48 protein-coding genes and 1 pseudogene (1 of these 49 only partly in view) are annotated in these 53,327 nt (G+C 73.0%); 27 read left to right on the forward strand and 22 right to left on the reverse strand.

Going from position 1 to position 53,327, the window contains the following annotated elements; translation table 11 throughout:
- The 4 genes from ACGFI2_RS06230 to ACGFI2_RS06245 form a co-directional block, all read right to left on the reverse strand.
- On the reverse strand, window positions 1-410 hold the 5' end (the start) of the coding sequence (locus ACGFI2_RS06230) for a PHB depolymerase family esterase (RefSeq protein WP_393511462.1). Its footprint begins 976 nt before the window's first position; 410 of the gene's 1,386 nt are visible here — the first part of the coding sequence; its start codon is at window positions 408-410; the stop codon falls past the left edge of the window.
- Between the two features lie 79 nt (window positions 411-489).
- On the reverse strand, window positions 490-1,872 hold the full coding sequence (locus ACGFI2_RS06235; RefSeq protein WP_393511465.1) for an endo-1,4-beta-xylanase: 1,383 nt from the start codon (window positions 1,870-1,872) through the stop codon (window positions 490-492).
- Between the two features lie 127 nt (window positions 1,873-1,999).
- Entirely contained in the window at window positions 2,000-3,094 is a 1,095-nt protein-coding gene (locus tag ACGFI2_RS06240) for a 12-oxophytodienoate reductase (protein ID WP_393511468.1), read from the reverse strand.
- Between the two features lie 44 nt (window positions 3,095-3,138).
- Entirely contained in the window at window positions 3,139-3,507 is a 369-nt protein-coding gene (locus ACGFI2_RS06245; RefSeq protein ID WP_393511471.1) for a MerR family transcriptional regulator, read from the reverse strand.
- A gap of 310 nt (window positions 3,508-3,817) precedes the next feature.
- On the opposite strand from ACGFI2_RS06245, the gene ACGFI2_RS06250 reads away from it, so the two are divergent.
- Complete coding sequence (locus tag ACGFI2_RS06250) at window positions 3,818-5,278, forward strand: arabinofuranosidase catalytic domain-containing protein (protein ID WP_393511474.1); 1,461 nt, start codon at window positions 3,818-3,820, stop codon at window positions 5,276-5,278.
- A gap of 156 nt (window positions 5,279-5,434) precedes the next feature.
- Here the strand turns inward: ACGFI2_RS06250 and rph are convergent, their stop codons facing one another.
- Window positions 5,435-8,029 (reverse strand): rifamycin-inactivating phosphotransferase, encoded by a 2,595-nt coding sequence (gene rph, locus ACGFI2_RS06255; protein ID WP_393511477.1) that lies wholly within the window; start codon window positions 8,027-8,029, stop codon window positions 5,435-5,437.
- A 408-nt stretch (window positions 8,030-8,437) separates the two neighbouring features.
- On the opposite strand from rph, the gene ACGFI2_RS06260 reads away from it, so the two are divergent.
- Together ACGFI2_RS06260 and ACGFI2_RS06265 are read left to right on the forward strand one after the other, a co-directional pair.
- Window positions 8,438-12,634: a SpoIIE family protein phosphatase gene (locus ACGFI2_RS06260; protein WP_393511480.1), complete on the forward strand. Its 4,197-nt coding sequence runs from the start codon at window positions 8,438-8,440 to the stop codon at window positions 12,632-12,634.
- A complete protein-coding gene (locus tag ACGFI2_RS06265) occupies window positions 12,631-12,930 on the forward strand; it encodes an STAS domain-containing protein (RefSeq protein ID WP_393511483.1) in 300 nt (99 codons plus the stop codon). The genes ACGFI2_RS06260 and ACGFI2_RS06265 overlap by 4 nt, the downstream gene beginning before the upstream one ends.
- A gap of 18 nt (window positions 12,931-12,948) precedes the next feature.
- Here ACGFI2_RS06265 and ACGFI2_RS06270 read toward each other — a convergent pair whose 3' ends face one another.
- Window positions 12,949-13,692, reverse strand: a complete 744-nt coding sequence (locus tag ACGFI2_RS06270) for a GAF and ANTAR domain-containing protein (protein WP_393511486.1) — start codon at window positions 13,690-13,692, stop codon at window positions 12,949-12,951.
- A gap of 285 nt (window positions 13,693-13,977) precedes the next feature.
- On the opposite strand from ACGFI2_RS06270, the gene ACGFI2_RS06275 reads away from it, so the two are divergent.
- From ACGFI2_RS06275 to ACGFI2_RS06300, 6 genes are read left to right on the forward strand one after another with little or no spacing between them, the layout of a single operon-like run.
- Entirely contained in the window at window positions 13,978-15,960 is a 1,983-nt protein-coding gene (locus ACGFI2_RS06275) for an alpha-L-fucosidase (protein ID WP_393511489.1), read from the forward strand.
- Between the two features lie 39 nt (window positions 15,961-15,999).
- Window positions 16,000-17,067, forward strand: a complete 1,068-nt coding sequence (locus tag ACGFI2_RS06280) for a sugar ABC transporter substrate-binding protein (RefSeq protein ID WP_393511492.1) — start codon at window positions 16,000-16,002, stop codon at window positions 17,065-17,067.
- On the forward strand, window positions 17,064-18,605 hold the full coding sequence (locus ACGFI2_RS06285) for a sugar ABC transporter ATP-binding protein (protein WP_393511495.1): 1,542 nt from the start codon (window positions 17,064-17,066) through the stop codon (window positions 18,603-18,605). Before ACGFI2_RS06280 ends, ACGFI2_RS06285 begins: the two co-directional genes overlap by 4 nt.
- The gene (locus ACGFI2_RS06290; RefSeq protein WP_393511498.1) at window positions 18,598-19,638 is read left to right on the forward strand and encodes an ABC transporter permease; all 1,041 of its coding nucleotides are present in this window, start codon (window positions 18,598-18,600) and stop codon (window positions 19,636-19,638) included. Before ACGFI2_RS06285 ends, ACGFI2_RS06290 begins: the two co-directional genes overlap by 8 nt.
- Window positions 19,639-19,663: 25 nt before the next feature.
- The gene (locus ACGFI2_RS06295; protein ID WP_393511501.1) at window positions 19,664-20,977 is read left to right on the forward strand and encodes an enolase C-terminal domain-like protein; all 1,314 of its coding nucleotides are present in this window, start codon (window positions 19,664-19,666) and stop codon (window positions 20,975-20,977) included.
- Complete coding sequence (locus ACGFI2_RS06300) at window positions 20,974-21,831, forward strand: amidohydrolase family protein (protein ID WP_393511504.1); 858 nt, start codon at window positions 20,974-20,976, stop codon at window positions 21,829-21,831. The genes ACGFI2_RS06295 and ACGFI2_RS06300 overlap by 4 nt, the downstream gene beginning before the upstream one ends.
- Window positions 21,832-21,847: 16 nt before the next feature.
- On the opposite strand, the gene ACGFI2_RS06305 is transcribed toward ACGFI2_RS06300, so the two are convergent.
- Window positions 21,848-22,543, reverse strand: a complete 696-nt coding sequence (locus ACGFI2_RS06305; RefSeq protein WP_393511507.1) for a FadR/GntR family transcriptional regulator — start codon at window positions 22,541-22,543, stop codon at window positions 21,848-21,850.
- A gap of 143 nt (window positions 22,544-22,686) precedes the next feature.
- Here ACGFI2_RS06305 and ACGFI2_RS06310 point away from each other — a divergent pair, with 143 nt between their 5' ends.
- From ACGFI2_RS06310 to ACGFI2_RS06330, 5 genes are all read left to right on the forward strand, one after another.
- The gene (locus ACGFI2_RS06310) at window positions 22,687-23,634 is read left to right on the forward strand and encodes an aldo/keto reductase (protein WP_393511510.1); all 948 of its coding nucleotides are present in this window, start codon (window positions 22,687-22,689) and stop codon (window positions 23,632-23,634) included.
- Window positions 23,635-23,667: 33 nt separating this feature from the next.
- Window positions 23,668-24,693, forward strand: coding sequence for a zinc-binding dehydrogenase (locus ACGFI2_RS06315; protein WP_393511513.1), 1,026 nt, complete (start codon window positions 23,668-23,670; stop codon window positions 24,691-24,693).
- Window positions 24,690-25,448, forward strand: a complete 759-nt coding sequence (locus tag ACGFI2_RS06320; RefSeq protein ID WP_393511516.1) for an SDR family oxidoreductase — start codon at window positions 24,690-24,692, stop codon at window positions 25,446-25,448. The genes ACGFI2_RS06315 and ACGFI2_RS06320 overlap by 4 nt, the downstream gene beginning before the upstream one ends.
- Window positions 25,449-25,542: 94 nt before the next feature.
- The gene (locus tag ACGFI2_RS06325; protein ID WP_393511519.1) at window positions 25,543-26,022 is read left to right on the forward strand and encodes a hypothetical protein; all 480 of its coding nucleotides are present in this window, start codon (window positions 25,543-25,545) and stop codon (window positions 26,020-26,022) included.
- Between the two features lie 457 nt (window positions 26,023-26,479).
- Window positions 26,480-28,000 carry a glycoside hydrolase family 43 protein gene (locus ACGFI2_RS06330; protein ID WP_393511522.1) on the forward strand — a complete coding sequence of 507 codons (1,521 nt, stop codon included), beginning with the start codon at window positions 26,480-26,482 and terminating at the stop codon, window positions 27,998-28,000.
- A 25-nt stretch (window positions 28,001-28,025) separates the two neighbouring features.
- Here ACGFI2_RS06330 and ACGFI2_RS06335 read toward each other — a convergent pair whose 3' ends face one another.
- Window positions 28,026-28,721 (reverse strand): hypothetical protein, encoded by a 696-nt coding sequence (locus tag ACGFI2_RS06335; RefSeq protein ID WP_393511525.1) that lies wholly within the window; start codon window positions 28,719-28,721, stop codon window positions 28,026-28,028.
- Between the two features lie 134 nt (window positions 28,722-28,855).
- On the opposite strand from ACGFI2_RS06335, the gene ACGFI2_RS06340 reads away from it, so the two are divergent.
- Window positions 28,856-30,019 (forward strand): sensor histidine kinase, encoded by a 1,164-nt coding sequence (locus ACGFI2_RS06340; RefSeq protein WP_393511528.1) that lies wholly within the window; start codon window positions 28,856-28,858, stop codon window positions 30,017-30,019.
- 63 nt (window positions 30,020-30,082) lie between these two features.
- A complete protein-coding gene (locus ACGFI2_RS06345) occupies window positions 30,083-30,841 on the forward strand; it encodes a right-handed parallel beta-helix repeat-containing protein (RefSeq protein ID WP_393511531.1) in 759 nt (252 codons plus the stop codon).
- 82 nt (window positions 30,842-30,923) lie between these two features.
- Here ACGFI2_RS06345 and katG read toward each other — a convergent pair whose 3' ends face one another.
- The 3 genes from katG to ACGFI2_RS06360 all read right to left on the reverse strand — a co-directional run bounded on the left by katG (window position 30,924) and on the right by ACGFI2_RS06360 (window position 34,800).
- A complete protein-coding gene (gene katG, locus ACGFI2_RS06350; RefSeq protein WP_393511533.1) occupies window positions 30,924-33,200 on the reverse strand; it encodes a catalase/peroxidase HPI in 2,277 nt (758 codons plus the stop codon).
- Between the two features lie 43 nt (window positions 33,201-33,243).
- Window positions 33,244-33,672, reverse strand: a complete 429-nt coding sequence (locus ACGFI2_RS06355) for a Fur family transcriptional regulator (RefSeq protein WP_091055349.1) — start codon at window positions 33,670-33,672, stop codon at window positions 33,244-33,246.
- 117 nt (window positions 33,673-33,789) lie between these two features.
- Window positions 33,790-34,800, reverse strand: coding sequence for a glycoside hydrolase family 11 protein (locus ACGFI2_RS06360; RefSeq protein WP_393511537.1), 1,011 nt, complete (start codon window positions 34,798-34,800; stop codon window positions 33,790-33,792).
- Window positions 34,801-35,085: 285 nt separating this feature from the next.
- On the opposite strand from ACGFI2_RS06360, the gene ACGFI2_RS06365 reads away from it, so the two are divergent.
- Window positions 35,086-36,075, forward strand: a complete 990-nt coding sequence (locus ACGFI2_RS06365) for a BtrH N-terminal domain-containing protein (RefSeq protein WP_393511540.1) — start codon at window positions 35,086-35,088, stop codon at window positions 36,073-36,075.
- Window positions 36,076-36,110: 35 nt separating this feature from the next.
- Here ACGFI2_RS06365 and ACGFI2_RS06370 read toward each other — a convergent pair whose 3' ends face one another.
- The gene (locus ACGFI2_RS06370) at window positions 36,111-37,088 is read right to left on the reverse strand and encodes a PaaX family transcriptional regulator C-terminal domain-containing protein (protein ID WP_393511543.1); all 978 of its coding nucleotides are present in this window, start codon (window positions 37,086-37,088) and stop codon (window positions 36,111-36,113) included.
- Between the two features lie 185 nt (window positions 37,089-37,273).
- Here ACGFI2_RS06370 and ACGFI2_RS06375 point away from each other — a divergent pair, with 185 nt between their 5' ends.
- Complete coding sequence (locus tag ACGFI2_RS06375) at window positions 37,274-38,647, forward strand: PHB depolymerase family esterase (protein ID WP_393511546.1); 1,374 nt, start codon at window positions 37,274-37,276, stop codon at window positions 38,645-38,647.
- A gap of 105 nt (window positions 38,648-38,752) precedes the next feature.
- Here ACGFI2_RS06375 and ACGFI2_RS06380 read toward each other — a convergent pair whose 3' ends face one another.
- A complete protein-coding gene (locus tag ACGFI2_RS06380; RefSeq protein ID WP_393511549.1) occupies window positions 38,753-39,730 on the reverse strand; it encodes an aldo/keto reductase family oxidoreductase in 978 nt (325 codons plus the stop codon).
- A gap of 99 nt (window positions 39,731-39,829) precedes the next feature.
- Between ACGFI2_RS06380 and ACGFI2_RS06385 the strand changes: the two genes are divergently transcribed.
- Both ACGFI2_RS06385 and ACGFI2_RS06390 read left to right on the forward strand, forming a co-directional pair.
- Window positions 39,830-40,990, forward strand: a complete 1,161-nt coding sequence (locus ACGFI2_RS06385) for a sensor histidine kinase (protein WP_393511552.1) — start codon at window positions 39,830-39,832, stop codon at window positions 40,988-40,990.
- A complete protein-coding gene (locus tag ACGFI2_RS06390; protein ID WP_393511555.1) occupies window positions 40,987-41,643 on the forward strand; it encodes a response regulator in 657 nt (218 codons plus the stop codon). The genes ACGFI2_RS06385 and ACGFI2_RS06390 overlap by 4 nt, the downstream gene beginning before the upstream one ends.
- Window position 41,644: 1 nt before the next feature.
- Here ACGFI2_RS06390 and ACGFI2_RS06395 read toward each other — a convergent pair whose 3' ends face one another.
- Complete coding sequence (locus ACGFI2_RS06395) at window positions 41,645-41,959, reverse strand: hypothetical protein (RefSeq protein WP_393511651.1); 315 nt, start codon at window positions 41,957-41,959, stop codon at window positions 41,645-41,647.
- Window positions 41,960-42,146: 187 nt separating this feature from the next.
- Between ACGFI2_RS06395 and ACGFI2_RS06400 the strand changes: the two genes are divergently transcribed.
- Window positions 42,147-42,944 (forward strand): helix-turn-helix transcriptional regulator, encoded by a 798-nt coding sequence (locus tag ACGFI2_RS06400; RefSeq protein ID WP_393511558.1) that lies wholly within the window; start codon window positions 42,147-42,149, stop codon window positions 42,942-42,944.
- Window positions 42,935-43,135, forward strand: coding sequence for a DUF397 domain-containing protein (locus ACGFI2_RS06405; protein ID WP_393511561.1), 201 nt, complete (start codon window positions 42,935-42,937; stop codon window positions 43,133-43,135). The genes ACGFI2_RS06400 and ACGFI2_RS06405 overlap by 10 nt, the downstream gene beginning before the upstream one ends.
- Window positions 43,136-43,148: 13 nt before the next feature.
- Here the strand turns inward: ACGFI2_RS06405 and ACGFI2_RS06410 are convergent, their stop codons facing one another.
- Both ACGFI2_RS06410 and ACGFI2_RS06415 read right to left on the reverse strand, forming a co-directional pair.
- Window positions 43,149-43,682 carry a GNAT family N-acetyltransferase gene (locus tag ACGFI2_RS06410; RefSeq protein ID WP_393511564.1) on the reverse strand — a complete coding sequence of 178 codons (534 nt, stop codon included), beginning with the start codon at window positions 43,680-43,682 and terminating at the stop codon, window positions 43,149-43,151.
- Window positions 43,683-43,768: 86 nt separating this feature from the next.
- Window positions 43,769-44,152, reverse strand: a complete 384-nt coding sequence (locus ACGFI2_RS06415) for a transposase (RefSeq protein ID WP_393511567.1) — start codon at window positions 44,150-44,152, stop codon at window positions 43,769-43,771.
- A 362-nt stretch (window positions 44,153-44,514) separates the two neighbouring features.
- Between ACGFI2_RS06415 and ACGFI2_RS06420 the strand changes: the two genes are divergently transcribed.
- Window positions 44,515-45,717: an ice-binding family protein gene (locus ACGFI2_RS06420; protein WP_393511570.1), complete on the forward strand. Its 1,203-nt coding sequence runs from the start codon at window positions 44,515-44,517 to the stop codon at window positions 45,715-45,717.
- A 202-nt stretch (window positions 45,718-45,919) separates the two neighbouring features.
- Here ACGFI2_RS06420 and ACGFI2_RS06425 read toward each other — a convergent pair whose 3' ends face one another.
- From ACGFI2_RS06425 to ACGFI2_RS06440, 4 genes are all read right to left on the reverse strand, one after another.
- The gene (locus ACGFI2_RS06425) at window positions 45,920-46,366 is read right to left on the reverse strand and encodes a hypothetical protein (protein WP_393511573.1); all 447 of its coding nucleotides are present in this window, start codon (window positions 46,364-46,366) and stop codon (window positions 45,920-45,922) included.
- Between the two features lie 252 nt (window positions 46,367-46,618).
- Window positions 46,619-47,635 carry an ABC transporter permease subunit gene (locus ACGFI2_RS06430; RefSeq protein WP_393511576.1) on the reverse strand — a complete coding sequence of 339 codons (1,017 nt, stop codon included), beginning with the start codon at window positions 47,633-47,635 and terminating at the stop codon, window positions 46,619-46,621.
- Window positions 47,632-48,510 carry an ABC transporter ATP-binding protein gene (locus tag ACGFI2_RS06435; RefSeq protein ID WP_393511579.1) on the reverse strand — a complete coding sequence of 293 codons (879 nt, stop codon included), beginning with the start codon at window positions 48,508-48,510 and terminating at the stop codon, window positions 47,632-47,634. Before ACGFI2_RS06435 ends, ACGFI2_RS06430 begins: the two co-directional genes overlap by 4 nt.
- A gap of 91 nt (window positions 48,511-48,601) precedes the next feature.
- The gene (locus ACGFI2_RS06440) at window positions 48,602-49,087 is read right to left on the reverse strand and encodes a hypothetical protein (RefSeq protein WP_393511582.1); all 486 of its coding nucleotides are present in this window, start codon (window positions 49,085-49,087) and stop codon (window positions 48,602-48,604) included.
- 145 nt (window positions 49,088-49,232) lie between these two features.
- Here ACGFI2_RS06440 and ACGFI2_RS06445 point away from each other — a divergent pair, with 145 nt between their 5' ends.
- Together ACGFI2_RS06445 and ACGFI2_RS06450 are read left to right on the forward strand one after the other, a co-directional pair.
- Window positions 49,233-49,700: an NUDIX domain-containing protein gene (locus ACGFI2_RS06445; RefSeq protein WP_393511585.1), complete on the forward strand. Its 468-nt coding sequence runs from the start codon at window positions 49,233-49,235 to the stop codon at window positions 49,698-49,700.
- Window positions 49,701-49,769: 69 nt separating this feature from the next.
- Complete coding sequence (locus ACGFI2_RS06450) at window positions 49,770-50,111, forward strand: MmcQ/YjbR family DNA-binding protein (RefSeq protein WP_393511588.1); 342 nt, start codon at window positions 49,770-49,772, stop codon at window positions 50,109-50,111.
- Window positions 50,112-50,162: 51 nt separating this feature from the next.
- On the opposite strand, the gene ACGFI2_RS06455 is transcribed toward ACGFI2_RS06450, so the two are convergent.
- Window positions 50,163-50,606: an NUDIX domain-containing protein gene (locus ACGFI2_RS06455; RefSeq protein WP_393511591.1), complete on the reverse strand. Its 444-nt coding sequence runs from the start codon at window positions 50,604-50,606 to the stop codon at window positions 50,163-50,165.
- Between the two features lie 57 nt (window positions 50,607-50,663).
- A complete protein-coding gene (locus ACGFI2_RS06460; protein WP_393511594.1) occupies window positions 50,664-51,683 on the reverse strand; it encodes a polyprenyl synthetase family protein in 1,020 nt (339 codons plus the stop codon).
- Window positions 51,684-52,054: 371 nt separating this feature from the next.
- On the opposite strand from ACGFI2_RS06460, the gene ACGFI2_RS06465 reads away from it, so the two are divergent.
- Both ACGFI2_RS06465 and ACGFI2_RS06470 read left to right on the forward strand, forming a co-directional pair.
- A complete protein-coding gene (locus ACGFI2_RS06465) occupies window positions 52,055-52,804 on the forward strand; it encodes a 4'-phosphopantetheinyl transferase family protein (protein ID WP_393511597.1) in 750 nt (249 codons plus the stop codon).
- A gap of 149 nt (window positions 52,805-52,953) precedes the next feature.
- Window positions 52,954-53,327, forward strand: a pseudogene (locus ACGFI2_RS06470) (ABC transporter permease); the annotation flags it as partial.

Consider the following 53,327-nt stretch of genomic DNA (forward strand, 5'->3'; position numbering starts at 1 on the left):
GGGTAACGGCTCAACACGTAGTCGATCATCGACTTGAGACCGACCGGGTCACTGCCGCCGCCGCGCCGTAGCGCCTGCGGCGACGACACGTCCCAGCACTTGCTGCTGCGGGTCACCGACGGGTAGATCACGATGAACCCGTAGCGGTCGGCCAACGGACTGTAGCCGGAACCGGTGTGCATCGCCGGACCGCTGCCGGTGCAGTAGTGCAGGACCAGCAGCAGGGCCGGCCGGGCCGGGAGCCGGTCCGGCACGTACAGGTGCATCTGCAGGTTGGTCGGGTTGGTGCCGAAGTTGGTCACCTGGGTGAGCGCGGCGGCGGACGCCGGGCCGGCGGCGGTGACGACGGCGACCGCCGTCGTCAGGGCCGTCGCCAGCACGGCCGCGAGCAGCGCGATCTTCGCTCTCATCGGCGGTTCCTCCATGGTGGGGTACGGACGGAGGCCGCCGGCCCGGCCCACGGTGACGCGGGCCGGACCGGCGGGCGGATCAGCTGGCGGAGCAGGTGGGCGTGAGGCCCGACGCGCTGCCGTTGCCCTGGAACCCGAACTCGGTGCTCTGACCGGCGCCGAGCTGGCCGTTGTAGTCCACGTTCGCGAACCGCACGGTGCCGGTGCTGCCGCTGGCGGTCGCGCTCCAGGTGTTGGTGACGCTGGCGCCACCGGGAAGCGTCACGCTCACCGTCCAGCCCCGGGTGCCGCTGGAACCGGCCGTCACCTTGATCGTGGCCACGAAGCCACCGGTCCACGAGTTCAGCGACACCGACGCCGAGCACCCACCGGTGTTGGGCGGCGGCGGTGACGTGGTGCTCGGCGGCGGCGGGGTGGTCGTGCTCGGCGGCGGCAGGGTCGTGCCCGGCGGCGGCGTGCTGGTCCCGCCGGCGTTCAGCGCGTTCAGCACCGACGTGTACGCGGCCTTCTTGTTACCGCTGCAGTCGAAGAGCAACGCGTTGTCCGAGCCGCGCCACGAGTCGCAGTCCCGCACGCCCCACACCGTGATGCCGGTGCAGCGCGACACCGCCATGCAGGACCGGGTGACCGTGCCGAAGATGTTGGCCTGGTTGCCGCCGGTCATCACGTCCAGCTCGGTGATCTGCACGTCCACGCCGAGGTCGGCGAAGCGCTGGAGGTTGGCCTGGTAGTCACCCGGGATGCCGGTGCCCAGGTGCGACTGGAAGCCGACGCAGTCGATCGGCACGCCACGGGACTTGAAGTCCCGCACCATGTTGTAGACGCCCGTCGACTTCGCGTTGACGCCGTCGGTGTTGTAGTCGTTGTAGCAGAGCTTCGCGCCCGGGTCGGCGGCCCGCGCGGCCCGGAACGCCGCCTCGATCCAGTCGTTGCCGGTGCGCTGGAGGTTGGAGTCGCGGCGCCCGCCGCCACCGCCGTCGGCGAACGCCTCGTTCACCACGTCCCAGGCGTAGATCTGGCCCTTGAAGTGGGTGGCCACCTGGGTGACGTGGTTGATCGCCGCGCTGCGCAGCGCGGTGCCGGACAGCCCCTGCGCCCAGCTCGGCTGCTGCGCGTGCCAGAGCAGGGCGTGGCCGCGTACGCTCATCCCGTTCGCCCGGGCGTGGCTGACCAGCCGGTCGCCGCCGGTGTAGCTGAACCGCCCCTGCTGGGGCTCGGTGGCGTCCCACTTCATCTCGTTCTCGGCCACCACCGAGTTGAACTCACGGTTCAGCACCGTCACGTACGTGTTGTCGGACAGCTTGTTGGTGGCGACCGCCGCGCCGAAGTAACGGCCCTTCTCGGCCGCCGACGCGCGCAGGGTGGTGCCGGCGCTCGCGGTGGGCGCCAGCGCCACCGCCATGCCGGCGGCGAGCGCGCCCGCCAGCAGACCGGTGGACAGCAAGGCTCTCGTGGGTCTCATGCAGGATTCCTCTTCCGGGTTGCAGCGGTGGTGATGCGACCAGCGCGGCTCGCCCGGAGAGCCTGTGCTGCGGATGCCCTGACATCGACTGTGAGCGATAACATCGCTCACGTCAAGTCCGGCGGGTCTAGGGATACACGTCCTCGTGCGACTTGCGGTAGTCCACGATCGCGGCCGTCCGGCCGGTCGCCGCGTGCGTCACCCAGGCCGGATTGCCGAGCAGGGCGCGGCCCAACGCGACCAGATCGAACTCGCCGTCCGCCAGCCGGCGGGTCAGCCCGGACACCGACCCCGGCCCGTCCGGGCGCAGGAAGTCGCGGGTCAGGCCGACCGAGCCCACGGTGATCGACGGCAGCCCGGTGAGGTGTTTCGCCCAGCCGGCCAGGTTCCACGGCGACCCGGCGAACGCCGGCTGCCAGAAGCGGCGCTGCGACGCGTGCAGGACACCCGCGCCGGCGTCGGCGAACGCGGTCAGGATCTCGGCCAGCTCGGCCGGGGTGTCGGCGATGCGGGCGTCGAACGCGCGCTCCTTGAACTGGGAGAACCGCACGACCACCGGGCGGTCCGCCGGCAGGCTCGCGCGGACCGCCCGGACCACCGCGGCCGGGAACGCCGCCCGGCGCGCCGGGGAGCCGCCGAACGCGTCGCTGCGGCGGTTCGTGTACGGCCAGAGGAACTCGTCAAGCAGGTAGCCGTGCGCGGCGTGGATCTCCACCGCGTCGAACCCAACCCGGCCCGCCACCCGCGCCGCGGCGGCGTACGACGCCAGCAGCTCGTCGGTCTCGGCGAGCGTCATCGCGTGCCCGGCCGGCCGCCCCGGTTCCGTCACCCCGGACGGTGTCCACGCCGCCCGGCCGTCGACCGGCTCGCGCAGGCTGCCCAGGTGCCACAGCTGCGCGGCGATCCGGCCGCCCACACCGTGTACCGCCTCGACCACCCGCCGCCAGCCCGCCTCGGCCGGCCCGGGCGTCAGCCGAGGCACGGTGTCCTCGTGGCCGGCGCTGCGGTGATCCACCAGGACGCCCTCGGTGACGACCAGTCCGACGCCCTGCTCCGCGCGCCGCCGGTAGTAGTCGGCGGCCTCCCGCGTCGGCACCCCGCCGGGCGCGCGGTTGCGGGTCATCGGCGCCATCACGAAACGGGTGCGCAACGGCATCCCGGCGACGGTGACGGGTTCAATCAGCGGTGCCACCGGCGATCCGGCGGCCAGGATGGCGGTCATGCCCCGACGGTAGGAGGTGACACCGGTGTCAGGGGCAAGCCGGTTCAGGCCGCGGAGGTCGGGGCGTCGTCCTCGACGGCCATGTCGGTGACGACCTCGTCGAGCACCGCGACCGCGTGGGCGAGCTGCGCCATCTCGGCCGTCAGCCGGGCCCGCTCCTCGCGCAGCCGGTCGGTGAGCCACCGGGTACGGATCTCCGGGTCGGTCACGCAGGGCAGCAGCTCGGACATCCGCCGGCTGCTCAGCCCGGCGGAGAAGAGCCGCTGGATGAGCCGTACCCGCTCGACCGCCGACTCGGCGAACACCCGCTGCCCGCTGGCGGTGCGCACGGCCCCGAGCAGGCCCTGCTGCTCGTAGTAGCGGATCGACCTGGCGCTCACCCCGGTCCGCGCCGACAGCTCCCCGATCCGCATCGCCCCTCCCCGTCCGGCTCCCGCCTCCGTCACCCAGCATGCCAGGCCGGGGAGCGGGTCGGCGGACGACAGGCTGCGGGCCGTCGTCGGAGTGTCCGAAGGGGAACGCGTGACAAGCGTGGCGGTTCGCGGCGCGGCTACGGCCCGCGGCGGTCCGGTGGCATCGACAGTCGTTGACATCGATCGATGTTAACGCGAACATGAGGAACGTCCCCGCCAGGTGGGCAGCGGAAGCCGCCGCGTGGCACGTCGCCGGTCCAGGGCAGACCGGCTCCGCTCGTACGTTCCCGTCCGGACCGGGAGGTCCCCCGTGCGTCTCACCGACCATGCCCGTCGACGATGGGCGTTGACCGCCTCCGCCGCCGCGCTCACGCTCACCGCCGCCGGTCTCACCGGCACCCAGTTCGCCTCCGCGGCCGCCGCCGGCTGCTCCGTCAGCTACTCCGTGTCCTCGTCCTGGTCCGGCGGCTTCGGCGCCAACGTCACCGTCACCAACCTCGGCGACCCGGTCAACACCTGGCGGCTGACCTGGAACTTCACCGCCGGCCAGACCGTCACCCAGTACTGGAACACCGCACTCACCCAGACCGGCGCCGCCGTCACCGCCGCCAACGTCTCCTACAACGGCGCCATCCCCACCGGCGGCAGCACCAACTTCGGATTCAACGGATCCTGGACCGGCAGCAACCCCGCACCCACCAGCTTCGCCCTCAACGGCGTCACCTGCACCGGCGGCGTCAGCACCCCGCCCAGCAGCACGCCGCCGACCAGCACCCCGCCCACCACGCCACCCCCCACCACCCCGCCGCCGCCGGGCAGCACCGGACCGTGCGACATCTACGCCGCCGGCGGCACACCCTGCGTCGCCGCCCACAGCACCACCCGGGCCCTGTTCAGCGCCTACAACGGCCGGCTGTACCAGGTCCGCCGCTCCTCCGACAACACCACCCGCGACATCACCACGCTCGGCGCGGGCGGCGCCGCCAACGCCGCCGCGCAGGACTCGTTCTGCGCCAACACCACCTGCGTCATCACCTGGATCTACGACCAGACGACCCGCGGCAACAACCTCGGCTACCAGGGATCCGGCGGCATCGGGGGCGCGGTGCAACCGGCCGTGGCGAACCGGGAGTCGGTCACGGTCGGCGGCGCCAAGGCGTACTCGCTGTTCATCCCCGGCAACAGCAGCTACTGGCGGGACGGCCACCTGACCGGCATCCCCACCGGCAGCGCCCCCGAGGGCATGTACATGGTGACCAGCGGCACCCACGTCAACAGCGGCTGCTGCTTCGACTACGGCAACAGCGAGACCACCCGTCGGGCCGACGGGGCCGGGGCGATGGACGCGATCAACTTCAGCACCAGCTGCTGGTTCGGCGGCTGCTCCGGCAGCGGCCCCTGGGTGCAGGCCGACCTCGAATGGGGCCTCTACCCCGGCGGCAGCCAGTCCTGGAACCCGAACCAACGCGCCTTCACCAGCAAGTTCGTCACCGCCACCCTGAAGAACAACGGCACCTCCCGCTTCGCCATCAAGGGCAGCAACGCCCAGTCCGGCAACCTCTACACGCTCTACGACGGATCGCTGCCCCCCGGCTACAGCCCGATGAAGAAACAGGGCGCGATCATCCTGGGCAGCGGCGGCGACTGCTGCATCGACAACCGGAACCAGAGCGTCGGCACCTTCTACGAGGGGGCCATGGTGGCCGGCTATCCCTCGGACGCCACCGAGAACGCCGTCCAGGCCAACGTCGTGGCCGCCGGTTACCGCTGAGCGCGACGCGGCCGCCGCCTCCCGGTCCACCCGGGGGCGGCGGCCGTCCCGCCGGACACTGAACGCCGGGTCGACGGGGGCGCTCGTCGAGCAGTTGCACGACGTGCTCTCCCGCCTCGCCGGGTGGCGCCCGGCGCCGGTGCTGACGCCTGTGCGTCACAGTGGTTCGACGTAACCGGCCGAGCCGTGGACCCGGATCCGCTGGCCGTCCCGGATCAGCCGGGTGGCGCCCGGCACGTTCACCACGGCCGGCAGGCCGTACTCGCGGGCGATCACCGCGCCGTGGGTCATCTGGCCGCCCACCTCCGTCACCAGACCGGCGGCGGCCACGAACAGCGGCGTCCAGCTGGGATCGGTGTGGGCGGTGACGAGGATGTCGCCCGGTTGCAGGTCGGCCCGGGCCAGGTCCAGGACGACCCGGGCCCGCCCCTCGACGGTCCCGTGCGAGACCGGCAGCCCGACCAGGGCGCCGCTCGGCACGTCGTCGCGCCGGTACGCCCCGGTGAGGGCCTCGCCGTCCGAGGTGAGCACGCGCGGCGGCGTCAACGTCCGGTGCCACCGGAACGCGTCCCGGCGCTCGCGGACGAGCCGCCCGTCCACCCGCCGCGTGCGCACCGCGTCACGGAACTCGTCGAACGTCAGGAAGAAGGCGTCCTCCGGGTCGGCGAGCACGCCGGCCCGGACCAGCCGGTCGGCCTCCGCCGTCAGCGCCTGCTTGTAGATGAAGTAGCGGCTGATGATGCCGTACTTCGGGTACTCCCGGTAGCCGATGAAGGTCCGCACCCGGTCGATCATCCGCCGGGTCTCGTCGGCCCTGCGGTCGCCGTCCGGCAGCGCCCGCAGCCGGGCCAGAACCTCCTCGGCCTTGCGCTCCGCCGCCTGCCGCCCCCGCTCGAAGCGCCGCCGGGACTCGCCCGGGGCGAAGGTGCGGACGTGGTCGAGGATCAGCGGTACGAGGGTGGCCGGCTGCTCACTCCACCGGGGGCGGGTGATGTCGATCTCGCCGACGCACCGCATGCCGTACCGGTCGAGGTAGTCCTCGACGGCGGCGCGCGCCTCGCTCCCGCCCGCCAGCTTGGGCAGCTCGTCGAGGAAGTCGCCGTCCCGGACCTCGCGCAGGAACGCCACCACCTCCGGATGCGGGCGGATCACGTCGGCGACGTCGAGCAGCGCCAGCCCCATCTCCGAGGTGACGTTGCCGGGGGCGGACAGCGTGAGCGTGTCGGCCGCGTTCGTCTCGCCCAGCCACTCGCCCAGCTTGTCGTTGAGCCACCAGGTGGCCTCCATCCCGGCCATGATCGCCTGGATGTTGACCGGGTCGGTGAGGACCCGCTTGTGTTCCTCGAACGCCTCCGTCAGGAAGTCGAACAGCGCCGGACCGGACCGGGTCCGGATGTCGCGCCGCAGCGCGGCGATGCTGTCCTGGCTGCCCTCGATCAGCGCCGTGACGATGGCCGGTTCCGTCTCGATCGTCGCCGGCGGCAGGCCGGCCGGCGGACCGGCGGGCCCGGCGTCCGGCGGCGTCGGCACGATGTCGCCGCGCTCCAGGATCGTCTCCAGCGCGTCCCGGGTCAGCGGGTCGGACCGCGTCATCAGGTTCAGGAACGCGGCGCGGCCGGCCGGGGTGGCCAGGTGGCGGGTGGCGTCGACGAAGAGCCGGCCGCCGGCGGAGTGCATGGGCGCCATGGCGGTCAGCCGCCACATCGACAGCCCCAGCGGCTTCATCGCGTCGGTCATCATCTGCTGGTGGCCGACGGAGAGGTAGACGTGCTTCTCCCCGTCGTCGACCGCCGGGACCGGGAACAGCGTGGTGATCGGGCGACTCTGCAGGATCTGGAAGTCGCCGTCCGCCAGGGCCCACTCGATGTCCTGCGGGCGGCCGAACCGGGCCTGGATCCGCCGGCCGAGCCGGACCAGCCGCAGCACCTGCGCGTCGGTCAGCGCCGGCTGCTCCTGGCGGGCCGGGTCGACCTCCGCCACCCGCGTCCCGCCGCCCGGCACGGCGTGCACGGCCGCCCGCTTGGCCGCGATCGTCCGGCTCATGATCGTGCCGTCGCGCACGGTGAACACGTCCGGGTTGACCAGGCCGGCGACCAGCGCCTCGCCGAGCCCGAAGCCGGCGTCCACCGAGGAGACCGTCCGGTTGCCGGTGACCGGGTCGGCGGTGAACAGGACCCCGGCCGCGTCCGGGAGGACCATCCGCTGCACCACCACGGCCATCCGCACGGCGCGGTGGTCGATGCCGTTGCGGAGCCGGTAGGTCACCGCCCGCTCGGTGAACAGCGACGCCCAGCACCGGCTGACGTGGGCGAGGACCGCGGCCGGGCCGACCACGTTGAGGTAGGTGTCCTGCTGGCCGGCGAACGAGGCCGTCGGCAGGTCCTCCGCCGTGGCGCTGGAGCGGACGGCGTAGGCGCCGTGCTCGCCGAGGTCGGTCAACGCGCGGGTGACCGCCGCCGCGACGTCGCCGGGAACGGCCGTCTCCTCGACGGCGCGGCGGATCTCCGCGCTGACCGCGCCGATCGCCTCCCGGTCGTCCGGCCCCAGCCCGGCGAGCCGGTCGAGTCGCTCGTCGAGCGCCGGCCCGCCCGCCACGCCCCGCCGGAACGCGTCCGTGGTGACGCAGAAGCCGGCCGGCACGCGCACCCCCTCGGTCCGCGACAGCGCCCCCAGGTGCGCGCCCTTGCCGCCGACGACCGCGACCTGCGTCTCGTCGACCTCGTCGAACCCCACCACGTACCGTCCGGTCATTCCGTGCCCCCGTTTTCCCAGCTCGAACCGCGTCCGGCCGACGATTCTGCGGCACCACCCGGGTCTTGCCACAAGCCCCCGGGTGCGATATACGTTAGAAGTGGCAGGGAGTTCTCTCCCTGCCTTTGCTGTTGCCAGCCGGGCCTTCGCCTCGGCCACCGCCACCACGTCCGTGCCGTTCGGCGGCGGGTCCAGCCACTCCGAGAACCGCCACCCGCCGTCCCGGGCCGCGGGCGTCACCCCGCCGGGCCGGAGCAGCCCGGCGGAATTGTGGCGCTCCCGACCTCGGCCGGTGGCATGGCCGGGACGTCCCGGGGGCAAGACCGACGCGGAGAGCTACGCTGGGAGGCCATTCGGGCAGCGGAATGCCGCTCGTGTCCGTTTTGTCGTCCCGGACAGGTGCCCGACGTGGGCGAGCACGATCAGTTGCGGTGGAGGGAGACCCGGGCGATGACCGGCGCTGGCAGCGACCCGCGGGCACGCGCCGACGTGTTCGCCGTCGACGGTGAGATCGGTCCGGACCTGGCGCGGGTCGACTGGTCGGCACATCCGCTCGGCCCGCCCGAGCGCTGGCCGCAGAGCCTGCGGACCGCGGTACGCATCCTGCTCTCCTCCCGCTTCCCGATGTGGATGGCCTGGGGCCCCGAGCTGACCTTCTTCTGCAACGCCGCCTACCGGCGGGACACGCTGGGCCGCAAGTACCCGTGGGCGCTGGGCCGGCCGGCGAACGAGGTGTGGGCGGAGATCTGGGACGACATCGGCCCGCGCATCGACACCGTGCTGCGCACCGGCGAGGCGACCTGGGACGAGGGGCTGCTGCTGTTCCTGGAGCGCTCCGACTACCGGGAGGAGACCTACCACACGTTCTCCTACAGCCCGTTGCGCGACGACGACGGCGCGCGGGTCGGGATGCTCTGCGTGGTCAGCGAGGAGACCGAACGGGTCATCGGCGAGCGGCGGATGGCCACGCTGCGCGACCTCGGCTCGGACCCGAGCGTGATCCGCACCGAGCAGGAGACGCTGGCCTTCGCCGGCCGCCAGTTGGGGCGCAACCCGTGGGACCTGCCGTTCACGCTGACGTACCTGTTCGACGACGACGGCGACGCGCGGCTGGCGGAGGCGACAGGTGTCGCCGCCGGCCACCCGGCGGCCCCGTCGACGCTGTCGCCCGGCGATGCCGCGGCCCGCTGGCCGGCGAGGGCCCTGACCGAGGGCGAGTCGGTCCTGGTGCCGCTGGACGGGGACCGGTTCGGCGACCTGCCGACCGGCGGCTGGCCGGACCCGCCGACCCAGGCCCTGCTGGTGCCGCTGCGCCAGCAGGGCGGCACGCCGTACGGATTCCTGGTGGCCGGGCTGAACCGCTACCGGGAACTCGACGACGGCTACCGCGGGTTCGTGGAGCTGACCGCCGGGCACGTGGCGACCGGGATCGCCAGCGCCCGCAGCTACCAGGCGCAGCAGCGACGGGCCGAGGAGCTCGCCGAGCTGGACCGGGTGAAGACCGCGTTCTTCTCCAACATCAGCCACGAGTTCCGCACCCCGCTGACGCTCATCATGGGGCCGGTGGACGAGCTGCGTGGCCGGCTGCGGGACGCCGACGAGCAGACCCGCGAGGAACTGGAGGTGATCCGTCGCAACGGGCTGCGCCTGGGCAAGCTGGTCAACAGCCTGCTCGACTTCTCCCGCATCGAGGCCGGCCGGATGCAGGCCCGCTTCGAGCCGGTTGACCTGGCCGCGGTGACCGCCGACCTGGCCAGCGTCTTCCGCTCCGCGATCGAACGCGCCGGTCTGGCCTTCGAGGTCGACTGCCAGCCCCTGCCCCAGCCGGTGCACGTCGACCCGGCCATGTGGGAGAAGGTGGTGCTCAACCTGCTCAGCAACGCGTTGAAGTTCACCTTCGACGGCACCGTCCGGGTGGTGCTGCGCGCCGAGGACGGGCAGGCCGTCCTGCGGGTCACCGACACCGGCATCGGCGTCGCCGAGGACGAGATGCCCCGGCTGTTCGAGCGGTTCCACCGGATCGAGAACGCCCGGTCCCGGTCCGACGAGGGCAGCGGGATCGGTTTGGCGCTGGTCAAGGAGCTGATCGGGCTGCACGGCGGCGCCATCACCGCCAGCAGTACGCCCGGCCGGGGCACCGAGTTCACGGTCCGGCTGCCGTTCGGCGCCGCCCATCTGCCCGCCGACGCCCTGGCCCCGCCCGGCTCGGGCCGGGCCCCGGTCTCCGCCGAGCCGTTCGTGCAGGAGGCGCTGCGCTGGCTGCCGACCGATCCGGCCGCCGAGGTGGTCCCGGACGACCCGGCGCCGGTCGACGGGCCGGCGCCGGCCCTGCCGGGACAGGTCGCGGCCCGGGTCCTGGTCGCCGACGACAACGCCGACATGCGCGAATACCTCACCCGCCTGCTGCGCTCCGCCGGGCACCGGGTGCGGGCCGTCGCCGACGGGCAGGCGGCGCTGGAGGCCGCTCGTACGCACACCCCCGACCTGGTGGTCAGCGACGTGATGATGCCCCGGCTCGACGGCCTGCAACTGGTGGCCGCGCTGCGGTCCGACCCGCGGACCGCCGGCACGCCGGTGTTGCTGCTGTCCGCCCGCGCCGGCCAGGATGCCTCGATCGAGGGACTGGAGGCCGGCGCCGACGACTATCTGGTCAAGCCCTTCCCGGCCGCCGAGCTGCTGGCCCGGGTGCGGGCGAACGTGGAGCTGGCCCGGCTGCGCAACCACCACGCCCGCTGGCGCACCGCGCTTGTCGACTCGTTGCAGGAGGCGTTCTTCGTCTGCGACTCCGACGGCGCGATCGTCGAGATCAACACGGCCTTCACCGACATCCTCGGCTACGGGCCCGAGGGGCTGCCGTACCGGCCGGTGCAGCCGTGGTGGCCGGACCCGGAGGCCGAGCCCGAGGCGCACCGTCAGGTGTCCGCCGCGTTCTCGGAGCTGCTCGGCCGGACGCAGGGCACCTACACCATCCCGGTGACCCACCGTAACGGGCACCGGCTCTGGACCGCGGCCTCGTTCAACCAGGTCGACGACCCGGACACCGGGCGCCGGGTCATCGTGGGCACCTTCCGCGACGTGACCGCCGAGCACTACGCGGTGCAACGCGAGACCGCGCTGGCCGGGCTGAGCATGCGCCTGTCCCAGGCGGACGACCTCACCGACGCCCTGCGCGGGGTGCTGGACGAGATGCGCAAGCTGTGGCGGGCCACCGGCGTGGTCACCGCCGTCTTCGGCGACTCCCCCGCCCCCGACGTCACGGCGACCGACCCGCTGCTGCGCTGGGAGTCGCTGCCGGACGAGCGCCGGCAGGCGTTGCTCGCGCTGCGCGACACGCCGTTGCTGACTCCGGTGGCGACCCGGGCACACGGGGCCGGCATCACCATCGAGCATCCGTACGGCACCATGGCGCTCTGGATCGACCTGGGCGAGAAGCGGCCCTTCACCGAGCAGGACCAGACCCTGCTGGCGCTGCTCGCCGGCCACGTCGGTCAGGGACTGCACCGCGTGCACCAGATCGACCAGCAGCGGGAGACCGCCCTGGCCCTGCAACGGGCGATCCTCGGCCCGTCCCAGCTGCCCGCCGGCTTCGCCGTGCGCTACGCCCCCGCCACGCTTCCGCTGAAGGTCGGCGGCGACTGGTACGACACGGTCGAGCTGCCCGACGGGCGGATCGGGATCGTGGTCGGCGACTGCGTCGGCCACGGCCTGCGGGCCGCCACCGTGATGGGGCAGCTGCGCAGCGCCTGCCGGGCGCTGCTGCTCCAGGACGCCAGCCCGGCCCAGACGCTGATGGCCCTGGACCGGTTCGCCGCGCTGCTCCCGGGCGCGCAGTGCGCGACCGTCTTCTGCGGCGTGCTCGACCCGGCCACCGGCCGGCTGCGCTACTCCAGCGCCGGGCACCCGCCGGCCATCGTGGTGCACGCCGACGGCACGCCCGAGTTCCTCGCCCAGGGCCGCTCCCGGCCGCTCGCCGTGCGCACCGGCCGGGAACGCCCGGAGGCCGAGGCCACGGTGCCGGCCCGGGCCACGCTCATGCTCTACACCGACGGCCTCGTCGAGCGCCGTCGCCAGCCGCTGACCGCCGGCATCGACCGGGCCACCGCCACCATCCAGGAGGGCCGTTCCATCCCGATCGACGCCCTGGCCAGCGAGGTGATGGAGCGGCTCACCCCGGACGGCGGGTACGACGACGACGTGGCCCTGCTGCTCTACCGCCACCCGGGGCCGCTGGAGCTGGACTTCCCCGCCGAGTCGTCGCGCCTGGCCGAGGTGCGCACCGCGTTGCGCGGCTGGCTGGACCGGTGCGGCCTGGCTCCGGCACACTCCTACAACGTCCTGGTGGCCGCCGGTGAGGCGTGCGCCAACGCGATCGAGCACGGCCACCGCGACAGCCCCGGCGGACGGATCCGGCTCCGCGCCGCCGCCACCGCCGACGCGCTGCGGCTGAGCGTCACCGACAGCGGGCACTGGCGGGAGCAGAACCGCCCGGCGGACCCGAGCCGGGGTCGAGGGCTGGTCCTGATGCGTGCTCTCATGGACAGCATCACCGTGACGCCGGGCGCCACCGGCACCACCGTCGACATGCAGGCAAGGATCATTCGATGAGCACGGCCCTGACGCTCACCACCAGCGACACCCCCGACGGCACGCGCGTGCTGGCCGCGGTCGGCGAGATCGACCTCAGCAACGCGGCCGACTTCGGCGCCGCGCTGGACGCCGCGGTACGCCCCGACGGCGATCCGCTGGTGGTGGATCTGACCGAGGTGGAATATCTGGACAGCGCCGGCCTGGCCGTGCTGTTCCCGCACGCCGAGCGCATCGCGCTGGTCGCCAGCCCGCTGCTGGAGCCGCTGCTCACCATCTCCGGGCTGGCCGACCTGACCACGGTGCGCAGCGGCTGACCCGCCTGGGGGCGGCGCTCATCGCGGCGCGGTGAGCTCACCCGACTCGACCAGGTGACGGGCCACGTCGAGCAGCTTGGTGTTGGTGTGCTGGCTGCTGACGACGAGCAGTCGGAACGACTGTTCACCGGTGAGCCGGTGCCGTTCCATCAGGATGCCCTTGGCCTGGCCGATCAGGTCCCGCGTGCCGAGCGCCTGGGTGAGCTGGGTGATCTGCCGGGCGTCGGACATGGCGATCGCGGCGTGCGCGGCGAACAGCAGGCCGACCTGCTCCGACTCGTCGCCGAACGCGTCGGGCGGCTCGGCGTAGAGGTTCAGCGCGCCGAGGTTGTCGTGCGAGACGTAGAGCTGGAACGACAGCATGCTGCCGAGGCCCAGTTCGGCCACGCCGTGGCTGAACCGGGGCCAGCGCGCGTCGGCCCGCACGTCGGCCACCCGCACGGTCACCTCTTCGTACAGCGACGACAGGCAGGGCCCCTGGTTCGTGTCGTACTGCACCTGGTCGACGTCGCACGGGAGCTGGTGGGTCGTGGCGGTCGTGGAGATCCGGCGCCGGTCCCGGATCTCCGAGATGGCGGCGTGGTCGGCGCCGGGGATGGTGCCGACGGCGGCGCCGACGATCGCGTCGAGCGTGCTCTGCTCGCCCTTCTCGTCCTGCAGACGGCGGGCCAGGTCGACGAGCACCAGACCGAGCCGGTCCAGGTCGGGGCCGCCGTACGCCGTCGACGGCAGGCCGCGTTGGTTCGGCTTCTTCTCGCGCATCTGCCGTCCCTCGCCTCCGCTCGGGCGGCTCCGCTCAGCGAAGCCCTCGGAAGTTGTGACACGTACCCGGTTCCCGGGCGATCGAACAGAAAATCGGGCTCAATCGATGTTAACGTTAACGCGACAAATCGTCGTCGCCGGACATTCGTATGACGTTCTGTCCCGGACGACGAGAGTCCTTCCCGGCTGGACCGAGCTTCCAAGCATTGACGTCACCCGATTGAGGCGCTTAACGTCTGATGTCTACGCCGGGAACCACCCACCACCGCGTTCGGAGGGATCGCCATGTCCCGTCCCCACCTCACCCGCCGCTCCCTGCTGGCCGCCCTCGGCGCGGGCGGAGCCGCGGTCGCCGTCGGCGGCGTCGCCCGTCCGATGCCGGCCACCGCCGCCATCCCCGGCCCGTCCAGCTACGCCGAGACGTGGGCGTCGGTCGGCCAGCACCCGGCCGCGCCCGAGTGGTTCCAGGACGCCAAGTTCGGCATCTACTTCCACTGGGGCGTGTTCAGCGTGCCGGCCTTCGCCAACGAGTGGTACCCGCGCAACATGTACAACAACGGCTCGAACGAGAACAACCACCACAAGGCCGTCTACGGCGACCCGTCGGCGTGGCCCTACCACAACTTCATCAACGGGGCCCGGGACAAGGCCGGCAACCTCGTCCAGTTCGCCCCGAAGCTGCGCTCCGCCGGCGGCAACTTCGACCCCGGCGAGTGGGCCCAGTTGTTCGCCGACGCCGGCGCGCGCTTCGCCGGACCGGTCGCCGAGCACCACGACGGCTTCTCCATGTGGAACAGCCAGGTCAACGAGTGGAACTCGGTCGCCCGCGGCCCCCGGCTCGACCTGCTCCGCCTGCACACCGAGGCGATCCGCGCACGCGGCCTCAAGGTCATGGTCGCGATGCACCACGCGTACAACTTCACCGGCTTCTACCAGTGGGCGCCGCAGCAGTCCGACCCGAGCCTGCGCAAGCTCTACGGCCAGCTCGGCACCGCCGCGCAGGAGCAACTCTGGTACGACAAGCTGCGCGAGGTGGTCGACCAGGCCCAGCCGGACATGATCTGGCAGGACTTCAACCTCACCCGGATCAGCGAGGCGCAACGACTGCGCTTCCTGGCCTACTACTACAACCGGGCCGTGGCGTGGGACAAGGAGGTCGTCGCCACCTACAAGGACGGCCTGGACCTGGGCGGCACGGTCTTCGACTACGAGCGCGGCGGCCCTGCCGCGCTGCGCCAGCCCTACTGGCTCACCGACGACAGCATCAGCAGCTCCAGCTGGTGCTACACGGTGGGGATCGGCTACTACTCGCTCAACCAGATGCTGCACTCGCTGCTCGACCGGGTCAGCAAGAACGGCAACATGGTGCTCAACATCGCGCCGACGGCCGACGGCACCATCCCCGCCGGGCAGCGCAGCATCCTGCTCGCCATCGGCGACTACCTGCGCCGCTTCGGCGAGTCCGTGTACGCCACCCGGGCCTGGACGACGTACGGCGAGGGCCCGACCCAGATGGGCGGCGGATCCTTCAGCACCCCGCGCGCCGGCACCGCGCAGGACATCCGGTTCACCCGCAACAAGGCCAACACCGTGCTGTACGCCACGGTCCTCGGCTGGCCGGGCAGCTCGGTCACCATCACCACGCTCGCCTCGAACCGGATCAACCTGAGCAGCCTGGCCGCCGTGCAACTGCTCGACTCCACCGCCGGCAGCTACGTCAACCTGCCGACCCGCACCCAGGACACCAGCGGTCTGCGGATCACCCTGCCCTCGGCCAACGCGCCGTTCAGCGCGCCCGCGTACGTCATCAAGCTGACCTTCAACGGCACCATCCCGGCACTGGGTGGCGGCACCACCACGTGGCAGCGGATCACGAACGCGACAAACGGCCTGGCACTGGACAGCGGCGGCAACGTCGCCTCCGGGTCGCCGCTGAAGCAGTGGACCTGGGACGGCAGCACCAACCTCCAGTGGCAGCTCGTCGACCTGGGCACCGGCTACCACCGGATCGTCAACCGGACCAACGGGATGGTGGTCGACGGCTTCGGCCGGACCGGTAACGGCGTGGCCGCCGGACAGGCGCCGTGGAACGGCGGCGCCAGTCAGCAGTGGCAGCTCACCGACCAGGGCAACGGGCGGTACCGGATCGCCAACCGGGCGACCGGCCTGGTGCTCGACGGCGGCGGCCAGGTCGCCTCCGGCTCCCCGGTCAAGCAGTGGAGCTGGGACGGCAGCACCAACCTGCAGTGGTCGATCACCGCCGTCTGAACGCCCCCGACGGCCTTCCCGGATGATGGAGGCAGCACCATGACCCGTAGGGCTCTCCTGAGCGCGGGCCTCACCCTGATGCTCGGCGCGTCGGTCGCGTCCGCCGCCGGCTGCGGTGACCGTACGGCGGGCGGCGGGTCGGGCGACGCGCGCCCGGTCGTCGGCGTCGACTACCCGCGTTCCGACACCGACTTCTGGAACTCGTACATCAGGTACGTGCCGCAGTTCGCCGGCGAGCTGAAGGTCGAGCTGAAGACCACCAACTCGCAGAACGACATCGCGAACCTCATCTCCAACGCCCAGACGTTCATGAGCCAGGGCGTCAAGGGCGTGGTGATGGCCCCGCAGGACACCGCGGCCATCGCGCCGACACTCGCTCAACTGGACGGCAAGAAGATTCCGGTGGTCACCATCGACACCCGGCCGGACACCGGCAAGGTCTTCATGGTCGTACGCGCCGACAACCGTGCCTACGGCACGAAGGCGTGCCAGTTCCTCGGCACCAAGCTCGGCGGCAAGGGCAAGGTGGTGATGCTCCAGGGCGGCCTCGACTCGATCAACGGCCGGGACCGCACCGAGGCGTTCGGCGAGTGCATGCGCAAGGACTACCCGGGCATCACCGTGTTCGGCGAGGCCACCGACTGGAAGGCCGACGTGGCCGCGACGAAGTTGCAGACCCGGTTCGCGTCCGACCCGGACGTCAAGGGCGTCTACATGCAGTCCTCGTTCGCGCTGTCGGGCACGCTGCAGATCCTCAAGCAGCGGGGCCTCCAGGTGCCCCCGACCGACCCGAAGCACGTCTTCGTGGTCTCCAACGACGGCATCCCGGAGGAGCTGGCCGACATCGGCAAAGGGCTGATCGACGCCACCGTCAGCCAACCGGCCGACCTGTACGCCCGGTACGGGCTGGAGTACGTCAAGGCCGCGATCGAGGGAAAGACGTTCCGGCCCGGCCCCACCGACCACGACAGCACCATCATCCAGGTCCGGGACGGACTGCTCGAGGACCAGCTACCGGCGCCGCTGGTGACCCTCGACGGGGCGCCGGTCGCGGGTCAGCCCACGGCGAAGTTCGACGACCGCTCGCTGTGGGGCAACCAGGCATGAGCACCGCCCCGCAGACCCTCGACGGCGGGCCGGTCGGCGAGCGCCGGCCCGTCGTCGAGGCGGTGCGTGTCACCAGACGTTTCGGCTCGACGGTCGCCCTCTGCGAGGCGAGCATCGTGGTCCGGCCCGGTGAGACGCACGCGCTGGTCGGCCGCAACGGCGCCGGCAAGTCGACGCTGGTCGGCATCCTCACCGGACTCCAGGCCCCGGACGACGGAGCGGTGGCCTTCGACGGAAGCCCGGCGCCACCGCTGGGCGACCGAGACGCCTGGCGACGGCGGGTGGCCTGCGTCTACCAGAAGTCCACCATCATCCCCACCCTCACCGTCGCGGAGAACCTGTTCCTGAACCGGCACGCCCGGGGACGCGACGGGCTGATCCGCTGGTCCCGCCTGCGCCGCGAGGCGGAGCGGACGCTGGCGGCCTGGTCGGTCGAGGTCGACGTCCGACAGCCCGCCTCGGCGCTCTCGGTGGAGCAACGGCAGTTCGTGGAGATCGCCCGGGCGCTCTCCTTCGGCGCGCGGTTCATCATCCTCGACGAGCCGACCGCGCAGCTCGACGGCGCGGGCATCAACCGGCTGTTCACCCGGATCCGGGACCTGCGCGCGCAGGGGGTGACCTTCCTGTTCATCAGCCACCACCTGCAGGAGATCTACGACATCTGCGACCAGGTCACGGTCTTCCGCGACGCGCGGCACATCCTCACCGCGCCGGTCGCCGAGCTGAGCCGACCGGCGCTGGTGGCGGCGATGACCGGCGAGGACGTGGCCATGCCCAGGGCGGAACACCGGCCGCTGCCGGCCGACGCGCCGGTGCTGCTGTCGGTGCGGGACCTGGTCACCTCGTCCGGCGCCGAGCTGACCATGGAGGCCAGAGCCGGTGAGGTCGTGGGCCTCGCCGGCAGCGGCGGAAGCGGCAAGGTCGAGGCCGCCGAGGCGATCGTCGGGCTGGCCCGGCCGGCGGGCGGAACGGTCACCGTCGACGGGCGCGCGCTGCGCCCGGGAAGCGTGCCCGACGCCCTCGCCGCCGGGGTCGGGCTGGTGCCGCAGGACCGGCACCGCGAGGGCCTGGTGCCGTCGTTGTCCATCGCGGAGAACGTCACCATGACCGTGCCGGACCGCATCTCCCGGTACGGGCTGATCTCCCCGGACCGGCGGGACGCCCTGGCCCGGCGGACCATCGCCGACCTGGCGGTCAAGGCGACCGGACCGCACGTACCGGTCGCCGACCTGTCCGGGGGCAACCAGCAGAAGGTGGTGATGGGCCGCGCACTGGCCGGCGATCCGAAGCTGCTGGTCCTCATCGCGCCGACCGCCGGCGTCGACGTGCGGTCCAAGCAGACGCTGCTCGGCGTGGTGGCGGACGTACGCCGTCGCGGCGCCGCCGTGCTGGTCGTCTCCGACGAACTCGACGACCTGCGGATCTGCGATCGCGTGCTGGTCATGTTCCAGGGCCGGGTCGTCGGCGAGCTGGCGCCCGGCTGGAGCGACAACGACCTGGTAGCCGCCATGGAAGGGGTGGATCTCCACCATGTCTGAGACGGTGTCCACCGCCACCCCGTCCCCCGCCGCGCCGCCGGCGCCACCGGCGTCCTCGTCGCGGAGCCTGGCCGTCGCCCGGCTGCGCGACCTGGCGCTGGTGCCGGCGATCGTCGCGGTCGCGATCGTCGGGTGGATCGTCAGTCCGGTCTTCCTCAGCACCGACAACATCATCAACGTGCTGCAGAGCATGTCGGAGATCGCCATCGTGGTCCTCGCGCAGACCATCGTGCTGATCGCCGGCAGGATGGACCTGTCGCTGGAGTCGACGTTCGGTCTCGCGCCGGGCATCGCGGCCTGGCTGACCGTCGACCCCGCGCTCACCCGCGGGCTCGGGCTCGACCTGCTGCCCGGCGCCTGGGCGGTGCCGGTGGTGCTGCTCGTCGGCGCGCTCGTCGGCGCCTTCAACGGGCTGCTCATCGTGCGCTTCGGGCTCAACGGGTTCATCGTCACGCTGGGCATGCTGATCGTGCTGCGCGGGCTGCTCACCGGCATCTCCGGCGGGCAGACGTTCTTCGCGCTGCCGGAGTCGATGACCTACCTCGGCTCGACCAGCTGGCTCGGCGTGCCGGCGTCCATCTGGGTGTCGCTGCTGCTCTTCGCCGCCGGGATCGTCGTCCTCGGCTTCACCCGCGCCGGCCGGGCGCTCTACGCGATCGGCGGCAACACCGACGCGGCCCGCGCGGCGGGCATCCGGACCGACCGGGTGCTGTGGATCGCCCTCGTGGTGGCGAGCGTCCTCGCCGCGCTCGCCGGCCTGCTGATCAGCGGCCGGCTCGCGGCGGTGCCGGCCGCCCAGGGCAGCGGCGCCATCTTCCAGGTCTTCGCGGCAGCGGTGATCGGCGGCGTCAGTCTCAACGGCGGCCGGGGCAGCGTCTTCGGCGCGTTCACCGGCGTCCTGCTGCTCTTCATGATCATTAATGTGCTGACCCTGGCCGGGGTGCCCGCGCAGTGGACCAACTTCCTCAACGGCACGGTCATCCTGGTGGCCCTCGTGGTCTCGCGCATCACCGGCGGCAAGGCACAGACATGAGTCCGTCCGATCCCCAGGAGACCCGGTGAGCGAACGCATCACGTCCGTAGAAGCCATCGACGTACGGTTCCCGACGTCTGTCCAGCGGGACGGGTCGGACGCGATGAACCCCTTCCCCGACTACTCCGCCGCGTACGTCATCTTGCGCACCTCGGCCGGCGCGGAGGGCCACGGCCTGGTGTTCACCGTCGGGCGGGGCACCGAGATCCAGGTCGCGGCGCTGCGCTCGCTGGCGCCCATGGTGGTCGGGGAGCCGGTCGACCGGCTGCTCGCCGACCCCGGCGCGCTGTCCCGCCGGCTGGTCGGCGACAGCCAGATCCGCTGGCTGGGCCCGGAGAAGGGCGTGGTGCACATGGCCGCCGGCGGGCTGGTCAACGCGGTGTGGGACCTCGCCGCCCGCCGGGCCGGGCAGCCGCTGTGGCGCCTGCTCGCCGACCTCTCCCCGGAGCAGGTGGTGGGCCAGGTCGACTTCCGCTACCTGCGCGACGCCCTCACCGAGGACGACGCGCTGGGACTGCTCCGGGCCGCCCGCGACGGGCGCGCCGACCGGGAGCGCCGGCTGCTGGCCGAGGGCTACCCGGCCTACACCACGACGCCGGGCTGGCTGGGCTACGACGACGACAAGCTGGCCCGCCTCTGCGCGGAGGCGGTCGGCGCGGGTTTCCGCCTGATCAAGCTCAAGGTCGGCGCCGACCTGGGCGAGGACGTCCGCCGACTGGGCATCGCCCGGCGGGCGGTCGGGCCGGACGTGCGCATCGCGGTCGACGCCAACCAGGTCTGGGGCGTGCCCGAGGCGATCCGGTGGATGCGCGCGCTGGCGCCCTTCGACCCGTACTGGATCGAGGAGCCGACCTCACCGGACGACGTGCTCGGGCACGCCGCCGTCCGCGCGGCCCTGACGCCGGTGAAGGTCGCCACCGGCGAGCACGCGCACAACGCGGTGATGTTCAAGCAGTTGTTGCAGGCCGGCGCCGTCGACGTGGTGCAGATCGACGCCTGCCGGGTCGCCGGCGTCAACGAGAACCTGGCGATCCTGCTGCTCGCCGCGAAGTTCGGCGTGCCGGTCTGCCCGCACGCCGGCGGGGTGGGGTTGTGCGAGCTGGTGCAGCACCTGGCCATGTTCGACTTCGTCGCGCTCAGCGGCAGCACCGAGGACCGGGCCATCGAGTACGTCGACCACCTGCACGAGCACTTCACCGACCCGGTGGTCGTCCGCGACGGCCGGTACCGCGCGCCGAGCGCGCCGGGCATGAGCGCGGAGATCCTGGCCGGCTCGCGGGCCGACTACCGGTTCCCCGGCGGCGCGCGGTGGACGACGGTCGGCGCGGCCCGCGCATGATCGTCGACGCGCACCACCATCTGTGGCGACCGGAGCACGGGTACGCCTGGCTCGACGCGCCCGAACTGGCCGCCATCCGCCGTCCCTTCACCCCGGCGGACCTGACCGCCGAGCTGGCCGCGTCCGGTGTGGACGGCACCGTGCTGGTGGAGGGTGGGCGCTGCCACCGCGACGAGGCGGCCGAGTTCCTCGGGTACGCGGCCGACACGCCACCGATCCTCGGGGTGGTGACCTGGCTCGACGTCGCGGCCGACGACGTCCCGGCCACCATCGGCCGCCAACGGGAGCTGCGCGGCGGCGACTTCCTGGTCGGGGTGCGCTCCCAGGTGCAGGCCGAGGCGGACCCGGACTACCTGGACCGGCCCGAGGTGCGGCGTGGCCTCGCCCAGGTCGCCGCCGCCGGCCTCGTGTTCGACCTGGTGATCCGCGCCGACCAGTTGCCGGCGGCGGCCCGGGCCGCCCGCGCGGTGCCCGAACTCCGCCTGGTGCTCGACCATCTCGGCAAGCCCCGCATCGACCGGGGAGACGCGGGGCTGCGCGACTGGCGGGACCCGCTCGCCGCGCTGGCGGCCCATCCCAACGTGACCGGCAAGCTGTCCGGACTGGTCACCGAGGCCGCGCCGCGCTGGTCACCGGCCGACCTGGCACCGTTCGTCGAGGCGGCCGTCGACGAATTCGGGCCGGATCGTCTGATGTTCGGCTCCGACTGGCCGGTCTGTCTGCTCCGGTCCGACTACCCGGGGGTGCGCCGCGCGCTGGAGAGCGCGCTGCCGCCGTTGCCGACGCGGCACCGGCAGGAGATCTTCGCCGGCACCGCCGTGCGCACCTACGGCCTGACCGGACCACCGACGTGACCCCGGACGCCGGCCCTCACGCGTCCGCCGCCTTGGCGGCGAGCACCGTACGCAACCACGCCTCGGAGGTGTTCACATGCATCAACGCGCTGGCCTGGGCGAGCAGTTGGTCCCGCGACCGCAGGGCGAGATAGATCGCGTGGTGCTCCTCGATCGTCTGGTGCGCGGCGTTCGCCTCGATCAACCCGCGCCACACCCGGGCCCGCAGCGTGCGGCCGGAGAGCCCGTCCAGCAGCGACGTCAGCGTCTCGTTGCCGGTGGTCGCGACCACGGTGTGGTGGAAGGCGGTGTCGAAGGTGATCAGCTTCTCGGCGTCGCCGGCCGCCGCGCGCATGTCCTCCAGGATCCGGGCCAGCTCGTCGAGCCGGGTGTCGGTGATCCGCAGCGCCGCCAGGCCGGTCGCCACCGGCTCCAGCATCCGGCGTACCTCCATCACCTCGAGCAGCGTGTCGTCGCGCAACAGCTCCACCGCGACGCCGAGGCCCTCCAGCAGCAGCCGGGGGGCGAGGCTGGTGACGTACGTGCCGTCGCCGCGTCGCACGTCGAGCACCCGGGCCGACTCGAGCACCTTCACCGCTTCCCGGACGCCGCTGCGCGACAGGCCCATCTGTGCCGCCAGTTGCGGCTCCGGTGGCAGCCGGGCCCCCGGAGGCAGTTCGCCGCTGGAGATCATGCCGCGGAGCCTCGCGATCGCGTCGTCGGTCAGTGCCATTCACGCCCCCTCCGGATCGGTCCTCGGTGGGCGGTCGCCCCGACCGCGTCACCGGTGGTGCGCCCCGGCGACGCCCCCCACTATAGAGACGTCGGATCTCTGGCCGGGTCGTGGCGGGACCGGCCGAGGGGGGTGTGACCGCGATGCGTTACCGCCCGCTCGGCCGGACCGGCCTGGAGGTGTCGATGCTCGGTTACGGAGCCTCCCCGCTCGGTGGGGTCTTCGGCCACGTCGACGAGCGGGACGGCGTCCGCGCCGTCCGTACCGCCCTCGACCTGGGGGTGAACATCATCGACGTGTCGCCCTACTACGGCGCCACGGTCGCCGAGACGGTGCTCGGCCGGGCGCTGCGCGGCGTCGACCGCTCCGGCTACGTCCTGGCCACGAAGGTCGGCCGGTACGGCGAAGCGGCGTTCGACTTCTCCGCCGCGCGGGTCACCGCGAGCGTCGAGGGGAGCCTGGCCCGGCTCGGCACCGACCACCTGGACCTCGTCCAGTGCCACGACATCGAGTTCGGCGACCTGGACCAGATCGTCACCGAGACGCTGCCGGCGCTCGACGCGCTGCGCGCGGCGGGGAAGGTCCGGTTCCTGGGCGTCACCGGCTACCCGCTGGCGGCGCTCACCCGGGTCGCGGCGGCGACGCCGGTGGACACCGTGCTGTCCTACTGCCGCTACACGCTGCTGGACCGCGCGTTGGCCGACTGCGCACCCGGCTTCGCCGCCCTCGGCGCCGCGGTGATGAACGCGTCGCCGCTGGCCATGGGGCTGCTCTCGCGCCGGGGCGCGCCGGACTGGCATCCGGCGCCGGCGTCGGTGCGGCGGGCCGCGGTGGCCGCGGCCGACCTCTGCGACCGGCGCGGCGTCGACATCGCCCAGGTGGCGCTCAGCTTCGCCGCCGCCCCGCCGGAGTTCGCCACCACCTTCGTCGGCTCGGCGAGCGCCGGGAACATGGCCCGCAACGTGCGCTGGGCGCTGTCCGAGCCGGACCCCGAGCTGCTGCGCGACGTGGAGCGGCTGCTGGCGCCGGTGCTCGGCCACGCCTGGCCCAGCGGCCGGCCGGAGAACGACCCGCCCACCGAGAGGACGTGACGTGCCACGACCAGGCGACACCGAGGAGGCGGCGTGAACCGCAGCGCGCACTACGTCGGCGGGCGGAGCTTCGTCGTCGAGGACACCCCGTCGGTGCCGCCGGGGCCCGGCGAGGTCCGCATCGCCGTGGCGTACACCGGCATCTGCGGCACCGACCTGCACATCGCGCACGGCGCGATGGACCAGCGGGTACGCGTGCCCGCGGTGCTCGGGCACGAGATGTCCGGCCGGATCGCCGAGCTCGGGCCGGGCGTCCAGGCGCACCGGGTGGGCGATCCGGTGACCGTGATGCCGTTGGACTGGTGCGGGCGGTGCCCGGCGTGCCGCTCCGGTCACCAGCACGTCTGCCACCGGCTCACCTTCGTCGGCGTCGACGCGCCGGGCGCGATGCAGCGCTCCTGGACGGTCCCGGAGCGCATCGTGGTGCCGCTGCCCGCGGACCTGCCCCTGGCGCGGGCGGCGCTGGTGGAGCCGACCGCGGTGGCCGTGCACGACGTCCGCCGTTCCCGGCTCACCGCCGGCGAGCACGCGGTCGTCATCGGCGCCGGACCGGTGGGGCTGCTCATCGGCTCGGTGGCCCGGGCGGCCGGTGCCACGGTGACGGTGCTGGAGATCGATCCGAGCCGCCGCGCGCTCGCCGCCGACCTCGGGCTCACCACGCTGAACCCGGCGGCGGCCGACGTGGTGGAGGCGATCCGGGAGGCGACCGCCGGGGCCGGCGCGGACGTGGTGTTCGAGGTGTCCGGCTCGGCCACCGGCGTACGTCTCGCCACCGACCTGCTCGCGGTGCGCGGACGGCTGGTGGTGGTGGCGATCCATCCCCAGCCCCGGCAGGTGGACCTGCACCGGGTCTTCTGGCGCGAGCTGGAGCTGATCGGCGTCCGGGTGTACGAGCCCGACGACTACGCCGAGGCGGTCCGCCTGGTGCACGGCGAGCTGGTGCCCGCCGACCGGCTCATCTCCCGGATCGTGCCGCTGGACGAGGTGACGCGGGCGTTCGAGGCGCTGGCCGCCGGCGGGGACGTGAAGGTGCTCGTCGACTGTGGAGGCGGCGCGTGAGTCCGTTCGATCTGAGCGGCCGGCTGGCGGTGGTCACCGGCTGCCGGCGTGGCATCGGCCTGGCCATGGCGGAGGCCCTGGCCGCGGCCGGCGCCGACGTGGTTGGGGTGAGCGCCGCGCTGGAGGAGACCGGCAGCGCGGTGGCGGAGCGGGTGGCGGCGCACGGTCGCACGTTCGTGCCGCGCCGCGCGGACCTGTCCGACCGGGCCGCGGTGCGCGAACTCGCCGGCTGGCTGCTCGCGCGCGGCCCGGTCGACATCCTGGTCAACAACGCCGGCACGATCCGCCGCGCGCCGGCGGCCGAGCACTCCGACGACGACTGGGACCACGTCCTTCAGGTGGACCTCTCCGCGCCGTTCGTGCTGGCCCGGGAGGTCGGCCGGGACATGGTCCGGCGCGGCGCCGGAAAAATCATCTTCACCGCGTCGATGCTCAGTTTCCAGGGCGGCGTGACCGTGCCGGGGTACGCGGCGGCGAAGTCCGGGATCGCCGGGCTGACCCGGGCGCTGGCCAACGAGTGGGCGGGGCACGGGGTCAACGTGAACGCGATCGCGCCCGGCTACATCGACACGGACAACACCCGGGCGCTACGCGAGCAGCCGGCGCGGAACCGGGCGATCCTGGACCGGATCCCGGCCGGCCGCTGGGGCCGGCCGGACGACCTCGCCGGCGTGACCGTCTTCCTCGCCTCCGACGCGGCGGCCTACGTGCACGGCGCGGTGATCCCGGTGGACGGCGGCTGGCTGGCGCGCTGAGCTGAGCCGGCCAGCCGTGTCGCCGGCGGATCAGCGGGCCGACCGCGTCGGCACGTCGCGCCGCCGCGCTGATTCGTCAATGTAACGTTGACGGATGACCCCGGAACTGACCGGCCTGGCCGGGATCGCGACCGCCCGCGCCCGTCTGGACGACCGGGAACTGGAGCTGATCGACCGCGCCCGCCACGACGGCGCCACCTGGGCGCAGATCGCCGACGCCCTGGGGCTGAGCAGCCGGCAGGCCGCCGAGCAGCGCCGGCAACGACTGGTGGCGGCCCGCCGCTCGCGGTTGGGGCGACTCGACCGGGCCTGGTCGGCCGAGGTGGTGGCGCTACGGTCGGCCGTCGCCGACCTGGATCGGTGGATCGGGGCGGACCGGGCCTGGGACGGCCGGTTCCGCCGGGCGGCGCTGGTGCGCAGCACGTCCGCCTCCGCTCTGGACGCCGCGCCGGGACCGCTGTTCGCGCTGGCCGCGTACCTCGTCGGCGACCTGGCCGAGGTCGGACCGCGACTGCCGGCGCCGGCCCGTGAGGCCGCCCGGCGGATCGCGGTCGCCCTGTCAACAGGAGATTGACATGCGTTCACAGCATTGCGTCAGTAGCGCTCAGGAATCGAGGATATGAGCCTTCCCCGCTCAACCTCGGAGGGCTCATGCGCCGCAACGCCGTGCTGTTCGTGGCCATCTCGCTGCTGTCCGGGCTGGGCGGCAGCGCCATGGCGCTGGTCGCCGGCATCTGGGTGCTCGACCTCACCGGCTCCACCGGGCTGGCCGCGCTCGCCGGGCTCTGCGTCTACGCTCCGGTGCTGGCCGGCCCCTGGCTCGCCGGCCGTGCACGCCGGCGGCCGGCCACCGCTCGTCGTCGCCGCGGCGGCGTGCCTGGCCGCCGCGCTGGTCGCGGTCGCCCCGCCCGGGCGGCGCCGTCAACCCGGGTCGGACGCCGGCCGGCGGGACAGGTGGCACGGTGTCGGACACGCTCCCGCGGCCCGGGACGTCCCTTGACCCAACCGGGAACGGCTCGTACTTTGCGCCGATGTGGACCGACGGCACGTTCGCCAATCCCGTGATCGCCGGCTTCCACCCGGATCCCAGCGTCTGCCGGGTCGGTGCGGACTACTACCTGGCCTGCTCCAGCTTCGAGTACTTCCCCGGCGTGCCCGTCTTCCACAGCCGGGACCTGGTGCACTGGGCACAGATCGGCAACGCGCTGGACCGGCCCGGCCAGCTGGACCTGCCGGCGAGCACGCCGTCGTCCGCCGGCGTGTACGCGCCGACACTGCGCCACCACGACGGGCGCTTCTGGCTGATCGTCACCGTCTGCGCGGACGGCGGCGGTAACCTCCTCGTCACCGCCACCGACCCCGCCGGCCCCTGGTCGGACCCGATCCGGCTGCCCGGCGTGCCCGGCATCGACCCCGACCTCGCCTGGGACGACGACGGCAGCGCGTGGTGCACCTACGCCGGCATCGCACAGGTGCGCCTCGACCCGGAGACCGGGCGGACCCTCGGGCCGCCGCGCCGGCTGTGGTCCGGCGCGCCGGGCGCGCAGGCCCCGGAGGCGCCGCACCTCTACCGGATCGGCGAGCACTGGTACCTGCTGATCGCCGAGGGCGGCACCGAACGCGGGCACGCGGTCTCGATCGCCCGCGCGAGCGCGCCCGACGGCCCGTACCAGCCGTGCCCGGCCAACCCGATCCTGACCCACCGGGGCACGAACAAGCCGATCCAGAACACCGGGCACGCCGACCTGGTCGAGGCCGCCGACGGCTCGTGGTGGCTGGTGCTGCTCGGCGTACGCCCCGGCGGCGGCACGCCCGGCTGGCACGTACTCGGCCGGGAGACGTTCCTCGCGCCGGTGACCTGGACCGACGGCTGGCCGGTCGTCGGCGACCTCGCCCCGGTCATGGCCGCGCCGCCGTGGCCCGCGCGGCCCGTGCCGCCGCCGCCCGCACGCGACGACTTCGACGGCGACCGGCTGCACCCACGGTGGATCTCGGTGCGCTCCCGGCCGGCCGACGCCTGGTCGCTGACCGACCGCCCGGGCTGGCTGACGCTGCGGGCGCGCGGCACGTCGCCGGACGCGCCGGACGTGACCTTCGTCGGCCGCCGCCAGGAACACCAGGCGTGCCGCGTGCGTACCCTCGTCGACCCGGCCGCCGGGCGCGGCGGTCTCGCGGTACGCCTGGACGAGCGGCACCACTACGACGTCGAGGTCGGCGACGGCGAGGTGCGGGTCGTCGCGCGGATCGGATCGGTGCGCTCCACCACCGCCACCCGGCCGGCGCCGGCCGGACCGGTCCGGCTCCGGGTCGACGTGCTCGGCCCGGCGCCCGGCGACTGGCACCCGGGCAAGGAGCCCGACCTGCTCCGGCTCGGCGTCGAGCACGCGGACGGGACGTACGACGTGCTGGCCGAACTCGACGGCCGCTACCTGTCGACCGAGGTCGCGGGCGGCTTCACCGGCCGCGTCGTCGGCATGTACGCGGCGGCCGGCACGGTCGCGTTCGACTGGTTCGACTACGAACCGGGGAACCCGGTCGCGGCGGGGTCGTAGCGGTCGACCGGGCCGCACGCGGAGGTCATGCGGCCGTCCCGGCGGTGGCGGCGCGCCGCCGCCGGACGACGACGCCGACCACGTTGAGGGCGGCGCCCCAGAGCAGCGCTGCCGTCGCCCACCGCGCCCACCCCACGCCCCCCGACCCTTCGGCGAGAACCCCCCGCAGGGCCCCGTACGGGGTGAGCCAGTCGCGGGCCGCGCCCAGCGGCGTGAGCAACGCGTACGCCCCGAGCGGCAGCACGATCGTGGCCGGGCAGCCCCACCACGGCCGGGCGATCAGCAGCCCCAGCCCGGTGCCGACGAGCTGCGCGAGCACCTGCGCCGACACACCCGCCACGGCGATCCCGCCGAGATTCGCCCACGGGTCGGGCGCGGTGGACCCGGACACGGCCGGCGCGGCGACGGAGATCGCGTCGCCGGCCAGCCCCGCGGCCACCGCGATCAGCGTCGCTCCGGCGAGCGTGGGCAGCACCGGCGCGCCGGGTGTCCGCCGGAGGTCGTTCGCGAGCAGGACGCCGACGAACGGCAGCGGGACGGAGATGAACGCGTGCACCGGCTCGCCGAACGTGGCGGCGGTGCGCTCCGCCGCCGGGAGCCCGGCCATGAGCGCCACGGCCGCGAGGACCCCGACCCCGACGGTCACCAGCAGCAGGACCCGGCGGCCCCGGGTACCGACCGCACGCCGCAGCGTGCCGACGATCGTCTCGTTCGTTGCCACGTGATCCTCCACATCGTGCGATCGACCCGGTTGACGATCGCCGACGGAACCGCACCAGGGCACGAGCCGGAGGAACCGTCCGCGCCCCTACTTTGGTAGCTACCGCCGTCGCCCGTACCGCCTAGGCTGCCGCCATGGCCGCCGCGCTGTTCGCCCTGCTCGTGCCGGACCCGACGAGCGACCGGGCGGGCGCGCGTCACCGCCTCGCCGACGGCCTGGCGGTCACCGTGGCGCTCGGTTACGGCCTGACGATGCTGCGGATCGGCGACGCGACCGCGGCCGGCGCGGCGATCCCGTGGCCGCTCGACGTGCTGATCGGCGTGCTCTGCGCCGTCCCGTTGCTGGCCCGGCGACGCCGGCCGGTGGCCGTGCTGCTGGCGCTGCTGCCGTTCGGCGCGATCTCGGTGACCGCGACCGGGCCGATCCTGGCCGCGCTGTTCACCGCGGCGATCCGCCACCGGGCCCGGCTGCTGTTCACGCTGGGCGCGGTGCACGTCGGCACCGGCGTGATCTACTTCCTGCTGCAGCACGACCCGCCGTACCCGGTCTGGGTGGACGTCGTCCTGCGCGCGGTGACCGGCGCCGCGGCGATCGGCTGGGGTCAGTTCGTGCAGGCGTACCGGCGGCTCACCGAGTCGCTGCGCTCGCACGCCGCGCGGTTGCAGGCCGAGCAGCACCTCCGCGTCGACCAGGCGCGGCTCACCGAACGGGCCCGGATCGCCCGGGAGATGCACGACGTGCTGGCGCACCGGATGTCGTTGATCAGCCTGCACGCGGGCGCGCTCGAGGTGCGTACCGATGCCCGACCCGACGAGATCGCGATCGCGGCCGGCGCGATCCGGTCCAGCGCGCACGAGGCGCTCGAGGAGCTGCGGGCCGTGGTCGGTGTCGCGGACCGGCCGGAGCCGCCGCAGCCCGGGCTCGCCGACGTGCCGGAGCTGGTGGCCAGCGCCCGCGAGGCGGGGATGCTGGTGGACTTCGCCGACGAGGTGACCGGGGACGATCCGCCGACGATGGTGGGGCGGACGGTCTACCGGATCACGCAGGAGGCGCTGACCAACGCGCGCCGGCACGGCAGCGACGCGAGCGCGGCGATCCGGCTGGCCGGCCGGCCCGGCGATGGGTTGCGCGTCGTGGTGGTCAATCCGTCCGCGCCGGGGAGCGGACGCGCCGGACGGCCGGGTGGGATGGGACTGGTCGGCATCGGCGAGCGGGTGGCGCTGGCCGGCGGCCGGGTGCGGTACGGCGCGGCGGACGGGGAGTACCGGCTCGAGGCGTGGCTGCCGTGGCCGGCGTGACCGGCGCACCCGGCGGCCCGCGCCCCGGCGAAGGGCACCACCGGCGTTCCCGGTCGGGGTGGCATGCTCACCGACTGCCTCATCGACGGCAACCTGCGCGACGGGGTGAGCATCGGCAACACCCGGGGCCCCTACACCGTGCGGGGCAACCGGATCACCGGCAACGGCCGCTTCGGCTACCACCACCAGGATCTCGGCGAGGGCAACCGGGCCGTCGCCGAGGAGATCGTCATCGAGAGCAACGACATCTGGGGCAACAGCCTCGACGGCATCCGCTCCGACCGGCCGGTGCGGGACACCGTCATCATCAACAACCGGCTCCGCAACAACGGCCGTCAGTGCGCGCCGGCCGTCGAGGGCGGCGGCGAGTCGGTCCGCTACACCGAGAACACGCTCGTCGACCAGCACGCCGGCTGGCCGGAGGACGGCCACCGGGGCAAGGTCCTGCGGGTCGACGGGCGCTTCGCGGTGGTCGCCAGCAACGACGAGACGACGCTCGTGCTGGCCCCCAACCGTCCCGGCATCGACAGCGTGTGGAGTGCCGACATCCCCACCCCCGGCACGCCCTACGAGCTGCCGGCGGCGCCGGACGACCGGGCCGGGCTCACCCTGAACGCCAGCTGCGACTCGGTCACCATCCGGGGGAACCTCATCCGGGACAGCGGCTCCGGCACCCAGACCGCCGGCATCTGGATCACCGAACGCGGCAGTTGTCTGAACTGCCGGGTGGTGGAGAACGACCTCGACGGCAACCGCGTGGCGATCCGGGCCGACACGTCGGCCGTGGGTGGGCACTGGGCGAACAACCACGGCGACCAGTGAGGGACGGGCCGCACCCGGGACGGGACGAGCCCCGGTCGATCCGTGACGGATCGACCGGGGCTCATCGGGTGGAACAGGTGGATCAGGACAGGTCGAACCGGTCCAGCTCCATCACCTTGGTCCAGGCGGCGACGAAGTCGGTCACGAACTTCTCCCGCGCGTCCTCGCTGGCGTAGACCTCGGCGAGCGCCCGCAGCTGCGAGTTCGAGCCGAAGATGAGGTCGACCGCGGTGGCGGTCCACTTCACCTGGTCGGTGGCCAGGTCCCGGATCTCGTAGACGTGCTCGTCGGACTCCGACGCCTTCCACCGGGTGCCCGGGGAGAGCAGGTTGGCGAAGAAGTCGTTGGTCAGCACGCCCGGCCGGTCGGTGAGCACGCCGTGCGACGCGCCGCCGACGTTGTTGCCGAGGGCGCGCAGACCGCCGACGAGGACGGTCATCTCCGGCGCGGTCAGGTTGAGCATGTACGCGCGGTCGACGAGCAGCACCTCCGGCTCGGTCTTCTCGCCCGGCCGCAGGTAGTTGCGGAAGCCGTCGGCGCGCGGCTCCATCACCCGGAACGACTCGACGTCGGTCTGCTCCTGGCTGGCGTCGGTGCGACCCGGCCGGAACGGCACGGTCACCTCGACACCGGCGTCCCGCGCCGCCTTCTCGACCGCGGCCGAGCCGGCCAGCACGATCAGGTCGGCGAGCGAGATCCGGGCGCCACCGGCGTCGTTGAACTCCCGCTGGATGCCCTCCAGGGTCTCCAGCACGCCGGCGAGCTGCTCGGGCTGGTTGACCTCCCAGTTGCGCTGCGGCTCCAACCGGATCCGCGCGCCGTTGGCGCCGCCACGCTTGTCGGTGGAGCGGTAGCTCGCGGCCGACGCCCAGGCGGTGGAGACGAGCTGGGCGGTGGTGAGGCCGGAGTCGAGGATCTTCGCCTTGAGCGCGGCGACGTCGGCGTCACCGACCAGCTCGTGCTCGGCGGCCGGCACCGGGTCCTGCCACAGCTGGGCCTCCGGCACCCACGGGCCGAGGAAGCGGCTGACCGGACCCATGTCGCGGTGCAGCAGCTTGTACCAGGCCTTCGCGAACGCCAACGCGAACTCGTCCGGGTGCTCCAGGAAGCGGCGCGAGATCTTCTCGTACGCCGGGTCGAGGCGCAGCGACAGGTCGGTCGTCAGCATCGTCGGCTTGTGCTTCCGCGACGGGTCGTGGGCGTCCGGGATGATCGCCTCGGCGTCCTTGGCGACCCACTGCTTCGCCCCGCCCGGGCTGGTGGTCAGCTCCCACTCGTAGCCGAACAGGATCTCGAAGAAGCGGTTGCTCCACTCGGTCGGCCGGTCGGTCCAGGTCACCTCGAGACCGCTGGTGATCGTGTCCCCGCCCTTGCCGCTGCCGTGGGTGCTCAGCCAGCCGAGACCCTGATTCTCCAGCGGGGCGCCCTCCGGCTCCGGGCCGACGTGGTCGTCGGCGACGCCGGCGCCGTGGGTCTTGCCGAACGTGTGGCCGCCGGCGATGAGGGCGACGGTCTCCTCGTCGTTCATCGCCATCCGGCGGAAGGTCTCCCGGATGAAGTGCGCCGCCGCCAGCGGGTCCGCGTTGCCGCGGGGGCCCTCCGGGTTGACGTAGATGAGGCCCATCTCGGTCGCGCCGACCACGGCCGTCATCTCCCGCTCGGAGGCGTAGCGCTCGTCGCCGAGCCAGGCGTCCTCCGGGCCCCAGAAGATCTCCTCGGGCTCCCAGACGTCCTCGCGGCCGAAGCCGAAGCCGAAGGTCTTGAAGCCCATCGACTCCAGCGCGACGTTGCCGGCCAGCACCAGCAGGTCGGCCCAGGAGACCTTCTGGCCGTACTTCTGCTTGACCGGCCAGAGCAGCCGGCGGGCCTTGTCCAGGTTGGCGTTGTCCGGCCAGCTGTTCAGCGGGGCGAAGCGCTGACCGCCGTCGCCGGCGCCGCCGCGGCCGTCCTCGATCCGGTAGGTGCCGGCGGCGTGCCAGCTCATCCGGATCATCAGGCCGCCGTAGTGGCCGAAGTCGGCCGGCCACCACTCCTGGGAGGTGGTGAGCACCTGGGTGATGTCGCGCTTGAGGGCCTCGACGTCGAGCTTGGCGAACTCCCGGGCGTAGCTGAAGTCGGCCCCCAGCGGGTTGCCCTTGGACGAGTGGGCGTGCAGCACCGACAGGTCGAGCTGGTTGGGCCACCAGTCGCGGTTGGTGCGCGGACGACCGCCGGTCTTCGGAGTCGGTGAGTCGATCGCCGGGTTCTCGCTCTCACTGCCCTGCGCGGTCACGGAGTCGTGCGCGACCGGGCAGCCGGCCGCCTCCTTGGCGTCCACGCCCTGGGCGCTGACGGGCCGGTTGTCCTGGGTGTCGCTCATCTGTTTCCTTCCGAACTGGCGGATCACTGGCCGAACTGGCGGATCAGTGGGCGGTGCGGTCGGTCGCGCAGTCGGGGCAGGTGCCCCAGTAGACGACCTCCGCCTCGTCGACCACGAAGCCGTGGTCGTCGGAGGCGGTGAGGCAGGGGGCGTGACCGACGGCGCACTCCACGTCGGCGATCGCGCCGCACGAGCGGCAGACGATGTGGTGGTGGTTGTCCCCCACCCGTGACTCGTAACGAGCGACGGCGCCGGCCGGCTGGATGCGGCGCACCAGGCCGGCGTCGGTGAGCGCCCGGAGCACATCGTAGACCGCCTGGTGGGAGACCGTGGGCTGGTCCGCCCGGACCAGCGCGATCACGGTGTCGGTGTCGACGTGCGGATGGTCCCGCAGGGCGGCGAGCACCGCCAGGCGGGGCCGGGTCACGCGCAACGAGACCGCCCGCAACTGGGTCTCGAAGTCGGACGTCATGCCATGAACACTAGTCCAGTGTTCTGGAATGAATCAAGTTTCTGTCCGGGTGTGTCCGCCGGCACACGCGAAGGTGGGGGCGCCGCCAGCGCGGCACCCCCACCCGAAGAGATCAGCTCAGCCGGCCGAGCAACTCGCCGTCGGCGTGTTGCTGTTGCCGTTCTTGTACAGCGTGATGCCGAAGTTGTTGCCGTTGCCGTTCGGGCGCGCCGTGAGCGTGCCGCTGGTGCCGCTCACCGACGCGTTCCAGCTGTTCTGGAGCGTCTGGCCACCCTGGGTCTGGATGTTCACCACCCAGTTGCTGCTGCCGCTGACCGAGAACGTCACGTTGAACCGGTCGCCCCACTCCTCGGCCCGGCTGACGCTGACCGTGCAGCCGCCGCCGTTGGGCGGCGGGGTGGTCGGGCCCGAGGTCGGGTTCGGGCTGGAGCCGCCGATGGTGATGTTGGAGTTTCCGCTGCTCTGGTAGCCCTCGGTGGCCAGGATCTGGTAGTCGTGGTTGCCAAGGTTCATGCCGAGCCGGGACCAGGCGCTGAAGTGGTTGCCCGCGGAGATGGTGCCGCCGACCCGCTTCGACTGCCGGACGCTCCAGTACTGGTAGAAGGTCCGGGTGCCCTCGATCGACGGCGCGTTGACCCGCTGGGTGCGGTAGATGTCGTACGTGCCGCCATCCGAGCTGACCGAGCCCATGTAGCCGCTGCCCGGCGGGCGCCAGCTACCCCAACTGTCGACGATGTAGTACTCGATGAGGGGGTTGTGGGTCCAGCCGTACAAAGTGAGGTAGGCGTTGCCGGACGGGTTGAAGCTACCGGAGTACGTGACGTTGCGCGCGGAGCCGGGGTTCCAGCCCTTGCCGGCCACGAAGTTGTTGATGCCGCTCCACTGGGTGCTGTACTGACCGCCGTTCCCCATGGTCATGGAGACGTTGCCACTGTCCTTCCAGAAGGAATAGAAGTAGCCGTTGTTGGTGCCGGTCGAGTTCGACGTGACGGTCGTGTCGGCGTAGGCGGGACCGGACAGGGCCGCAGTGGTGCCGGCGGCGACGAGCGCCACGGCGCAGGCTCCGCCGAGGAGCATCCTGAGGCGTCCGCGCATGCGGCTGCCCGAGCGGACGGGGGCGTCGTTCATGGGCGAGTTTCCTCCCTGTGGTGGCTGGCGCGCGGCCTGTGTCATAGAGGTAGGTCGATGGCCAGTATTGGAGGCGCCGTTCATTGTGTCAACAACTTCCGGAAACATCATGGAAACCGGTAGCGGCACGGCAGTGCCGCCGAAAACACGTAAGCGCTGCTGGATGGCACAGGGAAGCGCTTCGACACCCGGCTTTCCGCTTCAAGGTCCACCTGATGACACATGCCACCGGAATCGGCGACCGAAACTTTCGAAATCTTTCCGGACCAGAGATCAGGACATCGAATGATCATCGAGAACATCGGGTTCACCGCCGGGGCGCACTGCGAGACCACCACGCTCGGCGTGCTGACGCGCCACGTGGGCGTCGAGGCGTCCGAGCCGATGCTGTTCGGCCTCGGCGAGGGGCTGGGCTTCGTCTACTGGGACGCCAAGGCCATGGACCTGCCGTTCCTCGGCGGCCGCACCAGGCCGATGTGCGTCACCCGGGCCGCGGCCGGGCACCTCGGCCTGGAGCTGCGGGTGCGGGAGACCACCTCGGTCCGCAAGGCCTGGCAGGACGTCGTCGCCGTGCTCGACGCCGGGCACCCGGTCGGACTGCAACTGGACTCCTACCACCTCGACTACTTCACCACGAAGGTCCACTTCGGCGGCCACACCGTGGCGATGTACGGCTACGACGACACCCACGCCCTCCTGGTCGACACCGCCCAGCAGGGCGGCGCCGTGACGACCACGCTGGCCAGCCTGGAACGGGCCCGCAGCGAGCGCGGTCCGATGACCGCGCGCAACCTCTCGTACACCCTCTCCGCCCCCGGCGGTCGGCCCGACCTCGACGTGGCCGTGCGGGCGGCGGTGCGGGCCAACGCCGACGCGTTCCTGAACCCGCCCATCGCGAACCTCGGCCACCGCGGCATCGCCACGGCGGCCCGGCGGATCACCGGGTGGCTCGACCGCGCCGCCGACCCGGCCCGCGACCTCCCGCTGGCCGCGACGCTGATGGAACGCGGCGGCACCGGCGGCGCGCTGTTCCGCGCCCTGTACCGCGATTTCCTGGCCGAGGCGGCCACCGTGGTCGATGACGAGGCCGTGCGGCGGGCGCACCGGGAGTACGCCGACATCGTGCCCCGCTGGACCGAGGTGGCCCGGCACCTCGCCGCCGCCGGGGAGACCGGCGACGCCGCGCACCTCGCCCGCGCCTCGACGGTCCTCACCGACCTGGCCGAGCGGGAGCGCGACGCGATGCGGACGCTGGCCACCGTCGAGGCCGGCTGATCGGCGCGTCGACACCGAACCCAGCCGCCGGGCCGTCAACCCGGCGGCGCGCCGCACCTGTCCGCGCGTACGCCGGCGAGCATGTCGGCGGTGGTGTGCGCCCGGACGTCGGGGGCCGGCGCGCCGCCGGCGTGCCGGGCGACGACCGCCCGGACGTGGCGCTCGGCGGGCCCGGCGAGTCCGTCGTAGACGGCCTCGAACAGGTCCCGGGCCGACTGCCGGGGCCAGCCGTCCGGCAGGAGTTCCAGCGGCAGTTGCGGGTCGAGCGTCGGGAACCGCCGGTACGTGTCCATCACCTCGGTGCGCGTGCGCACCGCCGCCGGGCCGTCGACGGACCCGGTCCGCGACGCCAGTGGGGTCCAGCGGCGCAGGAACTCCTCGTACTGCCGGCTGATCGCGACGATGTCCCAGGCCTCGACGGGGGCACGCTCGCCGATCACGTCCAGCGCCGCGTGCCGGCCCCGGAAGACCGTGACGGCGCCCCGGGTGTGCCGGGCCAGCCGCGACCGGGCCGGCGGGGTCAGCTCGTACGGCGAGATCCACAGTCCGTCGTACAACGGCGCGAAGCCGAGCCAGCGGAGCTGTCCGCGCAACGCACGCCGCTGCGCGGCCCGCTCCTGCGGAAGCGAGAACGCGACGACCGTCCAGCACCCGTCCCACGGCTTTCCGTCAGTGGTGGAGGTGAGGATCCAGTGTGCGCCGGCGGAGAGGTCGGCGGCGGCGGCGCGGCTGAGCCGGTAGGAGCTGTTCCGGCCCTGCTGGCTGCGCTCCAGCACACCCCGGCGGGCCAGCCGGCTGATCGCGGTCCGGGCGCCGGCGCTCGTCACCCCGGCCTCGGCGAGCAGCGCCACGATGGCGGCGGACGGCAGCGTGGCCCGGGTGGTCAGGGTGTAGTCCGCCAGGAGCGTCACCGCGACGCCCTGCGGCGAGGGGCCGGCCTGGCGCCGAGGCAGGCGGACCGAGCTCTCCCCGTCGTCGGGATAGATCTCCTCGATGTCGAACGCGCTGGCCACGGGCACTCCGGACTCGCCTCGGGAACGGTGCCTCGACTGTAGACGGAGATCGTCACGGACACGTATCGCGAGGCATCGATTGACACTTCCCGGCCCGACGGGAACACTATCTGCTACCCGACACGGAGCCGGGCAGGGCGCACCACCCACCACCTCAACCTGCACAGGTGATCGAAGGAGTCTCCGTGAAACTCAGAGGCAAGATGCTGCTCGCCGCCGCCGCGACGCTGGCCGCGGCCGGACTGGTGGTCCCCACCGTCCAACCCGCCTACGCGGCGTCGCTGACCGAGGTGACCAGCTTCGGCGACAACCCGGGGCGGATGCGCATGCACGTCTACGTCCCGGACAACCGGCCGGCCCGACCGGCGACCGTGGTGGCCATGCACGGCTGCGGCGGGTCCGGTCCGGGCTTCTACTCCGGCAGCGAGTTCGCCTCGCTGGCCGACCGGTACGGGTACATCGTGATCTACCCGAGCGCGACCCAGCAGGCCGGCTTCGGCAACTGCTTCGACACCTGGTCCGACGCCGCCAAGCGCCGCGGCGGCGGCAGCGACCCGGTGTCGATCGTCTCGATGGTCCGCTACGTCCAGCAGCAGTACGGCGCCGACCCCGATCGGGTCTACGCCACCGGCAGTTCGTCCGGCGGCATGATGACCAACCACATGCTGGCGCTCTACCCCGACGTGTTCAAGGCCGGCGCGGCGTTCATGGGCGTGCCGTACAACTGCTTCGCGAACGCGGCGGACTACCCGCCCGGCAGCAGCCAGTGCACCGGCGGCAACATGAACCGGACCCCGCAGCAGTGGGGTGACGCGGTCCGCCAGGCCTACCCCGGCTACACCGGCCCCCGGCCCCGGGTGCAGCTCTGGCACGGCACCGCCGACAACCTGGTGCCGTACTCGCTGCTCCAGGAGACCATCGAGCAGTGGACGAACGTGTTCGGCCTCAGCCAGACGCCCACCTCCACGGACACGCCGCAGGCCAACTGGAACCGGCGTCGCTACGCCGACGCCAACGGCACCGTCCAGGTCGAGGCGTACAGCATCCAGGGCGCCGGGCACAGCCTGCCCTCCGGGGGCATGGCCGCGGTCGCGATCGCATTCTTCGGCCTGACCAGCACGCCGAGCCCGACCACGTCGCCGACCACCTCGCCGACGCCGACCAGCTCACCGACCCCGACCCCGACGCCGACCACCTCACCCACCCCGACCCCGACCCCGACCACGCCGCCGCCGGGCTCGGGCGCCTGCCGGGTCAGCGTCGACGTCAACGCCTGGAACTCCGGGCTGACGGAGAACATCACCATCACCAACACCGGGTCCGCCGCCGTGAACGGCTGGGCCCTGGCGTTCACGCTGCCCGGCGGTCAGGCCATCACCTCCGGTTGGAACGCCTCCTACTCCCCCGCCTCCGGGCAGGTGACCGCCCGCAACGTCGCCTACAACGCCGCCATCCCCGCGAACGGATCGCTCACCATCGGATTCCAGGCCACCCACACCGGCAACACCGGCAAGCCCGCTTCCTTCGCCCTCAACGGCGCGGCCTGCACCCTCGCCTGACCGGGGCGCGCCTGTTTCCCGGAACGAGTGGTCATCCGGGGCCGGATGGCCACTCGTTCCGGGAACGCGCACGCGGGGACGCGCGGAACGGGGGTGGGCGGGAGGTCACGGGAGGGGGGCGCCTCGGGCGACCGTCCAGAGGTCGTACCACTCCTCGCGGGTCAGCTCCGGGTCGCGCCGGACGGCGTCCCGGCAGGCCCGGATACGGGTCGGGTCGGCGGTGCCGATCACCGGGGCGACCCGCGCCGGGTGCCGCTGGATCCACCACAGCACGATCGCCTCCGGCGTCGTCCCCCTGGCGTCGGCGAGCGCGGCGACCCGCTCGGCCGTCTCCCGGTCGGCCGGCGTCCGCGCGGCGCCGGTGAAGCGCCCACGGGCCAGCGGCCCCCAGGCCTGCAGGCCGATCCGGTGCGCCCGGCAGTGCTCAAGCGTGCCGAGCGGGAAATTCGTCCCGGTGGCCTCCGCCGTGTTCACCAGCACGCCGGCCTCGACCCAGTCGCGCCGGGCCAGGCTCATCTCCAACTGGTTGGCGACCAGCGGCACGTCCAGGGACGCCTGGAGGTGGGCGATCTGCGCCGCCGCCATGTTCGACACGCCGAACTGCCGCACCAGGCCCTGCCGGTGCAGCGTGGTCAGCGCCTCGGCCACCTCGTCCGGTTCGGCGAGCGGGTCCGGCCGGTGCAGCAGCAGGACGTCGAGCACGTCGGTCCGCAGCCGGGTCAGGCTCTGCTCGACGCTGTGCACGATGTGCGCCCCGCGCAGGTCGTACCGGCCCGGCCCGTCGTCGCCGGCCAGGTGGATGCCGCACTTCGTCTGCAGCACCACACGCGAGCGGAGTTCCGGCGCGCGGGCCAGGACCTCGCCGAAGACCGCCTCCGACTTGCCGTTGCGGTAGATGTCCGCGTGGTCGAACGCGGTGACGCCGATCTCCAGGGCGGCCTGGACCGCCGCCTCGGCCGCCGCGATCTCCGGTGCGCCGTACGGCTCGGCGTCCCAGCCGCCGCCCAGCCCCATGCAGCCGTAGATCAGTCGGTGGTCACGGATGTCGGCGCTCGCCGGGGAAACGTGCTGGTCGTCGGCCATGACACGTGGATAGCACAGGACCGGGCCGGCGGCGCGGCGAGGCCGTGGACCGTACTTTTGACCGGTCCGTCCGGCCCGGGAGTTTCCTAGCCTGGTGGCATGACCGAGACGCGTCGACCGGCCAGCCTCCTGCCCGATCTCGGCCTCGCCGTGGTGCTCGCCCTCGGCCTGGCGGTCACCGCCGTCATGATCGCGAACAGCTGGGGCGCCGCGTACACCATCCTCAACGGCGTGGTCGGCGCGATCGTCTGCGGCCTGGCCCTGCTGCGACGCCGGGACCCGGTGCGGGCGGCGGCGGCCGGCCTCGGCGTGGCCGCCGTGGCCGTCCTGATCTCCTTCGTCGCGGACCTGCCGCAGGAGCCCGGCCCGATCACCGGGCTGGCGCTGGCCGTGCTGGTCGGCTCCGCGATCCGCACCCGGCCGGTGCGCCCGGCCGCCGTCGTCGCCGGCGCGGGCCTGCTGGTGATCGCCGGCAGCCTGCTCACGTCGCTGGACAACCAGCACGGCCGCACCGCGGTGACGGTGCTCGACACGCTGTGCTGGCTGGCCGCCGTCGCGGTCGGCCTCGCGTTGCGGCGGGCCGACGCCCGCGCCCGGGCCGCCACCGAGACGGTACGCCGCAACGAGCGCCTGGAACTGGCCCGTGAGCTGCACGACGTGGTCACCCACCACGTCACCGGCGTCGTCGTGCAGGCCCAGGCCGCGCAACTGGTCGGCGCGAAGCAACCCGGGAAGCTGCCGGAGATGCTGGCCGGGATCGAGCTGGCCGGCGCCGACGCGCTGGCCGCCATGCGCCGGGTGGTCGGGCTGCTGCGGGACGCCGACGACGCGGCGCCCGCCTCGCCCGGGCCGGAGCAGCTCACCGACCTGGTGACCCGCTTCGGCCGGCACGGCCCACCGGTGCGCCTGCGGCTGCCCGAGGGCGACCAGGGGTGGCCGCCGGAGGTGACCACCACGGTCCACCGCATCGTGCAGGAGGCGCTGACGAACGTGTCCCGCCACGCCCCGCACGCCGGGTCGGTCACCGTCACCGTCGACCAGGGCCCGGACGAGGTGTCCGTGGAGGTGGTGGACGACGGGCCGCCGACACCGGCCCGGGCCGGCCAGCGAAGCGGCTACGGCCTGGTGGGGATGCGCGAGCGGGTACGGACGCTCGGCGGCACACTACGGGCCGGCCCCCGCGACGGGCGAGGCTGGTCCGTCCGGGCCACCCTCCCCCTCCCGGGCCGGACGCCGCTCCCGGGCCGGACGCCGCGATGAGCATCCGGGTGCTGGTCGCCGACGACCAGGCCATGGTCCGGGGCGGGCTACGGCTCATCCTGGAGGACCAGCCCGACATCACCGTGGTGGGCGAGGCGTCCGACGGCGTCGAGGCGGTCGCCGAGGCCCGCCGGCTGCGCCCGGACGTCTGCCTGGTCGACATCCGGATGCCCCGCCTCGACGGGATCGAGGTGACCCGGGCGCTGGCCGGCCCGGGCCCGCCGGGCCCGCTGCGGGTCATCGTGGTGACCACGTTCGACCTGGACGAGTACGTCTACGGCGCGCTGCGCAACGGCGCGGTCGGTTTCCTGCTCAAGGACGCCGGGCCGGCCCTGCTGGTCGAGGCGGTCCGCGCCGCGCACAACGGCGACGCGCTGGTCTCGCCGTCGGTGACGTTGCGACTGCTCCGGCACGTCGCCGCGACGACCCGGCCGGCGCCGGGCCGGCACGCGCACCGGCTCTCCGCCAGGGAGGTCGAGGTGGTCCGGGCGATCGCGCGTGGGCGCACCAACCGGGAGATCGCGGCCGAGCTGTTCATCTCGCTGAGCACGGTGAAGAGTCACCTCTCCGGCATCCAGAGCAAGCTGGGCGCCCGCAACCGGGTCGAGGTCGCCGCCTGGGCCTGGGAGAACCGGGTGGTCGAGGGCGCCTGACTCAGTCCGCCGGCTCGACGATCGGGCGGCGGAACGGGCTCCAGCCGAGGAAACGCTGATACATCTGCTGCGGGCTCGGGCCGTCGTGCGGGTTCAGGTGGTAGAAGTCGCGCATCGCCTCGAAGAGCAGGCCGGCCAGGTAGATGGTGAGCGCGGCGAGGTTGCGGTCGTACTCGGCCTTGAGCGCGAGCCGGGCGTGCGGGCAGGGCCACGGCGCGCCGTCGGCCCGGCACGCCCACGACGGGCGCAGCGGCGTGTGCGGCACGGCCGTCCCGTAGCCGCGTGGCCGGTCGGGCTCCGGGCCGGGGCCGGGCATCGGCAGTCTCGTCGTGATCACGGAACCTCCTCGGGTCTGGCGGCGTGGACCGGGCTCCGCACCGGTGACAGTGTGGTGAGGAACCGACTACTGTCGACACATGCTCGGCGCGTCCGCGCAGCTCAGGCGGGTGGTTGGGCAGCCGTGGGCGGCCTGCCGCGGTGATCGGGCGACGGTTGGGGAGACGATGGGGAGCGCGACGGCCTACGTGCTGGGTGAGCTGCGCCTGTTCCGGGCGTCGGTGGAGCTGAGCCAGGAGGAGTTCGGCCGGCGGATCGGCTATTCGGGGTCGCACGTCAGCTCGGTGGAGACCGGCGGGCGCGCGCCGACCCGGGACTACACGAAGGCGATCGACGAGCGGTTCGCGACCGGCGGGCGGTTCGAGCGGATGTTGCGCGCGCTCGCCACGCTCGACGCCGACCCGGTGTGGCTGCGGGAGTGGATCGAGGTGGAGCGGGAGGCGGCCACGCTGCGCTGGTTCGAGCTGTCCTACCTGCCCGGCCTGCTCCAGACCGAGCGGTACGCCCGCGCGACCCTGGCCGGCGGCCGGTTCACCCCGGAGGAGTCCGACCGCATCGTGACGAGCCGACTGGGCCGGCAGGCGATCCTGACCGGGCCGCGCCCGCCGCAGCTCATCGCCGTCGTCGACGAGTCGGTGCTCCGCCGGCCGGTGCTCGACGCGCCGGGCCTGATGGCGGAGCAGTTCGACCGCCTGGTGGAGCTGGCCGTGCTGGAACACGTCCAGGTGCACGTGGTGCCGGTCGACGCCGGCATGTACCTGGGCCTGGCCGGGCAGTTCATCATCGCCGAACTGCCCGACGGCAGCCGGGTGATCCACGCGGACAACCAGCTCACCGCGCAGATCGTCGACGCGCCGGCCGACGTTGCTAGGCTCGCCAGGACGTGGGAGATCGTGCGCAACGAGGCGCTCCCCCGCCGGCAGTCCCTCAAGCTGATCAAGGAAGTGGCGAAGTCATGGAACTGACCACCCCTCAGTGGCGGAAGTCGACCCGGTCCGGCGGCAACGGTGGCTCCTGTGTGGAGGTCGCGGACAACCTGCCGGGCGTCGTACTGGTCCGCGACACCAAGGACCGCGACGGCGGCACCCTGCACGTCGACGCCGCGTCCTGGCGGTCCTTCGTGGACCTGGCCAAGCGGATCGGTCCCACCGGCTGACCGCCGGCTCAGGCTAGGGCGTCACCGGGGGTCGCACGCCGAGCCACTGCTCGGCGTCCCAGGCGTGGAACCGCTCCACCTCGGTGAACCCCAGCTTCGCCGCGAGGCGCATCGAGTCGGCGTTCGCCGACTGGGTGGTGAGCACCACCGGCTCGCCGGGCAGGACGCGGTCGAACCACTCGAGCACCGCCACGCACGCCTCCGTCGCGTACCCGAAACCCCACGCGTGCGGCAGGAACAGGTAACCGAGATCGGCCTTCCCCACCGCCGCCGGACGGCGATGCCCGGTGGCGCGCCGGAGCAGGACCCGGCCGATCATCGCCCCGTCGAGGTCGACGACGAAACTCCCCGGCCACTGCCCGGGCACCTCGGGCAGCTCCCGCTCCAGCTCGTCGCGCGACCGGGGGCCGCCGAGGTAGGCGTGCGCCTCCGGCGACGCCAGCAACTCGACGAACGCCGACCGGTCCCGCGCCTCGGGCGCCCGGAGCACCAGTCGCTCGGTGCGGATCGGTGCGGGCGGCCAGGCGACGGGTCCGATTCCGGTCATGCCGACCATCCAAGCAACGCCCGAGGTCCCCGCGCCAGGCGACCCGATCAGCGTGGCGGCGCCGCACCTCTGAGCCATCAGCGTCATCACGTTTCTAGCCTCTCGGACCACCTCTCCTCCCATCCCGGACTCCCGGGCCCGTTCGCACGAGGGTGTCGAGCCGAGGCGGAAACCGCGCGGCGATCCGGCAACGCGTCCGCGTCGGCCTGGACCCCAGCGAGCATCCGCTCGAACGTGCCGTCAAGGGCCCACCTGCGGAAACGGGTGTAGATCGACTGCCACGACCCGTAGCGGGCGGGCACGTCACGCCACGCCGCCCCGGCCCGGCCCGGCCCGGCCCGGATCTTCCACACGATCCCATTGAGCACCCGCCGGTCATCGACTCGAGGCCGACCACCGGTCACCGCCGACGGCAGGTACCTCGACAGCGCTTCCCACCCGACCTCAGACAACTCGTAGCGACGACCCACGCGCTACATCATCCGACACGAAGATTTTCTAAAGACACTGTCTAGGCTGAGATCCGCTCGGTTGCTCGGGCCACGCACCCGCCCGCTACTCCCAGAACCGGCGAATGCGAATACGAATGTTAGTCCGATTCAGATAGATAGAATTGGGCTATTGTCCTGATTCACCCTCATTGGAACACGTGACGTGATGTGGTGGTCAGCGCGCTACATCGGCGCCATGCAGCCGTATCACGCAGGACGCCACTCGCTGGACGCCTCCTGCGAGTAGTACCCACGGAGGGTGTTCTGTGACAGCTCAACCCAAACATCGGCTACGGCGGCGGGTGGTCCTGCCGGCGCTCGCGGCTGGCGCAGCCGCCACAGTGGCAGCCAGCCTGCTGCTCTTCAGCTCGACCGCCGCCAACGCCCAGGAAGCACCGGTCAACCTCGGGACGGCGGCCGACTTCTCCGTCCTGGCCGGGGCGGAGCCCACCAACACCGGCCCCAGCTTCCTGGCCCAGAGCCTCGGGCGGTTCCCCGGAAACACCGCGTCCGGCTTCGGCACGGCAACCATCGGCGGCGAGGTGCACCTCGGCGACGCGGTCGCCCTACAGGCTCAGAGCGACCTGACCATCGCCTTCAACGATGCCGCCGGCCGGACCCCGTTCACCAACCTCCCGGCGGAGCTGGGTGGCAACACGCTCAACGAAGGGGTCTACCGGATCGGGGCGGCCCAACTGACCGGACCCTTGACGCTCAACGGCCAGGGCGACCCGTCGGCCGTGTTCATCTTCCAGGTGGACTCCTCGCTGACCACGGCGTCAAACAGCAGCGTCGTCCTGATCAACGGGGCGTCGGCCTGCAACGTGTTCTGGAAGATCGGCAGCTCGGCGACGATCGGCACTGGCACCACCTTCGTGGGCACCATCATGGCTCAGGCCGCGATCACGATGGCCACCGGCGCGACCCTCCAGGGCCGCGCGCTGGCGCGCACCGCCGCCGTCACCCTCGACACCAACGTCATCACCGCACCGATCTGCGCCGGGCCGACGGGCCCGCCCGGACCCACCGGCCCGCCCGGCCCGTCCGGCCCGCCTGGCAGCCCGGGAGCACCCGGCAGCCCCGGCGCGCCCGGCAGCCCGGGAGCACCCGGCAGCCCCGGCGCGCCTGGCAGCCCGGGAGCACCCGGCAGCCCTGGCGCGCCCGGCAGCCCGGGAGCACCCGGCAGCCCGGGAGCACCCGGCAGCCCGGGAGCACCCGGCAGCCCGGGAGCACCCGGTAGTCCGGGAGCACCTGGAGCCCCTGGCGCACCCGGTAGTCCGGGAGCCCCCGGAGCGCCCGGCAGCCCCGGCGCACCTGGTCCGTCCGGACCCCCCGGAGCGCCCGGAGCGCCCGGCGCACCCGGCAGCCCCGGCGCGCCGGGCAGCCCCGGCGCACCCGGCAAACCTGGTGGTGGCGGCAAGCAACCTATCCTGCCGGTCACCGGCGGCGGCGTGGTCCCGGCCATGACCGGCGTCGGAAGTGTGATGGTCGTCCTGGGCGCGGTCGTGTTCTTCCTCGCCCGACGTCGACGCCTGGAGTCCTGATCGTGGCCCGGCCGGTGTGATCCCGGCCGGGCCACCTCACGTCGTGGGGGCCCCCCCCCCCCGGGGGGGGGGGGGCCCCGGGGGGGCCGCGGGGGGGGGGGGGGGGGGGCCCCCCCCGGGGGGGGCCCCCGCCCGGCCCCCCCCCCGGGGGGCGCCCCCCCCCCGGGGGGGGGGGCCCCCACGACGTATTCGCCATGGAGGGTCAGCCGGTGAGCCCCAGCTCGCGCATGACGTCGTCCTCGCACTCGTGCGAGAGGTAGAGCAGGATCTGTGGCCGGTCGCCGTCGCAGCGCACCACGTGGGTCTGTGCGAACCGCGCGCTGCCGGCCTTGCCCTGCGGCGGCGTGAAGTCCAACGTCCACTCGGTCGGTACGAGGACGTACCCCGGTGCGAGATCGAGAACGTCCAGGACCGTCACCTGGGCTCCGGTCAGACCAAACTGCTCGGTCATCGCCGTGTGGCGTTCGTCGAGAGCGGCCCGGTACCCGACGTCGTTGATGACGGCCGCCGCCCCGCCCGGGTCACCCTCGATGTACGTCTCGGCGTAGCTCGCGGCCACGGCACCGTTGTCGCCGGCCTCGACGGCCCGCGCGCAGCCGTGCAGGAAGGCGATGATCTGGTCGCGTACCGGTGTCTCCGTCGACTTCATCCTCGGTCCTCTCAGTTCCGCGGCCGTCAGTAGGCGAGGATCCGCCCGTCCTCACCGACGGGGCAGCCCGCTCAGCCAGACGTCCAGCTCCGCCGGGGAGCGCAGCGACACCACGGGCGGCGCGGACGGATCGGTCTGCCAGGCCCGCATCCGCCGGCGGCCCCGCCGCTACGACAAGACCGCGACCTCGTTCCGGGCCATCGTCACTATCGCCGCGCTACTCCAATGGTGGTAAACCTTTGAAGACACGGCTTAGCTCGGGCGACGCTGGATGCGGCGGAACGCGACCGCCGCCAGCAGCGCGGCCAGCAGCAGATAGAGAGCCGACTCCAACCACTGGAACGACCAGTACCGGCCGACCGGCTGGTAGGCGACGTCCACATGCAGGTCCTGGTCGGCCAGGCACGTCGCGGTGTCACCGAACGGCCCCTCCGCCGCGCCGGACCTCGGCGGGTCGGTGAAGCACCTGTCGAAGACCTTCGCGTCGAGCGACTCGCCGGTGCGGGTACGCAACTCGCTGACCTCGGTGACCCAGGCGTCCGGCACGGCCAGGCCCCGCACCACCGGCGCGCCGGTGATGCTGCCCAGACCGCGCGCCTGGTTGATCGCCGACGCCGTCATCGGCAGCGCCACGTGCTGCGCCGGCAGCAGGTGCGGCCGGACCAGGTTCGGCACCAGGAACTGGAGGACCACGAAGACCAGCGCGGTCAGCGCCATGGCCGGCACGGTACGGCGCACCAGCAGCCCGATCAGCACGCCGAGCACGACCGCGAGCGCCGCGTACGCCACCGGGGCGAGGTTGCGGGCGCCGAACAGGACCGTGCTGAACCGGTTGTCCGCCACCCGGTCGACCGGGCTCATCGCCCAGGTCACCAGCCCGGCGGCGACGCCCGTCACGGCCATCGCGGTCAGCCCGACCACGGCCAGCTTGACGGCGAGCCAGCGGCGCCGGGTCACGCTCTGGTTCCAGACCAGCCGCTGGGTGCCGGCCTCCAACTCCCGGGCCACCAGCGGCGCGCCCCAGAACATGCCGAGCAGGCCGGGCACCGGCCCGAGCAGCGCGGCCAGATAGAGCGAGGTGTTCTCGTAGTCGACCGCGAGCTGGCCCAGCCGGGGGCAGTCGGGCAAGCCGGCGCACTGGGCCCGGTAGCTGTCGTAGGCGTCCCGAACGTCCAGGCCGAGATGTACGACGTAGGCGGCGAACAGCGCCAACGCCACCACGCCGACCAGGGCCGGCACCCGGAACTGTCGCCAGGTGGTCCAGATCATCGGTCGCCCTCCCCCGCCGCCCGGGTCAGGTAGCTCAGCACCAGCTCCTCCAGCCCGACCGGCTCCACCGGCCACGGCAGGCGCGGCAGCGGACCGTCGACCCGCACCACGGCGTGGCTGTGCCCCTCGGTGTGCCGCGTCGACAGCACCTCGACCCCGGCCGGCAGCCGGTCCAGCTCGCCGCGCGGGGCGACCAGGCGGTGGTGCCGGGCCAGCAGGTCGGCCACGTCACCGGCGACCTGGACCCGGGACGCGCCCAGCACCACGAGGTGGTCGCAGACCCGTGCCACGTCGCCGAGCAGGTGCGAGGAGAGGATCGCACTGGCGCCCAGCTCGGCCACCACCTCCATCAGGTGGCCCAGGAAACCGTCGCGGGCCAGCGGGTCCAGCGCGGCGGCCGGCTCGTCGAGGATCAGCAACTCGGGGCGCTTGGCCACGGCGACGGTCAGCGCCAACTGCGCCCGCTGCCCGCCGGAGAGCCGGCCCGCCCGCTGCCCCGGATCGAGCCCCACCCGGGCGATCCGCCGCTCGGCCAACGCCCGGTCCCAGGACGGGTTCAGCCTCGCGCCCATCCGCAGGTGGTCGGCGACCGAGAAGCCGGCGTACACCGGGGTGTCCTGGGCGACGAACCCGACCCGGGCCAGGTGCGCGGCGTCCGCCGCGGGCGCGGAGCCGAGCACCCGCAGCGTGCCGGCCGTCGGCGTGGTCAGCCCGCAGGCGAGGTTCAGCAGGGTGGACTTGCCGGCGCCGTTCGGGCCGACCAGGCCGACCATCCGGCCCCGGGGCAGGTCGAGGTCGCAGTCGGACAGGGCCGGCCGGCGGCCGTACCGTTTGGTCAGGCCCCGGGCCTGGAGCGCGAGATCGGTTTGTGGCATGGCCTCGATCCTGCGGATCGGGGCCGGCGCCGGCATCGGCCCGAAGGAGGGCCGGCCGGCGCGACCGCCGTACTTCTGGCCGGTTTCGCGGTCAGGTCGACGTGGAGAGGGTGGTGACCAGCACGACGCCACCGCAGCAGAGCGGCAGGATGACCGCCAGCGCGACAAGCATGATGCTGTAGTTCGACCACATGCCGAACCGCGTCACGTCAGCGCCGTGGCCGTCGTGCACCCGGTTGCGCCAGCCGCCGAAGCGGAACGACAGGTGGTGCGCGGCGCCCGGCTGGGCCACCACCGACGTGGTGACGATCGGCACGCCCAGGAAGTCGGTGTACCGGACGTCGTGCGGGCCGGCCGGGACCGCGATGTGCCAGGTGCCCTCGCCGGGGATCGGCACCGACTGCCGGTCGATCTTGAAGCGGCTGGTGGTCGGCACCGGCACCAGGTAGGGCCCGCGGTTCACCGAGACGACGAGCACCGCGTAGCCCGGCGGCGGCGCGATCGGATGGGGATACGCGACGAGCGGCGTGACACCGCCGGGCATGGGCGGGTACGGCTGCGGGGGGAGGTAGGACACGGCTGCCGATTCTGGCATGGCCGCGCACGCCGCCGGATCGGGAATCCGGTCAGGGCGCTCCGGCGCCGGCAGGGATGCTGCCGCGAACGTGCGTGTCGTACCTGGTCGAGGCGGTGATGCAGGCCATGGCCGCTACCGTGTCCAGATGGCCATGTCCTCGCATCTCGCCCGGCTGCGGGCCTTGATCGGCCACGACTTGATCCAGATGCCGTCGGTGTCGGTCATCGTCGTCGACGATCACGCACGGCTCCTGCTGGTGCGCCATGCCGGGCTTCGGGACGGGTGGGCGGTGCCCGGTGGCGCGGTCGACATCGGCGAATCCCCGGTCGATGCCGCCAGGCGTGAGATCCGCGAGGAGATCGGCATCCGGATCAGCGAGCCGCGGCTGCTGGACGTGCTCGGCGGCGCGGACTACGAGGTGACCTACCCCAACGGCGATCGGGTCGCCTACGTCACCGCCGTCTACCGGGCGGGTGTCGCGGACGGGACGCCGGCCCCCGACCATGACGAGATCAGCGAGCTGGGCTGGTTCGCCCCGCCGCAGCTCCCCGAGGTCAGCCTCAACCGGTTCACCCGGGCGCTGCTGCGGACCACCGGCCACCTGGCCGGGTGACGGCGACGACCACCCCGGGCCCAACCGTCATCGGCCCATTCTGACCCACCTCATGCGTAGGGTCGGGGCATGGTCACCGTAGCCGACGTCCGCGCGCTGGCGCGGACGCTGCCGCGCAGCAGTGAGCACCTGATCCGGGACCGCGTGAAGTTCCGGGTCGGCGCCATCGTGTACGTCGCGTTCTCCCGCGACGAGACGACGATGGGCTTCGGGTATCCGAAGGAGGAGCGCGAGGGGCTCATCACCAGCGACCCGGATCTGTTCTTCCTGCCCGGTGCATCCGACCAACGCTTCAACTGGGTGTGCTGCCACCTCGCGCGGCTCGACCACGGATACATGACCGAATTGGTGACGGAGGCGTGGCGCCTGGTCGTGCCCAAGTTCCTCGCTCGGCAGCGTCTCGGCGGCTGACCGGGCTCGAGGGCCTACCGTCGTCCGTCGTGGACGGCGGTGAAGTTGTGCTCACGACGCGGCCGTCGGTGCCCCGTCGCGACGATGCGGCTGGCCAGGACCAGCCAGAGAACGAACAAGTGCCGGCAGGTCGCCATGCACGAGGGGAAGGCCGCCGAGCTCGTGGATCTCGACCCACGCCATGTCGTCGTGCTCGTCGGGCGCACAGTTGGTCGGAGAACCGACCCAGTCTCCGACGTGCCAGACGCACAGGTGAACGGCGTTCTCCCCGCTGCCGGCGCGCAGGTCGCCCAACCGTGACGAGGAGTCCGCCACGATCCGCACACCGAGTTCCTCGTGCATCTCACGCGCGAGCGCCTGCAGCTCCGACTCACCCGGGTCGACGTGCCCTCCGGGCAGATCCCAGAGATCCGGATAGGCCTGGCGGGTCGGGCTGCGGTGTACGAGCAGGACCGCGCCGTTCTCCACGAGTGCGCCGGTGACCACGAGATGCATGCCGGGATTGGAGCACGGGGATGCGACAAGCCCGCGGCAGGAGATGACGCAGGCAACTCACGCCATCCCGCTCGTCATCCAGCGCGCGATGCCGGCCAGCACGTCCGCGCTGGCGGAGGGGGCGAGCACGGCCAGTTCGGCGCGGGCGCGCTCGGCGTGCTCCACCATCCGCCGGCGGGCTCCCTCGATCGCGTCGACGTCGTGGAGCAGGGCGGCGACCCACTCGACGTCGCCGGGACCCGCGCCCCGCCGGTGCAGCACCGCCATCAGCTCGACCCGGTCGGTGTCGGTGGCCGCGTCGTACGCCAGCAGCAGTGGCAGCGTGGGGCGGCCGTTGTTCAGGTCGCTGGTGGCCGGCTTACCGGTCTGTTCCGGGGTGGCGACGTAGGACAGCAGGTCGTCGCGGATCTGGAACGCGATGCCGACGTGCTCGCCGTAGCGGGCGAGCGCGGACGCCACGGCCGGCTCCGCGCCGCCGAGCAACGCGCCGATGTGGCACGCCGCGCGGAACAGCGACCCGGTCTTGAGGCGGATCATCTCCGGATACCAGCGGGCGCCCGCGTCGAGGTCACCGACGAGCCCCGCCTCGATCGACTGGCCCCGGCACAGGTCCTGCCCCGCCTCGGCCAGCGCGGTGATCGCGGCGACCGCGTGGCCCGGTGGCACCGCGGCGTCGCCCTCCATGATGGACCGGAAGGCGGTGAAGATGAGGTGGTCGCCGGCGACGATGGCGTCCGGGATGCCGAACGCGACCGGGACCGCCGGACGGCCGCGGCGCAGCGTGTCGGCGTCGATGATGTCGTCGTGCACGAGCGTCGCGACGTGGAGGTATTCCGTCCCGAGCGCGGCGGCGAGCACGTCCCGGGGGGACCCGCCCACCGCCTCCGCGGCGTGCAGCGTCATCATCGGGCGGAGCAGCTTGCCGGCCGGCAGCAGCGCGTACCGGACGATCGCGGTTAGCTGGTCGGTGGTCTCCGGCCAGCGGCGGCCGAGTTCGGCGTGCAGCAGCCGTCCCGATTCGCTTCGGGCGAGGTCGTCGATGAAGGGCGGGTATCGCGTGAAGCCAGCAACCGTCATGACGCGTCGGCCCTTTCGCGAAGGCTCGGCTAGTCGCCAGGCGCGACGTTACCGGCCGGGATTCCCGCGAACAACATCGATAAACGCACCGATCCATGGTCGCTGGCCAATGCGATGACGATATTCTTCGGCAAAGTGGCCGATGGGCAGTCAAATGCACCAATGATCAGGCGCACCGCCGGGTAAGGGACGCGAACTCCATCAGCGTGAGCCCGTCCGTGCCGTGCCCCCAGGCCAGGGGCGCGGTGCCGGCTCCCGGCCCGGCGATCGGAACGGGGACCCGCGCCTGGGCCGTCTGCGCCAACACCGGCCTGTCGGAGGAACCCGCATCGCCGCGTGTCAACGTCATTCCGGACCACTACGCTGCGTCCATGCGGGACACCGTACGGGTCTGGGTGGTTCCGGTCGACGCGTCACCGGCGGAGCTGTCCCGCTGCCACGCGGTGCTCGACCCGGCCGAGCGTTCCCGTGCCGCGGCGCTCGGCACCGCGGCGCTGCGCGACCGGTTCACGGTCGCGCACGGCGCGCTGCGCGTCCTCGCCGGCCGGGAGGCTGGCGTCGCGCCGCAGGCGCTCGTCTGGCGTCCCGGCCGGTACGGCCGGCCGGCGCTGACCGGACCGCACGCCGGGCGGCACACCAGCCTCTCCTACTCCGGTGGCCTCGTCGCGGTGGCGCTCGGCGTGGGCCGCCCGGTCGGGGTGGACATCCAGCACCATCCGCCGGGCCGGGATCCGGTGTCCCTGGCGGGGCGCTTCTTCCATCCCGAGGAGGCGCGGCACGTCGCCGACGGGGCCGACGCCGGGCAGCGGGCCGACCGGTGCACCCGGCTGTGGGTACGAAAGGAGGCGGCGGTCAAGTCGGCCGGGGCCCGGCTCTGGCCCCACCTGGCCGTGCCGGTGCACGCGGGCGACGTCGTGGAGTGCGCCGACCCGCCCGGCGCGCACCGCCTCGCCGACGTGGCGACGCCGCCCGGCTACCGGATGGCGGTAGCCCGGGCCGGCGACGCCCCGTACGTGGTCGAGTTCCATTCGTCGACACTCGCCGATGTCCTTGCCCTGATGGCTCCATCCTGGAGCGCATGCTCCGGCCGGCCACGCCGATCACCGAGCAGACCCAGCTGATGGACGGGCTGGGTCTCAGCTCGCGCAGCGCCAACCGCAACGCGGCGGCGGCCCGGGCACCGCTTTGCGCGGTTCGTTCCCGCCGGACCACCCGACGCGCTGCCGGCCGATACCGTGAGTTCACGTCATCGACCCTGCGAGGTGCCGGCATGAGCGACCCGTCCACCGCCTCGATCGTCTCCACCCCGCCCGCCACCATGCCCACCGAGGCCGGGTCCGGCGCGCCCACCGACGCCGGCGTGCCGGAGAGCGCCAAGCAGCAGAAGCCCCGCGGCCTGCTCAGTGACGCCTGGCTCGACCTGCGGCGCAAGCCGCTGTTCTGGATCTCGGCGGCGTTCATCCTGCTCTTCCTCGTGATGGCCGCGTTCCCCTCGCTGTTCACCTCCGGCGACGCGGTCAACGGCGCGCTGGAGCGCAGCCGGGTCGAGCCGTCCTCCTCGGCCTGGTTCGGCTACGACGTGCAGGGCCGCGACGTCTACTCCCGGACCATCTACGGCGCCCGCGCGTCGATCGTGGTGGCCGT

The organism is Micromonospora sp. NPDC049282, assembly GCF_043197045.1.
GTDB lineage: Bacteria > Actinomycetota > Actinomycetes > Mycobacteriales > Micromonosporaceae > Micromonospora.

Excerpts from the sequence above, each read along its gene's own strand:
- ACGFI2_RS06405 (WP_393511561.1), top strand. The coding sequence starts at position 42,935 with ATGGAACTGACCACCCCTCAGTGGCGGAAGTCGACCCGGTCCGGCGGC.
- ACGFI2_RS06365 (WP_393511540.1), top strand. The coding sequence starts at position 35,086 with ATGATCATCGAGAACATCGGGTTCACCGCCGGGGCGCACTGCGAGACC.
- ACGFI2_RS06245 (WP_393511471.1), bottom strand. The coding sequence starts at position 3,507 with ATGCGGATCGGGGAGCTGTCGGCGCGGACCGGGGTGAGCGCCAGGTCG.
- ACGFI2_RS06340 (WP_393511528.1), top strand. The coding sequence starts at position 28,856 with ATGGCCGCCGCGCTGTTCGCCCTGCTCGTGCCGGACCCGACGAGCGAC.
- rph (WP_393511477.1), bottom strand. The coding sequence starts at position 8,029 with ATGACCGGACGGTACGTGGTGGGGTTCGACGAGGTCGACGAGACGCAG.
- ACGFI2_RS06410 (WP_393511564.1), bottom strand. The coding sequence starts at position 43,682 with ATGACCGGAATCGGACCCGTCGCCTGGCCGCCCGCACCGATCCGCACC.
- ACGFI2_RS06390 (WP_393511555.1), top strand. The coding sequence starts at position 40,987 with ATGAGCATCCGGGTGCTGGTCGCCGACGACCAGGCCATGGTCCGGGGC.
- ACGFI2_RS06270 (WP_393511486.1), bottom strand. The coding sequence starts at position 13,692 with ATGCGCGAGAAGAAGCCGAACCAACGCGGCCTGCCGTCGACGGCGTAC.
- ACGFI2_RS06460 (WP_393511594.1), bottom strand. The coding sequence starts at position 51,683 with ATGACGGTTGCTGGCTTCACGCGATACCCGCCCTTCATCGACGACCTC.
- ACGFI2_RS06400 (WP_393511558.1), top strand. The coding sequence starts at position 42,147 with ATGGGGAGCGCGACGGCCTACGTGCTGGGTGAGCTGCGCCTGTTCCGG.
- katG (WP_393511533.1), bottom strand. The coding sequence starts at position 33,200 with ATGAGCGACACCCAGGACAACCGGCCCGTCAGCGCCCAGGGCGTGGAC.
- ACGFI2_RS06430 (WP_393511576.1), bottom strand. The coding sequence starts at position 47,635 with ATGATCTGGACCACCTGGCGACAGTTCCGGGTGCCGGCCCTGGTCGGC.
- ACGFI2_RS06385 (WP_393511552.1), top strand. The coding sequence starts at position 39,830 with ATGACCGAGACGCGTCGACCGGCCAGCCTCCTGCCCGATCTCGGCCTC.
- ACGFI2_RS06345 (WP_393511531.1), top strand. The coding sequence starts at position 30,083 with ATGCTCACCGACTGCCTCATCGACGGCAACCTGCGCGACGGGGTGAGC.
- ACGFI2_RS06465 (WP_393511597.1), top strand. The coding sequence starts at position 52,055 with ATGCGGGACACCGTACGGGTCTGGGTGGTTCCGGTCGACGCGTCACCG.
- ACGFI2_RS06435 (WP_393511579.1), bottom strand. The coding sequence starts at position 48,510 with ATGCCACAAACCGATCTCGCGCTCCAGGCCCGGGGCCTGACCAAACGG.
- ACGFI2_RS06330 (WP_393511522.1), top strand. The coding sequence starts at position 26,480 with ATGTGGACCGACGGCACGTTCGCCAATCCCGTGATCGCCGGCTTCCAC.
- ACGFI2_RS06290 (WP_393511498.1), top strand. The coding sequence starts at position 18,598 with ATGTCTGAGACGGTGTCCACCGCCACCCCGTCCCCCGCCGCGCCGCCG.
- ACGFI2_RS06265 (WP_393511483.1), top strand. The coding sequence starts at position 12,631 with ATGAGCACGGCCCTGACGCTCACCACCAGCGACACCCCCGACGGCACG.
- ACGFI2_RS06425 (WP_393511573.1), bottom strand. The coding sequence starts at position 46,366 with ATGAAGTCGACGGAGACACCGGTACGCGACCAGATCATCGCCTTCCTG.
- ACGFI2_RS06445 (WP_393511585.1), top strand. The coding sequence starts at position 49,233 with ATGGCCATGTCCTCGCATCTCGCCCGGCTGCGGGCCTTGATCGGCCAC.
- ACGFI2_RS06310 (WP_393511510.1), top strand. The coding sequence starts at position 22,687 with ATGCGTTACCGCCCGCTCGGCCGGACCGGCCTGGAGGTGTCGATGCTC.
- ACGFI2_RS06235 (WP_393511465.1), bottom strand. The coding sequence starts at position 1,872 with ATGAGACCCACGAGAGCCTTGCTGTCCACCGGTCTGCTGGCGGGCGCG.
- ACGFI2_RS06240 (WP_393511468.1), bottom strand. The coding sequence starts at position 3,094 with ATGACCGCCATCCTGGCCGCCGGATCGCCGGTGGCACCGCTGATTGAA.
- ACGFI2_RS06305 (WP_393511507.1), bottom strand. The coding sequence starts at position 22,543 with ATGGCACTGACCGACGACGCGATCGCGAGGCTCCGCGGCATGATCTCC.
- ACGFI2_RS06380 (WP_393511549.1), bottom strand. The coding sequence starts at position 39,730 with ATGGCCGACGACCAGCACGTTTCCCCGGCGAGCGCCGACATCCGTGAC.
- ACGFI2_RS06325 (WP_393511519.1), top strand. The coding sequence starts at position 25,543 with ATGACCCCGGAACTGACCGGCCTGGCCGGGATCGCGACCGCCCGCGCC.
- ACGFI2_RS06300 (WP_393511504.1), top strand. The coding sequence starts at position 20,974 with ATGATCGTCGACGCGCACCACCATCTGTGGCGACCGGAGCACGGGTAC.
- ACGFI2_RS06455 (WP_393511591.1), bottom strand. The coding sequence starts at position 50,606 with ATGCATCTCGTGGTCACCGGCGCACTCGTGGAGAACGGCGCGGTCCTG.
- ACGFI2_RS06355 (WP_091055349.1), bottom strand. The coding sequence starts at position 33,672 with ATGACGTCCGACTTCGAGACCCAGTTGCGGGCGGTCTCGTTGCGCGTG.
- ACGFI2_RS06275 (WP_393511489.1), top strand. The coding sequence starts at position 13,978 with ATGTCCCGTCCCCACCTCACCCGCCGCTCCCTGCTGGCCGCCCTCGGC.
- ACGFI2_RS06450 (WP_393511588.1), top strand. The coding sequence starts at position 49,770 with ATGGTCACCGTAGCCGACGTCCGCGCGCTGGCGCGGACGCTGCCGCGC.
- ACGFI2_RS06285 (WP_393511495.1), top strand. The coding sequence starts at position 17,064 with ATGAGCACCGCCCCGCAGACCCTCGACGGCGGGCCGGTCGGCGAGCGC.
- ACGFI2_RS06280 (WP_393511492.1), top strand. The coding sequence starts at position 16,000 with ATGACCCGTAGGGCTCTCCTGAGCGCGGGCCTCACCCTGATGCTCGGC.
- ACGFI2_RS06395 (WP_393511651.1), bottom strand. The coding sequence starts at position 41,959 with ATGCCCGGCCCCGGCCCGGAGCCCGACCGGCCACGCGGCTACGGGACG.
- ACGFI2_RS06360 (WP_393511537.1), bottom strand. The coding sequence starts at position 34,800 with ATGAACGACGCCCCCGTCCGCTCGGGCAGCCGCATGCGCGGACGCCTC.